The sequence below is a fragment of the Klebsiella spallanzanii genome (assembly GCF_902158555.1).
Lineage (GTDB): Bacteria > Pseudomonadota > Gammaproteobacteria > Enterobacterales > Enterobacteriaceae > Klebsiella > Klebsiella spallanzanii.
In genome coordinates this window covers 1-56300 of the sequence record NZ_CABGGS010000009.1, presented here as the reverse complement: position 1 = coordinate 56300, position 56300 = coordinate 1, and the positions used below count along the sequence as shown (strand labels likewise).

62 protein-coding genes, 1 rRNA gene, 1 other RNA gene, 1 pseudogene and 1 other annotated feature (1 of these 66 running past the window's edge) are annotated in these 56300 nt (G+C 50.6%); of the genes and pseudogenes, 47 read left to right on the top strand and 18 right to left on the bottom strand.

Going from position 1 to position 56300, the window contains the following annotated elements; all coding sequences use genetic code 11:
* From FN082_RS10595 to FN082_RS29980, 28 genes and pseudogenes are all read left to right on the top strand, one after another.
* On the top strand, window positions 1–1031 hold the 3' portion of the coding sequence (locus tag FN082_RS10595; protein ID WP_094963370.1) for a DUF968 domain-containing protein. 31 nt of this gene lie to the left of the window's left edge; the window shows 1031 of its 1062 coding nt (coding positions 32–1062); its start codon lies beyond the left edge, outside the window; it ends in the stop codon at window positions 1029–1031.
* 21 nt (window positions 1032–1052) lie between these two features.
* A complete protein-coding gene (locus FN082_RS10590; RefSeq protein WP_094963369.1) occupies window positions 1053–1751 on the top strand; it encodes a bacteriophage antitermination protein Q in 699 nt (232 codons plus the stop codon).
* Between the two features lie 193 nt (window positions 1752–1944).
* Window positions 1945–2139, top strand: a complete 195-nt coding sequence (locus FN082_RS10585; protein ID WP_094963368.1) for a TrmB family transcriptional regulator — start codon at window positions 1945–1947, stop codon at window positions 2137–2139.
* 149 nt (window positions 2140–2288) lie between these two features.
* Window positions 2289–3341 (top strand): DNA-methyltransferase, encoded by a 1053-nt coding sequence (locus tag FN082_RS10580; RefSeq protein WP_094963367.1) that lies wholly within the window; start codon window positions 2289–2291, stop codon window positions 3339–3341.
* 141 nt (window positions 3342–3482) lie between these two features.
* On the top strand, window positions 3483–3836 hold the full coding sequence (locus FN082_RS10575; RefSeq protein ID WP_094963366.1) for a phage holin, lambda family: 354 nt from the start codon (window positions 3483–3485) through the stop codon (window positions 3834–3836).
* 2 nt (window positions 3837–3838) lie between these two features.
* Entirely contained in the window at window positions 3839–4381 is a 543-nt protein-coding gene (locus FN082_RS10570) for a glycoside hydrolase family 108 protein (RefSeq protein WP_094963365.1), read from the top strand.
* Entirely contained in the window at window positions 4378–4725 is a 348-nt protein-coding gene (locus FN082_RS10565) for a DUF7940 domain-containing protein (RefSeq protein ID WP_094963364.1), read from the top strand. Before FN082_RS10570 ends, FN082_RS10565 begins: the two co-directional genes overlap by 4 nt.
* Window positions 4722–4991, top strand: coding sequence for a hypothetical protein (locus FN082_RS10560; RefSeq protein ID WP_094963363.1), 270 nt, complete (start codon window positions 4722–4724; stop codon window positions 4989–4991). The genes FN082_RS10565 and FN082_RS10560 overlap by 4 nt, the downstream gene beginning before the upstream one ends.
* Window positions 4948–5142 (top strand): hypothetical protein, encoded by a 195-nt coding sequence (locus FN082_RS30165; RefSeq protein WP_094963362.1) that lies wholly within the window; start codon window positions 4948–4950, stop codon window positions 5140–5142. Before FN082_RS10560 ends, FN082_RS30165 begins: the two co-directional genes overlap by 44 nt.
* A gap of 108 nt (window positions 5143–5250) precedes the next feature.
* Window positions 5251–5628 (top strand): outer membrane protein assembly factor BamE, encoded by a 378-nt coding sequence (locus FN082_RS10550; RefSeq protein ID WP_172970419.1) that lies wholly within the window; start codon window positions 5251–5253, stop codon window positions 5626–5628.
* Window positions 5629–5893: 265 nt separating this feature from the next.
* Window positions 5894–6385 (top strand): DUF1441 family protein, encoded by a 492-nt coding sequence (locus FN082_RS10545; RefSeq protein WP_116965861.1) that lies wholly within the window; start codon window positions 5894–5896, stop codon window positions 6383–6385.
* Window positions 6385–8493, top strand: a complete 2109-nt coding sequence (locus FN082_RS10540; protein ID WP_116965860.1) for a phage terminase large subunit family protein — start codon at window positions 6385–6387, stop codon at window positions 8491–8493. The genes FN082_RS10545 and FN082_RS10540 overlap by 1 nt, the downstream gene beginning before the upstream one ends.
* A complete protein-coding gene (locus FN082_RS10535; RefSeq protein ID WP_116965859.1) occupies window positions 8490–8705 on the top strand; it encodes a hypothetical protein in 216 nt (71 codons plus the stop codon). The genes FN082_RS10540 and FN082_RS10535 overlap by 4 nt, the downstream gene beginning before the upstream one ends.
* Window positions 8702–10201, top strand: coding sequence for a phage portal protein (locus FN082_RS10530; RefSeq protein ID WP_116965858.1), 1500 nt, complete (start codon window positions 8702–8704; stop codon window positions 10199–10201). The genes FN082_RS10535 and FN082_RS10530 overlap by 4 nt, the downstream gene beginning before the upstream one ends.
* Window positions 10146–12170 (top strand): ClpP-like prohead protease/major capsid protein fusion protein, encoded by a 2025-nt coding sequence (locus tag FN082_RS10525; RefSeq protein ID WP_116965857.1) that lies wholly within the window; start codon window positions 10146–10148, stop codon window positions 12168–12170. The genes FN082_RS10530 and FN082_RS10525 overlap by 56 nt, the downstream gene beginning before the upstream one ends.
* A gap of 87 nt (window positions 12171–12257) precedes the next feature.
* Window positions 12258–12584, top strand: a complete 327-nt coding sequence (locus FN082_RS10520) for a DUF2190 family protein (protein WP_116965856.1) — start codon at window positions 12258–12260, stop codon at window positions 12582–12584.
* On the top strand, window positions 12577–12870 hold the full coding sequence (locus FN082_RS10515) for an ATP-binding protein (RefSeq protein WP_064375429.1): 294 nt from the start codon (window positions 12577–12579) through the stop codon (window positions 12868–12870). Before FN082_RS10520 ends, FN082_RS10515 begins: the two co-directional genes overlap by 8 nt.
* Window positions 12860–13411 (top strand): phage tail protein, encoded by a 552-nt coding sequence (locus FN082_RS10510; protein WP_116965855.1) that lies wholly within the window; start codon window positions 12860–12862, stop codon window positions 13409–13411. Before FN082_RS10515 ends, FN082_RS10510 begins: the two co-directional genes overlap by 11 nt.
* Window positions 13408–13806 carry a phage minor tail U family protein gene (locus FN082_RS10505; RefSeq protein WP_116965854.1) on the top strand — a complete coding sequence of 133 codons (399 nt, stop codon included), beginning with the start codon at window positions 13408–13410 and terminating at the stop codon, window positions 13804–13806. The genes FN082_RS10510 and FN082_RS10505 overlap by 4 nt, the downstream gene beginning before the upstream one ends.
* Before the next feature lie 7 nt (window positions 13807–13813).
* Window positions 13814–14284, top strand: a pseudogene (locus FN082_RS10500) (phage tail tube protein); the annotation flags it as partial.
* Window positions 14285–14340: 56 nt separating this feature from the next.
* A complete protein-coding gene (locus FN082_RS10495) occupies window positions 14341–14736 on the top strand; it encodes a phage minor tail protein domain-containing protein (RefSeq protein ID WP_116965852.1) in 396 nt (131 codons plus the stop codon).
* A gap of 20 nt (window positions 14737–14756) precedes the next feature.
* Window positions 14757–15074, top strand: coding sequence for a phage tail assembly protein T (locus FN082_RS10490; protein ID WP_116965851.1), 318 nt, complete (start codon window positions 14757–14759; stop codon window positions 15072–15074).
* Window positions 15055–17751 (top strand): phage tail length tape measure family protein, encoded by a 2697-nt coding sequence (locus tag FN082_RS10485; RefSeq protein ID WP_116965850.1) that lies wholly within the window; start codon window positions 15055–15057, stop codon window positions 17749–17751. The genes FN082_RS10490 and FN082_RS10485 overlap by 20 nt, the downstream gene beginning before the upstream one ends.
* A complete protein-coding gene (locus FN082_RS10480; RefSeq protein WP_116965849.1) occupies window positions 17751–18224 on the top strand; it encodes a hypothetical protein in 474 nt (157 codons plus the stop codon). Before FN082_RS10485 ends, FN082_RS10480 begins: the two co-directional genes overlap by 1 nt.
* A complete protein-coding gene (locus FN082_RS10475; RefSeq protein WP_116965848.1) occupies window positions 18211–18693 on the top strand; it encodes a DUF1833 family protein in 483 nt (160 codons plus the stop codon). The genes FN082_RS10480 and FN082_RS10475 overlap by 14 nt, the downstream gene beginning before the upstream one ends.
* Window positions 18694–18700: 7 nt before the next feature.
* Entirely contained in the window at window positions 18701–19081 is a 381-nt protein-coding gene (locus tag FN082_RS10470; RefSeq protein WP_116965847.1) for a nitrite transporter, read from the top strand.
* The gene (locus tag FN082_RS10465; protein ID WP_116965846.1) at window positions 19078–22143 is read left to right on the top strand and encodes a host specificity factor TipJ family phage tail protein; all 3066 of its coding nucleotides are present in this window, start codon (window positions 19078–19080) and stop codon (window positions 22141–22143) included. The genes FN082_RS10470 and FN082_RS10465 overlap by 4 nt, the downstream gene beginning before the upstream one ends.
* Before the next feature lie 63 nt (window positions 22144–22206).
* Window positions 22207–24408: a hypothetical protein gene (locus FN082_RS29980; RefSeq protein ID WP_185932113.1), complete on the top strand. Its 2202-nt coding sequence runs from the start codon at window positions 22207–22209 to the stop codon at window positions 24406–24408.
* Window positions 24409–24597: 189 nt separating this feature from the next.
* Here FN082_RS29980 and FN082_RS10455 read toward each other — a convergent pair whose 3' ends face one another.
* Complete coding sequence (locus FN082_RS10455; RefSeq protein WP_142981543.1) at window positions 24598–24792, bottom strand: hypothetical protein; 195 nt, start codon at window positions 24790–24792, stop codon at window positions 24598–24600.
* 8 nt (window positions 24793–24800) lie between these two features.
* Entirely contained in the window at window positions 24801–26300 is a 1500-nt protein-coding gene (locus tag FN082_RS10450; RefSeq protein ID WP_142981542.1) for a hypothetical protein, read from the bottom strand.
* Window positions 26301–26375: 75 nt separating this feature from the next.
* Here FN082_RS10450 and FN082_RS10445 point away from each other — a divergent pair, with 75 nt between their 5' ends.
* Entirely contained in the window at window positions 26376–26945 is a 570-nt protein-coding gene (locus FN082_RS10445; protein WP_116965843.1) for a recombinase family protein, read from the top strand.
* A gap of 246 nt (window positions 26946–27191) precedes the next feature.
* Here the strand turns inward: FN082_RS10445 and FN082_RS10440 are convergent, their stop codons facing one another.
* Window positions 27192–27431: a DinI family protein gene (locus tag FN082_RS10440; RefSeq protein ID WP_015370245.1), complete on the bottom strand. Its 240-nt coding sequence runs from the start codon at window positions 27429–27431 to the stop codon at window positions 27192–27194.
* An 80-nt stretch (window positions 27432–27511) separates the two neighbouring features.
* Here FN082_RS10440 and FN082_RS10435 point away from each other — a divergent pair, with 80 nt between their 5' ends.
* Window positions 27512–27895, top strand: a complete 384-nt coding sequence (locus FN082_RS10435) for a HumD family translesion DNA polymerase (protein ID WP_049592259.1) — start codon at window positions 27512–27514, stop codon at window positions 27893–27895.
* A gap of 128 nt (window positions 27896–28023) precedes the next feature.
* On the opposite strand, the gene FN082_RS10430 is transcribed toward FN082_RS10435, so the two are convergent.
* From FN082_RS10430 to smpB, 3 genes are all read right to left on the bottom strand, one after another.
* Window positions 28024–28845, bottom strand: coding sequence for a hypothetical protein (locus FN082_RS10430; protein ID WP_075552893.1), 822 nt, complete (start codon window positions 28843–28845; stop codon window positions 28024–28026).
* A 190-nt stretch (window positions 28846–29035) separates the two neighbouring features.
* Window positions 29036–29399: a transfer-messenger RNA gene (gene ssrA / locus FN082_RS10425) on the bottom strand.
* Between the two features lie 144 nt (window positions 29400–29543).
* Complete coding sequence (gene smpB / locus FN082_RS10420; protein WP_004104655.1) at window positions 29544–30026, bottom strand: SsrA-binding protein SmpB; 483 nt, start codon at window positions 30024–30026, stop codon at window positions 29544–29546.
* A gap of 150 nt (window positions 30027–30176) precedes the next feature.
* Here smpB and FN082_RS10415 point away from each other — a divergent pair, with 150 nt between their 5' ends.
* Both FN082_RS10415 and FN082_RS10410 read left to right on the top strand, forming a co-directional pair.
* Window positions 30177–30614 (top strand): type II toxin-antitoxin system RatA family toxin, encoded by a 438-nt coding sequence (locus FN082_RS10415; RefSeq protein WP_208431176.1) that lies wholly within the window; start codon window positions 30177–30179, stop codon window positions 30612–30614.
* Window positions 30604–30894 (top strand): RnfH family protein, encoded by a 291-nt coding sequence (locus FN082_RS10410; RefSeq protein WP_139539427.1) that lies wholly within the window; start codon window positions 30604–30606, stop codon window positions 30892–30894. The genes FN082_RS10415 and FN082_RS10410 overlap by 11 nt, the downstream gene beginning before the upstream one ends.
* Before the next feature lie 67 nt (window positions 30895–30961).
* Here the strand turns inward: FN082_RS10410 and bamE are convergent, their stop codons facing one another.
* The 3 genes from bamE to nadK form a co-directional block, all read right to left on the bottom strand.
* Window positions 30962–31303, bottom strand: a complete 342-nt coding sequence (bamE, locus tag FN082_RS10405) for an outer membrane protein assembly factor BamE (protein ID WP_004104649.1) — start codon at window positions 31301–31303, stop codon at window positions 30962–30964.
* Window positions 31304–31450: 147 nt separating this feature from the next.
* The gene (gene recN, locus FN082_RS10400) at window positions 31451–33112 is read right to left on the bottom strand and encodes a DNA repair protein RecN (protein ID WP_142981541.1); all 1662 of its coding nucleotides are present in this window, start codon (window positions 33110–33112) and stop codon (window positions 31451–31453) included.
* Window positions 33113–33198: 86 nt separating this feature from the next.
* Window positions 33199–34077 carry an NAD(+) kinase gene (gene nadK / locus FN082_RS10395; protein ID WP_139539425.1) on the bottom strand — a complete coding sequence of 293 codons (879 nt, stop codon included), beginning with the start codon at window positions 34075–34077 and terminating at the stop codon, window positions 33199–33201.
* 124 nt (window positions 34078–34201) lie between these two features.
* On the opposite strand from nadK, the gene grpE reads away from it, so the two are divergent.
* Window positions 34202–34792 carry a nucleotide exchange factor GrpE gene (gene grpE, locus FN082_RS10390; protein WP_142463519.1) on the top strand — a complete coding sequence of 197 codons (591 nt, stop codon included), beginning with the start codon at window positions 34202–34204 and terminating at the stop codon, window positions 34790–34792.
* Window positions 34793–34861: 69 nt separating this feature from the next.
* Here the strand turns inward: grpE and FN082_RS10385 are convergent, their stop codons facing one another.
* Both FN082_RS10385 and FN082_RS10380 read right to left on the bottom strand, forming a co-directional pair.
* Window positions 34862–36148, bottom strand: a complete 1287-nt coding sequence (locus tag FN082_RS10385) for an HlyC/CorC family transporter (protein ID WP_139539423.1) — start codon at window positions 36146–36148, stop codon at window positions 34862–34864.
* Window positions 36149–36166: 18 nt separating this feature from the next.
* A complete protein-coding gene (locus FN082_RS10380; RefSeq protein WP_139539422.1) occupies window positions 36167–36958 on the bottom strand; it encodes a cytochrome C assembly family protein in 792 nt (263 codons plus the stop codon).
* Window positions 36959–37123: 165 nt separating this feature from the next.
* On the opposite strand from FN082_RS10380, the gene ffh reads away from it, so the two are divergent.
* From ffh to FN082_RS10345, 7 genes are all read left to right on the top strand, one after another.
* On the top strand, window positions 37124–38491 hold the full coding sequence (gene ffh / locus FN082_RS10375) for a signal recognition particle protein (RefSeq protein ID WP_004123779.1): 1368 nt from the start codon (window positions 37124–37126) through the stop codon (window positions 38489–38491).
* 236 nt (window positions 38492–38727) lie between these two features.
* Complete coding sequence (gene rpsP, locus FN082_RS10370; RefSeq protein ID WP_139539421.1) at window positions 38728–38976, top strand: 30S ribosomal protein S16; 249 nt, start codon at window positions 38728–38730, stop codon at window positions 38974–38976.
* 18 nt (window positions 38977–38994) lie between these two features.
* Entirely contained in the window at window positions 38995–39543 is a 549-nt protein-coding gene (gene rimM / locus FN082_RS10365; protein WP_139539420.1) for a ribosome maturation factor RimM, read from the top strand.
* 47 nt (window positions 39544–39590) lie between these two features.
* Window positions 39591–40358: a tRNA (guanosine(37)-N1)-methyltransferase TrmD gene (trmD, locus tag FN082_RS10360; protein ID WP_139539419.1), complete on the top strand. Its 768-nt coding sequence runs from the start codon at window positions 39591–39593 to the stop codon at window positions 40356–40358.
* A 39-nt stretch (window positions 40359–40397) separates the two neighbouring features.
* A complete protein-coding gene (rplS, locus tag FN082_RS10355; RefSeq protein ID WP_004104634.1) occupies window positions 40398–40745 on the top strand; it encodes a 50S ribosomal protein L19 in 348 nt (115 codons plus the stop codon).
* A 120-nt stretch (window positions 40746–40865) separates the two neighbouring features.
* Window positions 40866–41303, top strand: coding sequence for a DUF2946 domain-containing protein (locus FN082_RS10350; RefSeq protein ID WP_142465741.1), 438 nt, complete (start codon window positions 40866–40868; stop codon window positions 41301–41303).
* A 53-nt stretch (window positions 41304–41356) separates the two neighbouring features.
* Entirely contained in the window at window positions 41357–42727 is a 1371-nt protein-coding gene (locus tag FN082_RS10345) for a PepSY-associated TM helix domain-containing protein (protein WP_142981540.1), read from the top strand.
* A 5-nt stretch (window positions 42728–42732) separates the two neighbouring features.
* On the opposite strand, the gene FN082_RS10340 is transcribed toward FN082_RS10345, so the two are convergent.
* The 3 genes from FN082_RS10340 to FN082_RS10330 are packed head-to-tail and all read right to left on the bottom strand — an operon-like array spanning window position 42733 to window position 44952.
* Window positions 42733–43215, bottom strand: a complete 483-nt coding sequence (locus tag FN082_RS10340; RefSeq protein WP_142981539.1) for an OmpA family protein — start codon at window positions 43213–43215, stop codon at window positions 42733–42735.
* An 11-nt stretch (window positions 43216–43226) separates the two neighbouring features.
* A complete protein-coding gene (gene dgcN / locus FN082_RS10335; RefSeq protein WP_142981538.1) occupies window positions 43227–44450 on the bottom strand; it encodes a diguanylate cyclase DgcN in 1224 nt (407 codons plus the stop codon).
* On the bottom strand, window positions 44443–44952 hold the full coding sequence (locus FN082_RS10330; RefSeq protein ID WP_142467398.1) for a YfiR family protein: 510 nt from the start codon (window positions 44950–44952) through the stop codon (window positions 44443–44445). The genes dgcN and FN082_RS10330 overlap by 8 nt, the downstream gene beginning before the upstream one ends.
* 345 nt (window positions 44953–45297) lie before the next feature.
* Here FN082_RS10330 and aroF point away from each other — a divergent pair, with 345 nt between their 5' ends.
* From aroF to FN082_RS10315, 3 genes are all read left to right on the top strand, one after another.
* Window positions 45298–46368: a 3-deoxy-7-phosphoheptulonate synthase AroF gene (aroF, locus tag FN082_RS10325; RefSeq protein WP_139539377.1), complete on the top strand. Its 1071-nt coding sequence runs from the start codon at window positions 45298–45300 to the stop codon at window positions 46366–46368.
* 9 nt (window positions 46369–46377) lie between these two features.
* Entirely contained in the window at window positions 46378–47499 is a 1122-nt protein-coding gene (gene tyrA, locus FN082_RS10320) for a bifunctional chorismate mutase/prephenate dehydrogenase (protein ID WP_139539376.1), read from the top strand.
* A 68-nt stretch (window positions 47500–47567) separates the two neighbouring features.
* Window positions 47568–48440: an SMP-30/gluconolactonase/LRE family protein gene (locus tag FN082_RS10315; protein ID WP_139539375.1), complete on the top strand. Its 873-nt coding sequence runs from the start codon at window positions 47568–47570 to the stop codon at window positions 48438–48440.
* Here FN082_RS10315 and pheA read toward each other — a convergent pair.
* The 4 genes from pheA to bamD form a co-directional block, all read right to left on the bottom strand.
* Entirely contained in the window at window positions 48437–49597 is a 1161-nt protein-coding gene (gene pheA, locus FN082_RS10310; RefSeq protein WP_139539374.1) for a bifunctional chorismate mutase/prephenate dehydratase, read from the bottom strand. The genes FN082_RS10315 and pheA overlap by 4 nt on opposite strands.
* Window positions 49598–49627: 30 nt before the next feature.
* Window positions 49628–49752 (bottom strand) — a sequence feature (Phe leader region).
* Window positions 49704–49751: a pheA operon leader peptide PheL gene (gene pheL, locus FN082_RS30050; RefSeq protein ID WP_101706155.1), complete on the bottom strand. Its 48-nt coding sequence runs from the start codon at window positions 49749–49751 to the stop codon at window positions 49704–49706. Its footprint overlaps the feature before it by 48 nt.
* A gap of 106 nt (window positions 49753–49858) precedes the next feature.
* Entirely contained in the window at window positions 49859–50194 is a 336-nt protein-coding gene (gene raiA, locus FN082_RS10305; RefSeq protein ID WP_002914111.1) for a ribosome-associated translation inhibitor RaiA, read from the bottom strand.
* Between the two features lie 272 nt (window positions 50195–50466).
* Entirely contained in the window at window positions 50467–51204 is a 738-nt protein-coding gene (bamD, locus tag FN082_RS10300) for an outer membrane protein assembly factor BamD (protein WP_004123741.1), read from the bottom strand.
* A 132-nt stretch (window positions 51205–51336) separates the two neighbouring features.
* Here bamD and rluD point away from each other — a divergent pair, with 132 nt between their 5' ends.
* From rluD to FN082_RS10280, 4 genes are all read left to right on the top strand, one after another.
* Window positions 51337–52317, top strand: a complete 981-nt coding sequence (gene rluD / locus FN082_RS10295) for a 23S rRNA pseudouridine(1911/1915/1917) synthase RluD (protein WP_139539373.1) — start codon at window positions 51337–51339, stop codon at window positions 52315–52317.
* On the top strand, window positions 52314–53045 hold the full coding sequence (gene yfiH / locus FN082_RS10290; RefSeq protein ID WP_139539372.1) for a purine nucleoside phosphorylase YfiH: 732 nt from the start codon (window positions 52314–52316) through the stop codon (window positions 53043–53045). The genes rluD and yfiH overlap by 4 nt, the downstream gene beginning before the upstream one ends.
* Before the next feature lie 127 nt (window positions 53046–53172).
* The gene (gene clpB, locus FN082_RS10285; protein ID WP_139539371.1) at window positions 53173–55746 is read left to right on the top strand and encodes an ATP-dependent chaperone ClpB; all 2574 of its coding nucleotides are present in this window, start codon (window positions 53173–53175) and stop codon (window positions 55744–55746) included.
* A 454-nt stretch (window positions 55747–56200) separates the two neighbouring features.
* A 16S ribosomal RNA gene (locus tag FN082_RS10280) occupies window positions 56201–56300 on the top strand; the annotation flags it as partial.

Here is a 56300-nt window from a genome sequence, read left to right as displayed (position 1 = left end):
CGCGTCTTGGTGTGGTACTGCTTAAGCCAGGAAAGGAGCTGATGCGTCTTTTCCGCAGCGGTAGGGTGCTGGTAGAGTCTGAGCCAAAAAGCATGGCAGGGCTGGCTACCGGCCGAATCCCTGACGCGCGCCAGCCGTTGGCTGAAGATAAGGCACTGGAAGCTTTTTTCACCAGCGAGAAGGTCATCAATGCCGCTGGCGGTCTGCAGGGACTTGAGTATTGGCTCCGGCAGAACACCCGGGAATGCCAGTATCCGCATTCTGAATATCATCATAATGAGCATGTAAGCATGCGCCATCCACCTGGCGCTATGATGCTCTGCTGGCATTGTGAAAACCTCCTTCGTGAGCAGACCACCGACACACTCAGTGAGCTGGCGCGCCGAAACGTTATCAACTGGATAATCGATACTGCCCTGCAGAATCTGCAACTGGGCCGGGAGCGAGAACTATCGCTGGCGGAGCTATGCTGGTGGGCTGTATATGCCGGTGCAGCAGACGCCATCACAGAGACAATGGCGCAGCGTGGCCTGCGCCTTCCTGCTGAGCCGTTTCAATCTGTATATAAAGAAAGCGACATTGTTCCTTCAGTACCAGCCACCAGCATTCTGCAGGAGAGGTTGCCAACAGCAGGATTAATACAGAAATGCTGGTCCAGCGAAAACGTGCAGGCGTTACCGAAGCTGCCGAAGGTGTTGGCGCTGGCCGTTGACCCGGAATCACCTGAATCCTTTATGTTGAAACCTAAGCGCCGCCGCTGGGTTAACAGGACCTACACCGACTGGGTTAAACGTCAGCCATGTGAATGTTGTCGCCGACCCGCCGATGATCCGCATCATGTTATCGGGCATGGCATGGGCGGTACCGCAACCAAAGCCCACGATCTCTTCGTGATTCCTCTGTGCAGAGAGTGTCACGACGAGCTGCATGCCGACGCAAATGCTTTTGAAGAGAAGAACGGCACGCAGCTGCAGCTGCTGTTTCGTTTCCTCGATCGGGCCATAGCGATCGGCGTGATTGTAAAAGCATAAGTGTATGGAGCACTGAGCAGTATGAACTTACAAAATCTGGAATATACCCGTATTGAAGTTCGTCGAGCGTTGTTGGATTTATCCAGCACAACAAAGGGACAACTCGAGGCATTCAGCGAGAACCCACCAGCAGATAAGAATAAAAATCCGCGGTACTCTCGCCATCTTGTTGATCTGGATGGGGGAGTTGGTTGTGGCCCGTCGGTGGTTAAGGCACTGACTACTCCAGTTTATGTGATGGAGACCCGAAGCCGCCGCCGACCAATGCCACCCATTAATGATATTGAGTTCGGTTATTCGCCGTGGCGCCGTGCGGTGAATCAACTGGAAGCCCACCAGCAAGCGTGGGTGCGCTATTGCTATGGCTTCGATCTAAACTTCCATTATCAAACATTAATGTGCCAGCACGTCTGGACTGAATACCAGAACTACCAGGTAAGCAAGCCGCTACAATCGCGAGTGATCAAAAAGCTGGTAGGGCTGGTCTGGCTGGCGGCACAAGAAGTTGCGGCTACCCGCAATAATGAGACCTATAAAGCCTACGCAGGTGCCGCACTGGCGCGTTTGGTTTCAGTTGAACGGTCCACTTGGAAAAGGGTGTATGCAGGCCATTGGGAACGGTTAAAGATGGCTTTCATCGATATGGATTGCAGCGCGTTGCAATGCATATATAAGCTTCATGAGGAAATAGAAGACTTCAGGGCGGAAAAATGTGATTAAAGTTGGCTATCTTCGTCAAACGGGCTTGCAAAATGCAACAAAATAAGCCATATTTTACGGTAATTTGATATTCTGCCATATTTATAAATAACCTCGTTTCGGCGGGGTTTTTTTATGCCTTCTGCAATTACTTCTTGATGGGGTTCGCAACCAGAGTTATCTGTATGTCATACCGTTTAAACAGGAAAAAGACATGCTAAATCAAGGTGATATGACAGAGGTGGCGCGCGCTGTTTTTAATGAGTTAAGTGATGAACCAGCTACGGCCGGGGAGATTGCGCAGAACACGCATCTAACGCGCGAACGTTGCCAGTTAATTTTAACGCAGCTGGTAATGGCGGGTTTATCGGATTATCAATTCGGATGTTATAAGCGCCTCCCTGAGTAGAGAGGCTTTCTGCTGTGAAAATGGGCGGCTGGTGGGTGTTGTAGCACCCGGCCAGCCATTCGCTCATGTACATGGTCACAAGCGAACCAGGGCCCACTGCTTTAGCGCAAAAGCAAAGTGAGCCTATCATGAGTTACGCTTACTGATCTATGAAAAATACTGTAAAAATATCCAGTGTTGAGTTGATCAACGCTGACTGCCTGCATTTTCTCCCGACAGTCCCTGATAACTCAATTGATCTAATAGTTACGGATCCGCCTTATTTTAAGGTGAAGCCGAACGGTTGGGACAACCAATGGAAAGGGGATGATGACTATTTACGCTGGCTTGATTCCTGTCTGGCGCAATTCTGGAGGGTATTAAAACCATCTGGCAGCATGTATCTGTTCTGTGGTCACCGTCTGGCCTCAGATATTGAGCTTCTTGTCCGTGAGCGGTTTAATCTGCTTAACCATATCATCTGGGCTAAGCCATCAGGGCGATGGAACGGCTGCAATAAGGAGAGTTTACGCGCTTATTTTCCGGCCACTGAACGTATCATTTTTGCCGACCATTATCAGGGACCATACAAGCCAAAAGATGATGGATATGCCGCAAAGTGTAATGAGCTAAAGCAACACGTCATGACGCCGCTAATTTCTTACTTCCGGGACGCTCGGGAATCTCTTGGCGTGACGTCGGCCCAGATTGCAGAAGCCACAGGTAAGAAAAATATGGTTTCCCATTGGTTTGGCCTTAGCCAGTGGCAGCTACCGAACGAAACCGATTATCTGAAGTTGCAGGCTTTGTTTCAGCAAATAGCCATGGACAAGCATTCGCGCAACGAGCTCGGGAAACCCCACCACCAATTGGTCGCGACTTGGCAATCCCTTAATCGGAAATACTCCGAACTTCAGCAGGAATATCATCGTCTGCGAAGACCGTTTAGTGTCTCCGTTACGGTGCCATATACCGACGTCTGGACGCATAAGCCTGTTCAGTTTTATCCCGGCAAACATCCATGTGAAAAACCCGCCGATATGTTGCAGCAGATCATTACAGCCAGCAGCAGGCCAGGTGAACTGGTTGCTGACTTTTTCATGGGATCCGGTTCTACGATAAAGGAAGCGATTAAATCAGGTCGTCGCGCCATTGGCGTTGAGCTGGAGGCGGAAAGATTTATTCAGACATCAGAAGAAATCAGAAGGTTAACAGAAATATAACGGTTTGCCGCGGCTAAGAGTTGCTGTGGTGGCCATCACTTTCAGGCTCAGGGATTCACCTTTGATATTGCCACTTAGCAGAATAGCCCTGAAGCCTGAACCCATCACACTAACACCCGCAACCCTGCGAGGTGAGAGATCATGAAAATGCCCAATAACCCGAGTAACTGGCCTGATTTGCTGGAGTTGCTGCAGAGCTGGTGGCGCGGAGATACGCCGCTGGGCGCAGTCTTGTTTTCTTTGCTTATGGCTGGGCTACGCATTGCTTATTTTGGCGGCGGTGGTGGCTGGAAGAAGAAAACTCTCGAAATTCTACTCTGCGGCGCTCTGACGCTGACATGTTCATCCGCGCTGGAATATCTCGGATTGCCTAAAACACTCTCTGTGACTATCGGCGGCGGTATTGGACTTATTGGTGTGGATACTCTCAGGGCATTCGCAATGAAATATCTGGGCAACCGGCTTGGAATCGGCGGCGGTGATAAAAAGGCTTAACTATGACAGCAGATCAAATCATTGAGGGGATCCTCGGTAAAGAAGGGGGTTACGTAAATAACCCGAATGATAAAGGCGGTCCTACGCGCTGGGGTATCACACAGACCACCGCCCGCGCATATGGCTACAGCGGCGATATGAAGGCGTTACCACGGGATACAGCCAAAGGCATCTACCTGTCGCAATACTGGACTGAACCAAAGTTCGACCGAATCGCCGAGTTGTCGCCAGCCATTGCGCAGGAGTTGTGTGATACCGGCGTAAATATGGGGCCGCGTGTTGCCAGTACATTCCTGCAGCGCTGGTTAACGGCGCTGAATATGCAGGGCAATCTCTATCCAGACCTTAAACCCGATGGAGCGATAGGCAATATAACCATCGCCGCCCTTAAGAGTTACCTGGCAGTTCGTGGCAAAGATGGTGAAACCACGCTGCTGAAGGCGCTGAATTGCAGCCAGGGTGCTCGTTATCTGGAGTTAGCCGAAGCAAGGCCAGCTAACGAGGCGTTTCTATATGGCTGGGTTAAAGAGCGGGTGAGCCTATGAAGATGATTATTTTCGCTTTGCTGGCGCTGGTGGCCGTGCTCGTCCTGTTGCTACTGCGCAAATATACCCAGCTGGAGTTTGTTGGTCATGCCCGATTGCTGCTTAAAACATGGTCTGTCCGCCTGGGCGCTGCCGGCGCGTTGGTCGGTGTATGGGCTCAATCATTCCCGGATGCTGCTCTTCATGCCTGGGCGATGCTGCCGCCGGACATTAAAGGCATCCTGCCGCCCAACATCGTGGCGATGATTAGTCCCGCGCTGGTGGTGCTGGCGGTGCTCTCGCAATACGTAAGGCAGCCGGCGCTGAAAGATAAAGCCGACGAATTGAAGGGGCCACCGCAATGAGCTTTGAATTAATCGCCGGGTTGGCAGTGCTCATTCTAGGGGCTATTGCCGGCGCGTTCGGTATCGGTCATGCACGCGGTACCAGTAAGGCAGAAACAAAAGCCGAGCAGCAACGTACCGAAGAGAACGCCGCCGCTACCATCGCCGTAGCAGAACGTAAGGCGCAAGCAACTAAAGGGGCCAGCGATGTACAGCAGACTGTTAGCCATATGCCTGATGACGATGTTGATCGGGAGTTGCGCGAAAAGTTTACCCGCAAAACCTGAAGTCATCGATACCGCTTGCAGCTGGGTTCGCATTATCTACCTGACTGACCACGATATCGATGTGCTGGATAAACAGACGAAGCGCGACATTCTGGCACATAACAAGGCAGTACAGGCGAATTGCCCGAACCTTACCCCAAGTAAGGGATAAATAATCGACATTATCAGTCTCGCAATAGCGGGGATTTTTATTCCTTAATTGCGATGTTGTTGCTTCCCTTGCTAATCTGCCCTCAAGCAAACCAATGGGGATAGGGACATGAAGAAATTACTTTTTGCAGCATTAATTGGTCTTTCAGCTTTAACAATTACTGCATGTGCACCAACAGTCCAGAAAATAGATTACAACCAGAAATCAATGCTTTTATCTCTCGGGATGAGCAAAAACGACGTCATGCAGATCATGGGGTCGCCCCGTAGAACGGATGTGAACCAGGAGCGCGAACGTTGGATTTACTGGAATAGAGCGCTTTACGGCTACACAATTATTGATAATGAACAGTTAGCTAATGATCGATTGGTTGTAACGTTTGTCAATGGCAAAGTCACCAAATGGGGACAGCAAACACTGACAGATGACATCATGGAGTCGTCGCAGAAAAGTGCTCAGGCTTATGCAGAAGCACTAAAGAAATAGTCATTAAAACTAACTTAGAACCTCGCTGCTGGCGGGGTTTTTAGTATTTGAGGTAAGCATTATCATTTTAAACATTAGATGTAAATGATATTCATTATCGTTTGAGCGGGTCCTCCCGGAGGGGGAGCCTGCCACGGGGCGGCGGACTCGCGGAAAACGGCTAGTTTTCGAATTTCATAGTCATCATCATCATGTGCGCAGATTATTGATTTTCCAGTAGTCGGATTTTCAATGATGTCGAATTGTACAAAAAGTGTTCACCATCATGGACCAGGAAATCGCCGCTTTAAAACTCAATATCAACCAGCTAGCTGGTATCACAGGCGTACACCGCCAGACGGTTGCCGCCCGGCTGAAAAACGTTGTTCCGGCACCAGGCAGTAATAGCAAGCTCAAGCTCTATCTCGTCACTGATATTTTGAGTGAGCTGATGATTCCAGTGGTCTCAACGACAAACGTCGAAGAGATGGATCCCTCAGACAGGCTCGCGCACTGGAAGGCTGAGAACGAGCGACTGAAATATGAGGTAGATACAAAGCAGCTTATTCCTGCCGAAGACGTTGCCAGAGAATTTTCACTGATGGCGAAAGCCGTTGTTATGGTGCTTGAAACACTCCCGGACATTCTTGAACGCGACTGTGCGCTTACGCCGGTTGCGGTATCACGTGTGCAAAGCGTGATTGATGACCTGCGTGATCAGGTCGCCCAAAAAGTAATGGACGCCGAACCAGAGGAGGATGAGCCAGAGGAGGACTGATGGCAAAACGGGCATCTGCAAGGGGTATCCGCCGTGATGTCTCCGGAATTCTACGTGCCCCGCGGCGTATGTTGGTGGCCGATGCGGTCAGTTCATATATGCGAGTGCCGATGGGGGCGGGTAACTCCGTACCATGGGATCCCAATCTGGCGCCTTATATTATTGAGCCGATGAATTGCCTGGCATCCCGTGAGTATGATGCTGTGGTGTTTGTCGGTCCAGCCCGAACCGGGAAAACGATCGGCCTGATTGATGGCTGGATTGTCTACAACATTGTTTGTGATCCCGCCGACATGCTGGTTATTCAGGTGTCAGAAGAGAAAGCGCGCGAGCACTCGAAGAAGCGCCTAGACCGCACTTTTCGGTGCAGCCCGGAAGTAAAATCACGGCTTAGCCCGCGCCGTAATGACAACAACGTCCACGACCGTACATTTCGCGCCGGGAACTACCTCAAACTCGGCTGGCCGTCAGTAAACATTATGTCGTCGTCAGACTACAAAAGCGTAGCGCTGACTGACTATGACCGCTTCCCTGAGGATATTGACGGGGAGGGTGATGCCTTTTCCCTGGGTTCTAAGCGTACGACTACCTTTATGTCCAGCGGGATGACACTGGTAGAGAGTTCGCCTGGCAGGGACATCCGCGACACAAAATGGCGACCAACTACTGCGCATGAAGCGCCGCCGACTACCGGCATATTATCGTTGTTTAATCGTGGTGACCGCCGCCGCCTTTACTGGCCTTGTCCGCATTGCGGAGAATACTTTCAGCCGGAAGTCGCTAATATGACCGGCTACCGGGATTCCCCTGATCCCGTACTGGCAAGTGAGTCTGCTTATCTCCAGTGCCCGGCATGCAAGGGCAGGATCACGGCGGATATGAAACGTGAACTGAATATCCGTCATGTCTGGTTGCGCGACGGGGAAAAAATAGACAGTGATGGCAACAGATTTGGTGAACCGCGTCGATCACGCATCGCCTCATTCTGGATGGAAGGGCCTGCAGCTGCATATCAGACGTGGGCGCAGATGATATACAAATTCCTGACTGCCGAGCAGGAATATGAGTCCACACAGAGTGAAGAGACGCTGAAAACGGTGGTCAATACCGACTTTGGTCGACCTTATCTCCCCCGCGCCAGTCTCGAACAACGTAAAAGCGAACTGCTGGAACAACGCGCCGAAGACGTGCCAAAGCGCTCTGTACCAGATGGTGTGCTGTTTATGACTGCAACCGTCGATGTGCAGGGCGGTAAATCCCGTCGCTTCGTGGTTCAGGTGACTGGCTACGGTGAGCAGGGTGAGCGATGGCTGGTCGATCGCTACAACATCCGCCAGTCATTACGGGCAAACGAGCACGGTGAATGTTACCCCATTGATCCGGCTGGTTATCCGGAGGACTGGGATTTACTTCTGTCTGATGTGTTCGAAAAGGCATGGCCCTTAGCGAGTGACTCGTCCAAACGTATGCGGCTCATGGCGATGGCTGTCGATTCAGGCGGCGAAGATGGTGTCACCGATAACGCCTACAAGTTCTGGCGTAAATGTAAGCGGAATGGGCTGGGGAAAAGGATTTACCTCTTCAAAGGTGACAGTGTCCGACGCTCAAAACTTATCACAAGCACATTCCCAGATAACACGAACCGCTCAACCCGCCGGGCAAAGGCTGCCGGCGATGTGCCGCTTTACCTTCTCCAGACCGATGCACTGAAAGATCGGGTTAATAACGCCCTGTGGCGTGAATCACCCGGCCCGAACTATGTGCATTTCCCGAAATGGCTTGGCAGCTGGTTCTACGATGAGCTGACCTATGAGGAGCGTTCACCCGATGGAAAATGGAGCAAACCGGGCCGAGGTCCGAACGAAGCTTTCGATCTGCTCGTTTATGCCGATGCGCTGGTTATATTGCACGGGTATGAAAAGATCAAATGGCCGGAAGCGCCTGAATGGGCGAAGCGGACAACGTGGATCGAAGAAAGCACGTCGGAAACTGGCGAGGTGTCATCCACGTTACCAGCAAAAAAGACCCATAGCAGGAAAAAACGGAAGGCAAATAAGCCCGACGTTGAAAACAATCCCTGGACCACATCATCAGGAGGCTGGGTGTGAAGCAAACCGATATTGAATCCATTATCCAGCGTTATACCGATGCGGAAATAGCGGTACTGGATGGGAAGTCTATTACATTCAACGGGCAGCAGATGACGTTAGAGAACCTGTCCGAAATCCGCAAAGGGCGTCAGGAATGGGAGCGTCGTCTTGCTTCCCTGCTGGCTCAGCGTAACGGGCGACCCGGTTATAAACTCGCGAGGTTTTCATGAGCCTGATAGATGATGCGATTGGTGTCTTTTCCCCGGGATGGAAAGCTGCACGGTTACGTTCTAGAGCGATGATTCAGGCATATGAAGCGGTTAAGCCCACCCGAACACACAAGGCCCGCAGGGAAAACCGTTCCGCTAATCAGCTCAGCCAGATGGGGGCTGTATCCCTCCGCGAACAGGCGCGCTATCTGGATAATAACCACGATCTCGTTATTGGTGTATTCGATAAGCTTGAGGAAAGGGTAGTTGGTGCTAAAGGGGTTATTGTTGAGCCCCACCCGGTACTGAATAACGGAAAAATAGCGAAGAAGCTGGCTGAACAAATCAGAACTAAGTGGGCTGAATGGTCTGTCAGCCCTGAGGTCACGGGGCAATTTACCCGCCCGATGCTAGAACGATTGATGCTCCGGAGCTGGCTCAGGGATGGGGAGATTTTCGCTCAGATGGTCAATGGCTCTGCTCAGGGGCTTGATCCGGTGGCTGGTATTCCTTTCTGGATTGAAGCACTTGAAGCTGATTTTGTGCCGATGACTAATGATGAGTCCAAGCAACTTTGTCAGGGAGTATATGTAGATAACTGGGGACGCCCGAAAAAGTACCTGGTCTATAAAAGTCTGCCTGTTACTGGCCGTCAATTGGATACAAAAGATGTTGATGCCGGGAATATGCTTCATCTGAAATTTACACGTCGTCTTCATCAGACCCGAGGTACATCTCTCCTTTCTGGCGTACTCATGCGCCTCAGCGCGCTGAAAGAATACGAGGATGCGGAGTTAACGGCAGCACGTATTGCAGCTGCACTGGGGATGTACATTAAAAAAGGGGACGGGCAAAGCCTTGATAGCGACGGCAGCAAAGACAATCGAGAAGTGATGATTGAGCCAGGTATTATCTATGATGATCTTCTGCCCGGTGAAGACATCGGGATGATCAAATCTGACAGACCAAACCCTAACCTTGAAACATTCAGAAATGGGCAATTGCGCGCTGTTGCTGCCGGTGCTCGCCTCAGCTTCTCCAGTACAGCCAGAAACTACGATGGAACGTACAGCGCCCAGCGTCAGGAGTTGGTTGAGTCAACAGATGGTTATCTGATCCTCCAGGACTGGTTCATCGGCGCAATTACCCGGCCAATGTACCGAAACTGGTTAAAAATGGCTGTGGCTTCTGGCGAAATTCAGCTACCACGTGGGCTGGATATGGCGTCGCTTTACACTGCTGTTTATTCAGGTCCAGTCATGCCATGGATTGATCCAGTCAAAGAGGCCAATGCCTGGAAAGCGCAAATCCGGGGTGGTGCTGCGACAGAATCAGACTGGGTGCGAGCCAGCGGACGCAATCCGGATGATGTGAAACGTCGTCGTAAGGCTGAAGTCGATGATAACCGCGAACTGGGACTGGTGTATGACACCGATCCTGCTAACGATAAAGGAGGCACCAGTGCCGAAGTCAAAGAATCGGGCGCCCCGACGCCCGAAAGCCAGCGCAAAAAATAATTCCTGGTTCCGTATGCAGGCCAGCGCCGAAAACGAAGCGGAAATATACATTTACGACGAGATCGGCTACTGGGGGGTAACAGCTCGCCAGTTTGTTAACGACCTGAAGGCTCTGGGCGATATCACCCACATTAACCTTCACATTAATTCGCCCGGTGGCGATGTCTTTGATGGCATCGCCATTTTTAATGCCCTTAAACACCACGGAGCTGCAATTACCGTTCATATCGACGGCCTGGCGGCTTCGATGGCGTCCGTCATTGCAATGGTGGGTAACCCGGTAATCATGCCGGAAAACACCATGATGATGATCCACAAGCCCTGGGGCTTTGCTGGTGGCGATGCAAACGATATGCGTGACTATGCCGAATTGCTGGACAAGGTTGAGTCCGTATTGATCCCCGCTTATGCAGCGAAAACCGGCAAGTCCAGTGATGAAATCGCGGCGATGCTTGAAGATGAAACCTGGATGGACGGCAGTGAATGCGTCGAGTTGGGTTTTGCCGACCAGGTCACACCATCCCTTCAGGCTATGGCCTGTATCCAGTCTAAACGTATTGAGGACTTCGAAAAGATGCCAAACAACATTCGTAATATGATTACACCTCCGCGTAACTCTAGCCAGCGCGATCCGCAGCAACCTGTTAATCAGCCTCAGGCACAACACGCTGCCACTCAGCCGAACGGCGCTGACGAAAACACCATCCGCGCCCAGGTTATTGCGGAGCAGAAAGAACGAGTTAACGGTATTAACAATCTCTTCGCGATGTTTGGTGGCAAACATTCCGAACTGCAGGCGCAGTGTGTAGCCGATATGGATTGCACTGTCGATCAGGCTAAAGACAAACTGCTGGCGCTACTGGGTAAAGATGCTTCACCATCGGCGAAAACCACGCCAGCGCATATCCATGCAGGTAACGGTAATTTTGTCGCTGATGGTATTCGCCAGGCATTGATGGCGCGCGCAGGATTTGAAGATCAGGAACGTGATAATGTATACAACGGGATGACCCTGCGTGAATATGCTCGTATGGCGCTGACTGAGCGCGGTATTGGCGTATCCAGCTATAATCCGATGCAAATGGTAGGGCTGGCGCTGACGCACAGCACCTCTGATTTTGGCAATATCCTGCTTGATGTCGCAAATAAAGCAATTCTGCAGGGCTGGGATGAAGCTGCAGAAACCTTTGAACAGTGGACGAAGAAAGGCCAGCTTTCCGACTTTAAAACTGCGCATCGTGTGGGCATGGGGGGATTCCCTTCTCTGCGACAGGTTCGTGAAGGCGCTGAGTATAAGTATGTGACTACCAGCGATAAAGGCGAAACCATCGCGCTCGCCACCTACGGGGAAATTTTCTCTATCACTCGCCAGGCTATCATCAACGATGATCTGAACCAGCTCACCGATGTTCCGATGAAAATGGGCCGGGCCGCCAAGGCGACCATCGGCGACCTGGTTTACGCTGTTCTGACCAAAAACCCGAAACTCTCCGATGGTAAGGCGTTATTCCATGCTGATCACCGTAACCTTTCTTCCGGTGCGATTTCTGTCGGCAGCCTGGATGATGCGCGTAAGCTGATGCGCCTGCAAAAAGAAGGTGAGCGATCTCTGAACATCCGACCGGCATTTATGCTGGTGCCGGTTGCACTGGAGACGCTGGCCAACCAGACGATCAAGTCAGCGAGCGTCAAAGGTGCGGATATCAATGCAGGAATTATCAACCCGATCCAGAATTTTGCAGATGTGATTGCTGAAGCCCGTCTGGATGATGCTGATGCTAAAGCCTGGTATCTGATGGCGGCCAAAGGGACGGACACCATCGAAGTGGCGTACCTGAACGGCGTTGATACACCTTATATTGATCAGCAGGAAGGGTTTACCACCGACGGCATCGCCACCAAAGTTCGTATTGATGCTGGAGTGGCTCCGCTTGACTATCGCGGTCTGGTTAAATCCAGTGGTCAATAGTTCTCAACTCTGAATCACAATATCAATGCCCGTCAGGGCTTTTTTTATAACTGAATTCAGCCCTGAACGGGGCTGACAGGAGATGTTATGGCTAAGAATTACATTCAGGCAGGCGCAACTATCCCGCTCAAAAACGCCGGGAGTGAAGATGTTCTCAGCGGTGATCCGGTTGTTGTCGGCAGTATGATTGCTGTAGCGATTACCGATATCGCGGCGGGCGATGTGGGGGATGGTTTTGCCGAAGGGGTATTTCTGTTACCCAAGTTGCCTGCTGATGCCGTGACTGTGGGGGCGAAAGTTTATCTTAAAGCCGGAAACGTTCAATTGGATGAAACCGATGCGGTACTGGCCGGGGTTGCCTGGGAGGACGCAGGTGCTGGCGTAACCGTTCTGGAAGTCAAGATTAATGGCTAATGCTTTTGACAACCTGGCTGCCAGAATGGATACGTTAACGGCGAACAGGCTGGGGAGGCCAGTCACTATCAATGGTGATGATTATATTGCCGTTGAAAGTCATTTGTTGCTGGAAATGGGCCAAGTTGCAGGGGATGGCATTAGTCTGGTCATCTTTACTGTTGATTATCAGCCAGCACGTGGAGACATGGTTACCTATAACGGGCAGGCTTATACCGTGACTCGTTGGTTACCCTTCAACAGCAAGCCGCAAATCTGGATTGAGGAGGACATAGGTGACGATTAAAGGCCTGGAAGAACTCAAACAGAACCTCAGCAATATCAGCAAAAATGCGATACCTCGTGCGACTTCCCAGTCTATTAACCGTGTGGCCGGAAGGGCAATAAGCAGGAGCTCTTCACGGGTGGCAAAAGAGACAAAGGTAAAGCGCAAACTGGTTATGCAGCGCGCCAGGCTTAAGCGTGCGAGTCCTAAAAAGCCAATGGCAACCATCCGGGTAAATCGCGGTAATCTTCCGGCGATAAAGTTGGGGCCGGTCCGGGTTCAGCTTTCACGGCACCGGCGGGATAACGGTAGTTCAGGGAGCGTTCTGAAAGTTGGGAATTTCAGCTTTCCCGGCGCTTTTGTACAACAGCTTAACAGTGGTCGTTGGCATGTTCTGAGAAGAACCACCAAATCCCGTTACCCTGTTGAAGTGGTGAAAGTGCCACTTGCCACGCCCCTGACAACGGCATTCAGAGAAGAACTGCCCAAACTGATGGAATCGGATATGCCAAAAGAAATGATGGCAGCCATCAAAAATCAGATAAGGCTGGTGACGAAATGATTCATCCACAAATCAGAAAAGCTGTGCTGGATAAACTGAAGTCAACGATCTCCGGGAAAACCTCCTGGTACGACGGTCGACCCGCATTTATCGCGCCAGAAGAGTTACCGGCAGTTGCTGTGTATCTGACTGATGCAAGAACCACAGGTGGCAGCATTGACGAGGAGGAGTGGGAGGCCGTTTTGCATATCGAGGTCTTTCTGAAAGCCACGTCACCAGACAGCGCACTGGATAAATGGATGGAAACTCGTATTTATCCGGCAATGGCTGATCTTCCTGCTCTGGTAAATCTTGTCGAGACCATCAGCGTCGGTGGATATGACTATCAGCGCGATGATGAAGCTGCTACCTGGGGATCCGCTGATCTCCAGTATTCATTGACCTATATTATGTGAGGACCTTATGGCAACGCCAACACCAACTACCCCGACGAAAGGTGCCGGTACAACCTTCTGGATTTACACCGGCACAGGTGATGCATACGAAGATCCACTCAGCGACACAGGCTGGACACGGACGGCTAAAATTAAGGAGATTACGCCAGGCGAACTGACCGCAGAATCATACGATGATTCCTATATCGATGATGATGCACCTGAATGGGACTCCACTGCTCAGGGCGTTAAGTCAGCCGGGCAATCAAGCGTCACGCTAGCATGGAAACCCGGTGAGACTGGTCAGCAGGATCTTGTTGACTGGTTCATGAGCGGCGATGAAAAAGCTTATAAGATTAAATATCCAAATGGTGCAGTAGATATTTTTACTGGCTGGATAAATAGTCTGGGTAAAACCATTGCACGAAATGAAGTTATTACCCGTAGCGCTCAGATTACCAATAAAGGTAAACCGTCCCTGGCTGAAGATAATTCTTCTGTTAATCCTTAATATATTTCGATGGCGGTGCTATGGCACCGCGCCGGAGCAATATAATGACTTATCTTAAGAAAGATACATTAAACCCAGATGGCGAGAATATTCATCTTTTTGAATTATCTGCCTTCAGTCGTATGACATATATTGAGTTCATGGTTGAAGAGCGAAAATCATTACCGACTGATGGGCTTACACCTGATGAAAATTTTAAAATTGCTACCTTATTGACTATGCGCGATCAGGCCATGCTTGTTGCTTTATCCTTGAGTGAGGCAGATGACGAACAGCGCGAGGGGAAAGAGATCTTTCCGGAAATTATGCGCAAATATCCGCCAGGATTACTGGGTAGCGCGGCCTTAATGGTCCGTATGCTTTCAGGGATGGTCCCTCCTGTCATTAATGAAACTGAAGAGACTATAGAAGAGGATGCGCCGGATCTGGAAAAGTCCTGACCCGCTCACGTCGCTTTGCTATGCGCTTAGCCAGAGAGTTTGGTCGGCCTGACTGGCGCGCCATGCTTTCGGAAATGTCCTCCTCTGAATGGTTCGAATGGATTGAATATTACCAGGAGCGTTGCTTCAGCGACGATCTGCTTGATTCCCATTTCGCAAATTTAAGCTACCTCGCCGTCAGTCTTTTCACTGATCCAGACAAACACGGTATTTCCGCCCCCGATTTTAGTTTGCTTGCAACAGCCAGGGAAGAAAGCGAGGACGTTTCTGACGAACAGCTTATGTCAATAGCCGAGAGCATTCCCGGAGGAGTTCGCTATGTCCCAGCCAGTGGGTGATCTGGTCGTTAAAATTGATGGTGATAGCGCAAAATTTGATGAGGAAGTTGCTCATCTCAATAAGCAACTGAGCGGGTTAGGCAGGGCAGCAAACGACAGTTCAGCACAGGTTACGGCAGCTTTTTCACGTCAGGAGCGCGCTGCTAAGCGTGCTGGTATCTCAATCGGGCAGTATAAAAATGCGATGCGCATGTTGCCTGCGCAGTTCACGGACGTCGCCACTCAGCTGGCTGGTGGCCAGAGCCCCTGGCTAATCATGTTGCAGCAGGGCGGGCAGGTAAAGGATTCCTTTGGGGGGCTGGTCCCGACCTTTCGTGCCTTGCTGGGGTCAGTAACCCCTCTGGCGCTGGGTATCACCGCATTGACCGCGGCAGGTGCGGGGATGGGGTATATCTATTATAACGGATCGTCAACCCTTTCAGATTTCAATAAAACGCTGACATTATCTGGCAATTCTGCGGGCCTGACTACCGACAGAATGCTGGCACTGGCAAAATCGGGTCAACAGGCCGGACTTACCTTTGATCAAACCAGTGATTCCCTGACGGCATTAATTAATGCGGGGGTCGGCGCTGGTGCACGTTTTGATGAATTAAGCCAGTCAGTAGCGAGGTTTACTGTTGTCTCAGGTGTCCCGGTTGAGAAGGTTGCAGAAGCATTCGGTAAACTGGCGAATGATCCTACCTCGGGCCTGATTGCGATGGCGCAACAGTTTCATAACGTAACAGCCGAGCAGATTGATTACGTTGCTCAGTTACAGCGTTCAGGAGATGAAGCCGCCGCTTTGCAGGCGGCAAATGAGGCAGCTACGAAGGGCTTTGATACACAGACTCAGAGCCTGATAGATAACATGGGTACGATTGAGCGTTCCGCTTATTCATTAAAACGCGCGTTTAAATCCATGTGGGATGCTGCACTCGATCTCGGTCGACCAGATACCGCTGGTGAGATAGCAAGCAAGGCAGAGGCTGCTTTTAAACGGGCTGATGAAATATGGAATCTCAGGAAAAATGACCGTTATGTAAACGATGAAGCCAGAGCCCGATTCTGGAACGAACGGGAGTCGGCCCGTCTGGCCCTTGATATGGCGCAGCAGCAGGCTGGTATTGCCAAAGCCAGTGTGGCTGCGGCAGAAAAGGAAGCAGAGGCAGAATCTGATAAACAGAAATATGCAGCCCAGGCACAGGCAAATTATGCTAAATCGCAGAGCGCGCTTGAAAAATATACTTCCCGTCAGAATGAATTAAATAATGCGCTGAAAGAAGGGCATATTCTTCAAGCCGATTACACCATCAATATGGCTGCAGCCAAAAAAGAATATGAGGCATCCTTAAAAAAAACGCCTAAATCAAAAGGTTTCAAGGTCTCCGCTGGTGATCGTTCCTCCGACCAGACGAACGTTGAAACCCTGCAACTGATGTCCGAGCTAAAAGTCTTGCAGCAGCATAAAGAACTGAACGATACAATCAGTTTGGAGCGGAAAAAACTCTGGAAACTTGAGGCAGATTTCTCAGTGCTTGAGGAGGCATCCAAAACCAGAACGCTCAGTAAAGATGAGCAATCTTTACTCGCCAGCAAGGATAAAGTTCTGGCGCAGGCTGAAGTCAATGCAAAACTCGGCGATCAGATTGTCGCTCAGGAGCGCTTAAATAAACTTCAGGATAACTCATTAAAATATATTACCCAGATGCAGGAAAAAACAGCGGCACTGACAGATAGTGCTGGTCTGGGTGACAAGGACAGTCAACGTAATCTTGAAAGAGCGCAACTTCGCCAGGGCTGGCAGAATCAGGGAGGAAGCCTGGATGATGAAGGTTATAAAAAGGAACTGGAAGCACTGGAAGGATACTATTCCGCTCAGGATGAAATGCGGGGTAACTGGCTGGCAGGTGTTGAGTCCTCCTGGCAAAACTACGCTGATATGGCCACCAACTATAACCAGATTGCTGCGGAAACGACTAATACTGCATTGAGTGGAGTAACGAGTAATCTCCAGCAGGGGTTATATGATCTAGCCACCCAGTCTGAAGATGCTGGCGATGCCCTTAGCAATATGGTTGAAGGTTTTGGTAAGACGGTTATTCAGACTCTGGCCCAGATGGCTGCACAGTGGCTGGTCTATCAGGGTATTCAGCTCCTGGTTGGAAAAACAACTCAGGCAACAGCTGTTGCTCCGATGATAGCTAATGCTCAGGCAACAGCGCTTCAGGCCCAACTTGCGGCATATGCCTCTACCGCAGCCATTCCAATTGTTGGTCCTGGTCTTGCTCCTGCTGCGCTGGCAGCTGCTGCCGGCGTCACTGCTCCTCTTGTTGCTGCTATATCTGCTTCAGCATTGGCGGGCATGGCCCACGATGGTATCGATAAAATCCCAGAGACCGGAACCTGGTTATTGAAAAAGGGAGAGCGGGTAACTACAGCTGGCACATCGGCAAAACTGGATGCCACATTAGACCAGGTTCGTCAGCAAAGAGCAGCAAGTGGCAGGACAGTTGTTGCAGAATTCCATAATACCTTCACAGGGAAACCGGATGATACCACCATGCAAATGGTGAATCAGCAGATGCGTGCCTCTGAAAAAAGAATGAAGCAGTATATGACTTCTCAGGTAATAAATCCCACTGAGAATTATGGGCGTTCGCTTAAATCAATATATCCTCGGAGGCGTATAAAATAATGACCGATATTTATTATCCTCATGATTATATACCCGGTCCGGCATATGATGGCTATGGGTTTGAGCCAGCGGAAACAATAACACGTACCGACAGGGTAGGAGGTCTTGCCAGACAGCGCAGAAAATATACATCTGTACCAACTAATAACACGGTTGTATGGCAGTTTAAAACCGATACGCATGCTCAGGTATTTGAAGCATGGTTCAGAGATGTTTTAGCAGACGGGGCAGCATGGTTTTACATGAAATGCAAAACCCCGGTTGGTATGAAATTATTTAAATGTCGATTTATAGGGATTTATAAAGGACCCTCATTTATTAAGCCTGGCCTGTGGCGTTATTCCGCGACCATTGAGTTGAGAGAGCGACCACTCGCTCCGGTTGGTTGGGGTAATTACCCTGAATGGCTGGTTGGGCAGTCTCTTCTGGATATCGCCCTCAATAAGGAATGGCCTAAGCATGACAGTAATTAACCGACTTTATGCTTCCTCAGGGTCTGAAGTTATCATCGGCACTCTGCAGATTAATATAGGTGACCAGTATTATTACCTGTGTGAAGGTTATGAGGACATAACGGCCACAACCGAAGGTGGCAATACCGTCACTTTTCTGGCATGTGCAATATCGTTTTCGCTTCCTGCCAGAAATGAAGACGGGACGCAGGATCTTAAATTTTCTTTATGCAATATCGACGGCGTGGTCTCTAAAGCTATTCGAGATGCCGTTGATGAACTGAATGAATCCACGATCATTTTCCGGCAATACATTTCAACAGACCTTTCCGGTCCCGCTGAGCCGCCCTCCGTTATGCCTGTAAAAGGGGGCTCTTGGACAGCAATTGTGGTCAATATCACCGCGGGATTCAAAAACGTTCTTGATTATGCCTGGCCGCGCAACCGCTTCACTCTACCTTATTTCCCTGGCCTCCGTTACACCCGATAGGTATCCCATGCTGAACATTGATAAGTACCTGGCTGTCCGCTGGCAAATGGGCGGACGCGTCTTTCCTGTCCTCGACTGCTACGGGGTTGTTCATGAAGTACGTCGCGACCTCGGGTTACCTGAGTGGCCAGTGTTTGAAGGCGTGATTAAAGAGGGTAATGAGATGCACGCTGCCTGCACCCATTTCCGTGAAAACGTAGCGTGCTGTGATCCCTGTGCCGGTGCCGTGGCTGCCTGTTATATCGGGGGAATGATTGGTCATCTCGGTGTGGTGGTTGAGTTGAACAGTATGCTGTATGTGCTGGAATGCAATCCCCGTCGCAACGTGACGATCCTGCCGTTGACGCGCTTTGAGAAGCAGTATCTGAAAGTGGAGTATTACCAGTGACTATTCGTGTATACCCGTCCAGGTTGCCGGGCGAACCGCTCGAAAGGCATGAGCACCGCACGATGACGGTGCATGAATGGATGTCGGAAAACGTAGACAACTATCGTCTCGACATGCAGCAGCGTGTTGCTTTTGAGGTAAATGGGCGCGCGATAACACCGCAGGAGTGGCCTTTCTGCGTCATTTATTCCGACAGTGATGTGAGCGTTTTTCCCGTACCCGGTGAGGGGGTTTCTGCCACAGTGATTGCTACCTGGGTTGCGGCAGCGGTCGCGGCGGCATCGGCTATTTATGCCATCGTGATGATGTCGCAAATGGATAAGGGGGGGTATTCGTCCAGTAACGGGACTTCCCTTGATCTCAACCCGGCAAAAGCCAACCAGGCAAAACTTGGCGACCCGATTCGTGAACTGTTTGGTCGGGCGCGCATCTATCCCGATTATGTTGTACAGCCCGTAACCCGATATAACCCTGATGATCCCACCCGCATGACGGTGGAGATGATGGTTTGTCTGGGAATGGGAAATTTTGCATTCACCAATGGCGATATTCGCGTAGGTGCCACGCCAATCAGCGCACTAGGTGATTCATTCACTTACGACGTTTACCCTCCCGGAGCGGATGTCTCTGCGGATCGCCGCAGTGAAAATTGGTTTAATTCGACCGAGGTCGGCGGTACATCCAGCGGTAGCGGCCTTGATATGGCCCAGACAGCTCCCGATTCTTCCGATATCAACGCTGACAGCATGACGGTCGTTGGCGCTACGGTGAGTTTCAACGGGCTTGATGATGATAACGATGATGAGGATGAAGGTAACGCCTTGCCGGAATCGTGGGTAGATGGAACCATTGTGACCATCATTGCACCTGCTAATTACCTGGTTTCAACATCATCGGGTTATAGCGTGCTGGCCAGCGATACGTTGGCGGAAATCAATCCTGTATCCGGCATGCCCGTCACGCTTGAGATTGGCGGCGCAAAATATGATCTGGTTATCGCAGTCTATACCCCCGGACAGGATGCAGTTCCCGGAACTGGTGGTAGCTCGGCGATTTTACGCGGCAACGCTTCGCCGACAACGTATGATTTTTCCGTGACAGGGCAGACATTTGATATCACCTGGCACGCTGCAACGTTCACGGTCTCGCTGGTGGCCGATTATCTGAATATGTCAGGGCTTCTTGCTGCCATAAACGAAGGGCTTACCGGATCAGGACTCGTTGCTCATGATGATGGCGGTATCGTTCGGATAGTTGAGAAATCTAGCCCGTGGAAAGGCGGTGACATTACATCCTCCGCACTACCCGTTTCTGCGTTCGGTGACAGCCCTTCATTTACTACGGGGTCAGCCTCCAGCGGCGGAAGCCCGGCGATCACCGCAAATGTCAGGCTTGCCTATGGTAGCGCTTCTGGTGCAGCCTTTTTGGGGATACCGGAAGGTACACAACGTTTGTCTCTGGCCCATCGTGGTAACGAGTATCGGATAGTTGAGTCGGATGGCACATCGGCAACCGTTCAGCGTGTGATTGATGGTGTTATTGATCCAGCCTGGTCAGGATTCTCAGTGCGGACAATGATTGATTATCAGGCCACCGGAATCAATGACAACGATACCTGGATGGGGCCTTTCCTTGTTTGTCCTGAAAATGAAGTTGTTGATGCATTTGAGATCAACTTTGCTTTCCCGTCGGGTATTTGCGGTTTTGATAAAAAAGGGAATAAAAGGACGCGCCATTGTGAATGGGAGATTCAGTACCGAGTATATGGTTCCGGTACTGGGTGGACAAGCAAGGAGGGTGTTTATGCTCTGCAAAACGTCAATGGGCTGGGGTTCACAGAACGATTTGAACTGTCAACACCGGGGCTTGTAGAGGTTCGTTGCCGACGTCGCAATGAGCAGGGAAGTAATAACGCCCGTGACGCTATGTACTGGCAGGCGTTGCGCGGGAGGTTACTGGCGCGTCCATCATCTTACGCCGGTGTCACTCTGATGGGAGCTACGGTCGAGACGGGTGGTAAGCTGGCGGCGCAGTCCGATCGCCGCGTGAACGTTGTGGCCACGGGGATTTATGACTCAGCATTGCCACGCAGCATCTCCGGCGCACTGTATCACGTTGGTCGGTCTCTGGGACTGGAAATGGATACCGCAGCAATTGATGCGCTTGAAAGCGCGTACTGGACACCAGGTGGAGAAACATTCGATTTTGCAACCAGCGATAGTATGTCGGCGCTGGAAATGCTGCAAAAAATCGCGAACGCGGGAAAGTCGTATTTCATGCTGAATACCCAGGGGCTCGCATCAGTCGGCAGGGAGGGCGTGAAACCGTGGGTTGGCGCCATCACGCCGCACGAAATGGTGGAAGAGCTTCAGACGGATTTCACTGCTCCAAACGATGATGATTACGACGGCGTGGACGTCACTTATATCAACAGCACCACATGGGCAGAGGAAACCGTTCAGTGTCGTACACCAGGTAATCCGACTCCCGTTAAAGTTGAAGACTATACGCTGGATGGAGTAGGGGAAGAGGATCGCGCTTATCAGATAGGCATGCGCAGACTGATGAAATACCGCATGCAGCGCCTGGTTCACAAGACCACAACGGAAATGGATGCGTTGTGTTACAGCGTGGGCGATCGCATCGTTCTGACAGATGATATTCCCGGCAACAACACCATTTCGTGTCTTATTGATGCGATGTCTACAACTGATGGTCTGACGACGTTCACCGTCACCGAGAAGCTTGACTGGTCATTTGAAAATCCCCGGGTGTATATCCGGTATCAGGACGGCAAGGCGTCTGGCTTGCTGAGTGCATCGCCCGGCGGAGATTATCAGGTGGCAGTACCGCATCAGGCTCAATTTGACGATATCCTGATTGGTGATCCCTTTATAGAACCGCCAAGACTTATTTTTTGTAGCTCAGAAAAAGATGTGTATCACGCGATAGTGGCCGAGGTCTCCCCGCAGGATGACGGAACATGCGAAGTAACTGCTCGACAATATCGTGACGAATTCTACGCCTACGACGACGCCACCTACCCCGGCGACGTCGCTTAACTTTCTCTAAAGTATTCTTTCACCCGCCTCATTCGGCGGGTTTTTCATTTTGGAGCACAATGTATGGCCGACAACGAAAAGCTTGGCTCGACATCCCCTGAGGTTTTGCTGAAGAACGTCGTTATCCTTGACAAGTTAGTTAGTGATAAAGAAAAGGAGTCATTGCCGGATCGTTTCGGTGCACTTCGTCGTACATGGTACGGAATGGAGATGATCTTCAGTCGGTTTATCGACTACATAACAGGCCGTGGCGAGCAGGCAGTTGCGTCTATCGGCTGGCAGGAGTTGGGGGACTGGGCCATAGGCCTGACGGTTCAGAACCGCAATCAAATCGTGAGTTTTAACGGCTCCTGGTACAAGTACCTTGGAGAGCTTGAGCACGTCATTGCCGGAGATTCTCCAGAGAATGATGGCGGCGTGTGGTCGGCTGAAAACCCGGCAGGGAAATGGTCGAATATTGGTGATGCGGCTCTTCGCTCAAACCTGGGTTCAGGCGACGGGCTAAAACTGGTTGGTCGTTGTGCAAATATATCAGCACTCCGCACGACCGAACCTACGCAGAATGTACAGTTGATCCGAACCATTTCCTATTCCACAGGGCTGGCACCAGAAATGCCACGCGGAGGCGGCGATTACGAATATGACCCTGACGACACCACAACACCCGACGACGGGATACTCACGATTGTTACCGCTGGCGGGGCCAGGTGGAAAAAGGTGTTAACCAGCCTGTCTCTGACATGTTTTGACGCGGGGTTATATCCTTCCGGTGGTGATGATACTGAAGCCCTGAATAAATTGTTTTCCACGGTGTCATCATATCGCCTGACGCATGGTCGGTTTCGTCTGGATATGATGGGGCTGGATTTTACGTCGACAACAGGAAATACCGTCGAGTTTGACCCAAACAGCATAGAGTTGGTTGATTTCACGATTGAAAATACGCTGTATGAAACAACAACGGCGTTTGCGATTGTCAGATGCAGACCCACCATTCCCTTTCAGTCCGGTGTTGAATTTGTCAAAGGCAACGTTGAACGCCTGATAATTAAAGATGCGACACGCCGGACAGACTCTCCGGTTACTGCCCTGCATTTAACATCTGATGTCAACGGTGCTTTCAGTAGCGTGATATTTAATGAGCTGAATATCTCATCGCCAAAATACGGTATTGCATTCGGAAATCACTGTTATCTCGTTACCTTTAATGGTGGCAGTTGCACAGCAGATAAAGACCTGGTGACGTCCATTAAAGCAGGTCTTGAGTCGGCTATAACTGATACCGGAGAAAATTTTCTGTTTAACGGCGTTGGGCTTCATGGTGGCCAGGTATTTGAATGGGATACCATTGGTGCGGAGTTTAATCTTGTGGGCAGCAAGTTAGATTTCACGAGGCTGGGGAAAAACTCTGCATCTGGTTTTGTGCTTAAACTTGATGGCGGCCATGTAGAATTTAACAACAGCTATGAGCGTTGGTTTGAGTCATCGAAACCGGCTTATATCAGCTTTAAACCTACCTGGCTGGTCTGTGACGGTTCGAATGCCACTACCGACCATCTGTTTTACGATGATACCGGCGCGAATCAGCTTTCCGTTGACAGTGATATAACATACTGGTCAGGCACGGCGGTGAAATCCATGATTAACACCCGGTTGCTGTCAGATAAATCTAACTCCCTGCAGGGGCTTCAGCCTGCGGTGCGTGGCGACCTGAATAAATACCTGGTGGATGGCACCTTCACCCGCAGTACGCTCGTTGACCGCTGGTACGCAGACATGAACGCATCGCGTACTGACAGGCTGACGACAGACACCACGACGCTGACGCGTAGCACCACAAATGATGTCAGTGGCAATACCTTTGGCTGCCTGACGATAGTCAAAAAATCCACGGTCGGCGAGGGCTATTCATCTGGTGCGCAACTGGTCGTCAAAGTCCCTCGCGGCACCACACCCGCGCACATTAAGTTTAAGTACAAGGCGACGACGGAGGGTGTGCCAGTGGTCATCACTACCCGCCTGGTGACTGTACTGACGTTCGACAGCAATGGTATCCCCGTATTTGGTGACCGCATTATTACATCAGCTGCAACGACTGTAACAGCAGGAACGACAGTCGCAGAATACCGCTCATCAACGGGGCTTAATGTTGTGCAGGATTACATGACGTATGACTACGTTCAGTTAAGTATCTCTCTGTTCAACGTCCCGACGGGTGGTGCGGAAGTGAAAATCTATGATGTACTGATTAACAAGATTGGGTGATATATGACACATTTTTATATTTTCTTTGATGGCGCTGATTATTACGCAACTCCGCACAAATCCAGAGCCGGGGAATGGCCCGGCGGGGTTCTTTACGAATATGACGCCGATCCGGATGATGACCAGTCACTTGCAGGGATGGCTGGGTACGTCTCGGAGCAAGTAGGAGAGATGATAAGTTTGCAGTTTTCATGGTAATGCAGGGAAAGATGTGCATCTTTTATTGAATGCATCTTCAGGCGTTAATCCTTCTGAAAAATCATCAGCCCATTCGCCCTTATAGGCAACGATATCCATTGAATGTCCGCCATTTTTAACCAGTTCAACCACTTCTCTGAACCAGGTTTCAAATGGCGGTTCGGTCAGTTCTGTTTCGTTTTCCATTTTCACTCCTACATCGAAGGCAGCATTGATATGTTAACGGTTCTTTCAATGCCATCAACACTTGTCAGTTGAACAGTAACCAGCCCGGTAGCGCTATTAATAGATAACGATACCGTTACGCCAGTTCCCGCCAGGCCAATGCGTCCAGAACTGGCAACAATGCCAGCAGTGAGGACGTCAATATAATAAAGACTCTCCCTTCTGAATCTGACGGGAATTTTAATATCATCCCCCAGCGACTGACTCCCTATTCTGCATTCAATCAGTATTGCCCTGGTAATATAGTTATCGTAGGCGTTCTGGAATATGTTGGTCTTGGTCAGAGACAATGTTGCACCAACAGAACCCGCAAGTGTACCTGACGACTGAGGGCCAATGACTGGCCTGCCATTAACCACCTGAGTCATTCCCACGTTAACATCATCGTTCATCCCGAGGTTACCGGTTATCGACTTATTTAACGTGGCCGCCTTCTGGTTAATTGCTGAAGTAACAAAACCTGTCATATCACTTCCGGAAACCAGTAACGTACCACCGCCAGAGCCAAGAGCCGATACGTTATAGGATGGCGAGGTTATTCCACCATCTCCACTGTCATTTGCTCCGATACCAGTCCTTACCCCTGAGAGCTGAATTTTACCGTCGTCGATAATTATGAAGTTTGCCGAATAGTCATCACCCACAGCCTGATTAGCACCGCTACGCCGGACGTTAACGCCGCTAACAATCCATGACGACTGCCCGGCAGCAACCACGCCACCTCGCCCCGCCCGGTCGCACAGTTCACCGGAGATTTGATTTTCCACTGATTGATATGCGTAGTAGTTATCTCCGGTGTTCCATTCGTTCCGGCATCCTCCGAAAAAGTTGTTATTAGAGCCACCAGTAAGAGCGACGCCGCGGTCATTGGCGTTAATGGTGCAACCAACCAGCATGGAATCGATAAGGTTTCTCACCCCGTCGCCATTTCCTGACATTGAACAGAAAAACGCTTTTATTGTTCCAGTATAACGAGACCAACCAAGACCTACTGCAAAACGGTAAATTCCACATCCCTCAAGCCTGGTGCCATTAAATTGAGTTGAAGTACTTGCGGAATAAAACAGATATGTCGTCTTGTCACGACCATCAAAAACAATATCCCGGAATACATGCCTGCCTGTTGAATAAAATGGAAAACTTGCACCAGCTGCTACGCGGATGACAACCCCACAATTCAGGAAGCTGCTGTCGTCAGTAATAGTATAGGGACGACGACACCCCCACCCTATCATTGAGAATCCTAATGGAAGCGTTGCCGGATCAAGACCGAAATTTAGCGCACCGACATTCCACGGGATATCCAGTACCATCACCCCATCAGCTATAGCGGCCTTTAACGCGTAGTCGGCAATGACATTAGCGCCAGGGACTGTCAGCAGTTTTTGCTGATCTGCTTCTGTCATGTATTCGAGTATTGATGCCCGGATGATTCTGTCAAGCGAGGAGGCGTTACGATAAACCATCATTGCCCCTTCGCTTGAACCCAGGTTTGAGCGAATAGCATCAGCATTTTACAATCTGTATTTTCAGGGAGTTACACAGTGCTGATTGGTTATGCCAGGGTCTCAACAGGGGATCAAAACCTCGATTTACAGAAAAAAGCGCTGGTTCGCGCAGAATGTGAACTAATTTTCGAAGACACCGCCAGCGGTAAGAATGCTAAAAGGCCAGGATTACGGAAAGCTATTCGCCGACTTCGACCCGGTGATTCGCTGGTGGTCTGGAAGCTGGATCGCCTCGGTCGCAGCGTACGTGACCTCATTACGTTGGTATCTGAACTGCAGGAGCGGGGAATTCATTTTCGCAGCCTGACCGACAGCATTGATACCAGCACGCCAGCAGGCCGCTTCTTTTTCCACGTCATGAGCGCGCTTGCAGAGATGGAGCGAGAATTGATAGTCGAGCGTACCCGCGCCGGTTTAGCCGCGGCTAGGGAGCAGGGCCGGGTAGGTGGCCGGCGCCGGATAATGACCACAGAAGTTGTGGAGCGCTGCCGGCGTATGCTGGATAAAGGGGCGACTCGGCCCCAGGTTGCCGATGTGATAGGGATCAGTGTGAAGACTGTATATAAATATTTCCCATCAAATAGTGGCGTACCTGAGAAGACATGAACGTATCCGCCCACCCCCAGATATCGCCGCTCAATTGTAATGCATGAGATATGGCAGGGCCATAGTCCTTATAAATCATTGTTGTGGCTGGAAACCAGCCACTTTTAGTTGATTCTAGAAGCATAAAGCCATCTTCTCGAACTTTTATAATAGCGAAGGACCGTAACTCGAAAGCAGGGAGTGGTAACTTCCTCTCCTCCGGGAAGTAGATCCTTACCCCGGAAAATATGGCGCTGTTGCAACTGATCATTCTTTTACCAGCCATAGATCCGCTTCTTCAAACATCTCCTCAAGCATGCGGTTTAGCCGTTCTTTATCATGTTTGCTGGCGTCTGAGTTAAGAGCATTTGCCTGCATAGGTTTTACCTTAACTTCAGCATCAGGAAAGATTCTGTGCACCCGTTTTGTTAACTCATTGAGAATAATAGAACGAGCATTAGCCAAACCTTCAACATTGCGCTTGTCATATACGAGTTCAACAAACATTTTTCCGATCCTCTTTACTGTGTTTATATACAGTATATATACTGTGGTTATGCACAGTGTCAAGAAAGAGGAGTAAAACCATGGGCTTTCCATCTCCAGCAGCAGATTACGAAGAAATGCGTATTTCGCTTGACGAAAAATTCATTAAGCATCCGGCTGCGACGTATTTTATGCGAGCGGCAAACACTTGTTATCGTGCGGGTATTTTACAAGGGGCTCTTCTCGTCATTGATGCTTCACTTAAGCCATGTGATGGCACTCTGCTTGTATGTGCAATGGCAGGGGAGTTCAGAGTAAAGCGCTATCGGCTGGTGCCAAAACCTCATCTTGAGGACTTGTCATCTGGGAGAAAGGAAGCGCTTCCGGGGGAAGAGGAGAATTGCCCGCCGGCGGTATTTGGGGTGATCACATACATAATCAATGATGCGCGATCAGGGGAGTTCGACGAGTGCCCGATTATGTAATCTTGACGGGGTTTCACTTCGAATGAAAGCGGGCATAAAAAAAACCAGCCGTAATGGGCTGGTTTAATAAGGATTTTTGCAACTAGAGGTTATGAAATTCCGAACGTGACACCGCATGATGTCTGGCTTTAATGGAATAAGCCGAACAACTTTGTATAGAAACCGATCCCAGTTCCGGCAATCCCAATTAGACTATAAAGCGGGTGGGTTTTAACTAGATCAATTAATACGACAGGTTTAATGCCATAAAGATCCCAAAAAGTTGCATTAGTCTTCAATGATTTATCATGAGTCCGATCGATGATATTGGCAAAGATATCAACTTTACGGAGGGTTGAACGATGGAGCATCAAATAATCGCCGTTCTTAAACGCATCAGCTTCTTCGGCTCCTTGTAAGGCATCTAGATCTGCAATTCCATTCATTTCAGTTAGGCTCATTAACCGACCTTTCCTGCCTTTTGCTGATGTATGTGGGGCATAGGAACGACCATAAAGAGCAACTAAGACACGAGCAAGATCCAACTTCCGCTCATCCTGCAGAATGTATGGCTCACCGCCTAAGACACGAAACCTATGCTCAATTGCTTGGAAGCCATACGCTTCATCCCTCATATTCCAATGTATGAATGTGAAATTCGCATGGTTCCTTAAAAACTGGAAGTAATCAGCAAGCATATAATGTTCCAGTTCATCAAGATGATCGTTTATATCATCCAATTTATTCTGCAATTCGGCTGATTTATGAATAGACCAAGAGTGTGTTTGAGCTGAGTCTAGGTTTCTGACAGCTATAGACGTTACTCGACGCGACTGTCCAGAATCGTTGTCATAGAAAGATTCACAGGAATAATGGATAAGATAAGATTGCTCTGCATTGGCAAAGGCTTTTTCTAGCGCTTTTCTGTTTTCCTTTCTGTTCGCAATGCGAATTAATTCGGATGAAGACATTGGCCTCTCCCAATGGTTAAGATGCTAACCTAAATACAAAAAAGCCCGCATGCGCGGGCTTTTTTGTCGCTCGGGAGTCGCGGCTCCTTTGCGTATCCTTTTTTGTCCCCTCACCGTCTGGTCGGTGTCCTGCTGAGACTGCTAACTTCCTGTTATTGCTAGTGATGTCCTATCACTGTCCAATCATGATTGGTGGAGCTGGCGGGAGTTGAACCCGCGTCCGAAATTCCTACATCCTCGGTACTACATGCTTAGTCAGTCTTTACATTCGCCTGGCACCTGCGGACAGACACGCCACTACCAAACTAGCCTGATTAGTTTTAACGCTTCAACCCCAGGCAGGGCTTCCACGCGATCTCTTTTGGGTTTGACCTCTCTTTGATCCCCGTCTTAAGAGCGGAAGCTAGGGAGAGAGGGCTCAGAGCAGGTTATTAAGCTGCTAAAGCGTAGTTTTCGTCGTTTGCGACTATTTTTTTGCGGCTTTTTACGAGGCCAACCGCCCCTCGGCATGCACCTTGGGTTTCGCAAATCCCGTCGAATCCAGAATCAGCCCCAATGTGTACGTTGAGTATAACAGATTTATGAATGTGCTTACCAGCCCTCGTTTTGAGGATTATGGGGCTGGATTGTTTAAAAAACCAGCGTCAACAACGGTATAGCAGAAGGGCCAGCAAAACTGACCCTCAAGGAATGGACAATTAACGACCAGCATGTTTCATAATACGGGCTTTATCCACCGCCCATTCGCGGTCTTTAATATCGGTACGCTTGTCATGCTGTTTTTTACCTTTCGCTACGCCGATCTTCACTTTGCACCATGCGTTCTTCCAGTACAGCGAAAGAGCAACCACGGTATAGCCTTCACGGTTGATGCGTCCGTACAGGGTATCCAGTTCACGCTGGTTTAGCAGCAGCTTACGGGTACGCGTCGGGTCGCAGACATAATGAGTGGAAGCTACGGCCATAGGTGTAAAGTTAGCGCCAAACAGATAGGCCTCGCCATCTTTCAGAATGACGTAGCTATCACCTATGTTGGCTTTACCTGCGCGAAGGGACTTTACTTCCCATCCTTGCAGGGCGAGACCAGCCTCGTATTCATCTTCGATAAAGTATTCATGACGAGCGCGTTTATTCAGCGCAATGGTGGCTGATCCAGGTTTGTGGGCTTTTTTCTTAGTCATAGTATCCTGAAGTCATCGTCTTAAAACGGTCGTACCTCAATCCATCCTGCGAGGTGTAATGGGGTATCTTAGCACGAGTTGCGGTACAGCGTTTTTTTTAGCAGTAGATAAATGATATTATTTGCGCCGTGTTTATATGTGGAACCTGTCATGCCTCAGATTAGCCGTACCGCTCTGGTGCCGTTCAGTGCGGAACAGATGTATCAACTCGTAAATGATGTGAAGTCCTACCCTGATTTTCTACCGGGCTGTACCGGTAGCCGGGTTCTGGAGCTCGGTCCGACGCAGATGACTGCGGCGGTTGACGTGTCTAAAGCGGGTATCAGCAAAACCTTCACTACGCGAAATACGCTGACCAGTAACCAGAGTATCCTGATGAGTCTGGTCGATGGGCCGTTCAAAAAGCTGATTGGCGGCTGGAAGTTTATTCCCTTAAGCCCGGATGCGTGCAAAATTGAGTTCCATCTCGATTTTGAATTTACGAATAAGCTGATTGAGATGGCCTTCGGTCGCATCTTCAAAGAGCTGGCCATGAATATGGTGCAGGCGTTTACGACCCGCGCGAAAGAGGTTTACAGTGCCGGCTAACATCGTCGTTGAAGTGGCTTATGCACTGCCGGAAAAGCAATATCTGCAAAGCGTTAAGCTGGAAGAAGGCGCGACGGTCGAGCAGGCGATCGTCGCCAGCGGTATTCTGGCGCTACGGGATGATGTCGATTTGGCTAAAAATAAAGTGGGTATTTATAGCCGCCCGGCTAAGCTTCAGGATGAAGTCCGCGATGGAGATCGGGTCGAAATTTATCGGCCGCTGATTGCTGACCCGAAAGAACTGCGTCGCCAGCGGGCAGAGAAAAACTCAGGGAAGTAATACTCTTAGACATGATATTTCTGACGTAAAAAAGCGCTCATAGAGCGCTTTTTGCGTATTGATGATCTTACTCTGCTGTGAGGGCAGGTTTGTTATCAATGTTAGTCAGTACACCGCTGCTATTAAAGGTCAGGGTAAGCGTTTGCTGGGTAACTTTTTCATGTCCAGGCTGCTGACGGAAAACGTAGAACCAGGTATTGGTGCCAAACGGATCCGACATCATTGGCGTACCCAGAGCATAGGCAACCTGTTGTTGCGTCATGCCGACACGAACTTTTGCTACATCGGTTGGTGCCAGATAGTTACCCTGGTTGATGTCAGGACGGTAAACCACTCGTTCCAGAGTGGAACAGCCTGCGGTCAACATAAGAAGAACCGCTGCGGCAGCAGTCAGCGTTTTACAGCGCATAGTGATTTGATTCCTTTTTGGGCCCGAGCAGTACGTGGCTCATCTGTAATATGCCGATGATAATAGACCTTTGCCCGGTTGGGAACCTTCGGCTGCAGGTCTATCGGCAATTTGCTGTTCACTATGACTCTGTGAAAATCAAAAAGTTTACGCGGCAAGCAACTCTTTCGCGTTTGCCAGAGTGTTGCGGGTGACTTCGCTACCGCCCAGCAGGCGGGCCAGTTCCTGCAAACGAGCGCGTTTATCCAGAGGGTGCATATGTGTTTCGGTCATTTCGCCGTCTGTTTCTTTACAGACGAAGAAATGGTGATGACCACAACCGGCAACCTGCGGCAGGTGAGTAACGCACATCACCTGAGTTGACTCGCCTAACTGACGCAGCAGTTTACCCACTATCGCTGCCGTCGGGCCGCTAATGCCGACATCCACTTCATCGAAAATCAGCGCCGGGGTTTCCATTTTCCGCGCGGTGATGACCTGAATTGCCAGAGCAATACGAGATAGCTCACCGCCGGAGGCTACTTTGGCAATAGGTTGTAGCGGCTGGCCCGGGTTGGTTGTCACGCGGAATTCGATATGGTCCGCACCTTCCGCCGTAAGATGACGTTCATCAAACGAAACATCTATGGAGAATACTCCGTGTGGCATTGAAAGTGAGTGCATACTCTCAGTAATTAGCTGAGTCAGCTCGTTAGCGCTATTCTGGCGCAGATCATGCAGCTGTTTTGCCGTATCCAGCGCCAGCAGATGGTGCTCGATAACCCTTTGGCTAAGGGACTCGAGGGAACCCGCGCTATCATCCAATAGGCACTGCTCTTCAAGTAATGACAGGTAAAATGCAGGAAGTTCCTCGGGCGTAATTTGATGCTTACGCGCCAGGGCAATCTGTCGGGATATGCGTTGCTCCAGTTCGAACAGACGGTTTGGATCGAGATCCAGACGCTCATGGTAATGGCGTAATTCATCTGTGGCTTCACTAAGCTGAATAGATGCTTCTTCCAGCATATCCAGTACCCCTGAGAGTTTACTGTCCATACCGACCAGCTCACTCACCAGCTGTTTCGTGGTATAGAGTTGGCTTTGCAGGTTGGCTTCTTCGCCGTCTGCCAGAACCGTCAGCGCATGCTGGCAGGTCGTCAGAAGCTGACCGCTATTGGCCAGACGCTTGTACTCTTCATCAATTTGCTCGAACTCACCCGGAAGCGGGTTGAATTCGTTTAATTCCTTTAATTGATATTGCAACAGGTCTGCGCGGGCTGCACGTTCCTGGCTCTGCTGCTGGTGCTGCGCCAGCTCACGGCAGCTCTGATGCCACTGGCGATAGTGTTCGGCCATACGCTGAGTAAGTACATACTCACCGGTATAGCCATCGAGCAGCATTTTCTGATGTTCGGGTTTAGTCAGCCGCTGGTGTGCATGCTGGCCGTGGATTTGGATAAGCAGTTGACCCAGTTCTCTGAGCTGCGATAACGGAACTGCCGTACCGTTAATGAAGCCACGGGAGCGACCATCGGTGCTGATGACGCGACGAAGTAAACACTCACGTCCGCTTTCCAGTTGGTTCTGTTCCAGCCAGCGCTGAGCGGCTGGCGTGTCTTTCAGGGAGAAGCGTGCGCATAAATCAGCCCGGCTGGCACCTCTGCGCACCATGTCGGCTTCTGCACGACCGCCGAGGCACAACCCCAGCGCGTCGATAGCGATCGATTTTCCGGCGCCTGTTTCGCCAGTGATGGCGGTCATACCGCTGTGAAAATCGATTTCCAGCTCACGAACGATAGCAAAATTACTGATAGTGAGTTGTGCCAACATAGCTGCCTTCCTGTATGAAAAACCATTACTGTGTTTTCGTACAGTATAATATGGTTTTTTATCCAGTAAAGAGCCAGACTACAAAATCAGAATAATTTTTTTGACCAGCCTAACTTAGTACTTAATGTATTGAAATAGTTGTAATCTTTTGGATGAATGAGGTTGAGATGATAATCGCAACGGCGGATTAGCACATCTTCACCATCCTGAATCGGAAGCGCTATCTGGCTATCGCAGCTAATTTCCAGGTCGCTACAGCGCTGAGAAAACCGCAGGCGAATGGTGCTATCACCGTTGATCACCAGCGGACGAGCCGAAAGCGTGTGCGGGAACATAGGCACCAGAGTGATAGCATCCAGCGACGGAGTGAGAATGGGACCTCCGGCAGAGAGTGAATAAGCCGTGGAGCCGGTTGGCGTGGAGATAATCAGGCCGTCGGAGCGCTGAGAGAAAGCAAATACCTCGTCAATGTAGACTTCAAACTCAATCATATGCGCCACTTTGCCGGGATGCAGGACGACTTCGTTAATCGCCGTGCTGATGCGTTTCTGGCAATCCTGCTGGCACACCTGAGCTTCCAGCAGAAAGCGTTTTTCGGCGATATAGTGGCCTTCAAGCACATCGGCAAGCTGTTGTAGCGCGTTATCCGGGTCGAGGTCGGTCAGAAAACCGAGATTACCGCGGTTAATCCCTATAACGTTAATGTCGTAGCGCGCCAATGTACGTGCGGCGCCAAGCATATTGCCGTCACCGCCGACGACGACCGCGAGGTCCGCCTGCTGACCAATTTCCGCCAGCGTCCCGGTTTTAACGTTGCTAAGCTGTAGCTCATGAGCGATTTGCTGTTCAATCAGCACTTCATAACCTTTGCTGGACAGCCAGCGCCAGAGCATTTCATGTGTGGTCAGCGCGGTTGGGTGACGAGGGTGTCCCACAATGCCTATACACTTGAAGTGGTTCTTCATGATCTGGATGTCCTTAGGTTAAATGAATAGTGACAATCTGGCTGTGTTCCCTTGAAACCCGGAAACTGATCCCCATAATAAGCGAAGTTAGCGAGATGAATGCGAAAAAAACGCGGAGAAATTCATGAGTAGTAAAGAACAGAAAACGCCTGAGGGGCAAGCCCCGGAAGAAATTATCACGGAGCAGCACGACGACGTTGAGGCGGTAGAGCCTGAAGTTTCGGCTGAGCAGGTGGATCCGCGCGATGAAAAAATTGCGAATCTGGAAGCACAGCTTGTTGAAGCACAGAAGCGCGAACGTGAAGTGATGCTGCGTGCAAAGGCCGATGAAGATAACCTGCGCCGCCGTACCGAACTGGATATCGAAAAAGCGCATAAGTTTGCGCTGGAGAAGTTCGTCAACGAACTGCTGCCAGTGATTGACAGCCTGGATCGCGCGCTGGAAGTGGCTGATAAAGCGAATCCGGATATGGCGCCCATGGTTGAAGGTATTGAACTGACTCTGAAATCAATGCTGGACGTCGTACGTAAATTTGGCGTGGAAGTCATTGGCGATACCAACGTCCCGCTGGACCCGAACGTACATCAGGCTATTGCGATGGTTGAATCTGAAGACGTAGCGGCTGGTAACGTTCTGGGCGTCATGCAAAAAGGCTATACCCTGAATGGTCGTACGATTCGCGCGGCGATGGTGACCGTGGCGAAAGCGAAGTAAATAATTGCGAAACGGCTACTCAGGTAGCCGTTTTTCTGGTCATATTTGGCAAATGCGCATGGCTTGCTACTATTCCGCCACGCTTTCGCGAATAGGTTTTACTGGCATCACCTTCACCTGTTTAATCATATTCTCCTGAACATCAAGAATATCGATATCGTATTGCTCGATGCGTACGCGCGTACCTGGGGCAGGGATCTCTTCCAGCGCTTCAAGAATAATACCGTTTACGGTACGAGCTTCATCTTCCGGCAGATGCCAGTTAAACGCTTTATTGATTTCACGTACGTTGGCGGTACCGTCAATAATGACCGAACCGTCGTTAAGCGGTGTTACCTCTTCTGCAAGCGTAGGCGACATTGAAGTAGTGAAATCACCCACGATTTCTTCGAGAATATCCTCTACCGTGACCAGCCCCTGAATATCGCCATATTCATCAACTACCAGACCAACTTTCTTCTTATTACGCTGGAATTTCACCAGTTGTGTGCTGAGCGGCGTACCTTCCGGCACAAAGTAGATTTCATCGGCAGCGCGCAGCATGACCTCTTTGGTGAACTCTTTTTTCTCCGTCATCAGGCGATAAGCCTCACGTACGCGCAGCATGCTGATGGCATCGTCTAGCGTGTCGCGGTACAGTACGATGCGTCCGTGCGGAGAATGAGTTAGCTGACGAACAATTGACTTCCAGTCATCGTTAATATCAATGCCGACGATTTCGTTGCGCGGAACCATGATGTCGTCAACGCTGACTTTCTCGAGGTCCAGCACTGATAGCAGCATGTCCTGATTGCGGCGGGATATTTGTGAGCGTGACTCATTCACGATGGTACGTAATTCATCTTTGCTCAATGCTCCGCTGATGACGATATCGGTTTTGATACCCATCATGCGCATCAAAACGCGAGTAATCGTGTTGAGCAACCACACCAGCGGCATCATCAGTATCTGCAGTGGTGCCAGCAGAAAGCTGCTTGGGTAGGCGACCTTTTCCGGGTAGAGGGCTGCTATTGTTTTTGGTAGCACCTCGGCGAATACCAGCACCACAAAGGTCAGCACCCCGGTAGCAATGGCGACGCCGACATCACCGTACAGGCGCATACCAACAATCGTCCCCAAAGCAGAGGCAAGGATATTGACGAGGTTATTACCAATTAGCACCAGGCTGATGAGACGGTCAGGTTTGCGTAGCAGCTTTTCGACACGCTTCGCCTGGCGGTTGCCTTGCTTAGCAAGATGACGCAGACGATAGCGGTTTAATGTCATCATGCCGGTTTCAGAACCGGAAAAATAGGCGGAGATAATCACCATGATGATCAGAGTAACGATCAACGTAGTGGTGGAGATATGTTCCACTTGGGATTCCTTAAAGGCTTAACTCATGAACTGTTGCAATACGCGGCTGCCGAAGTAGGCTAGCGTTAGCAGCCCAGCGCCAGTCACGTTGAACCAGACGACCCGGCGTCCGCGCCACCCTTCATGATAGTGGCCCCAAAGCAGGACGATATAGACAAACCACGCCACAATAGACAGTACGGCCTTGTCGATATTTTCCGCGCTAAACAGGTTGTGCATATAGAACAACCCGGTACACAGCGTCAGGGTTAACAGGACCACGCCTATCTGGGTGATATGGAACATTTTTCGTTCGATGCTCATCAGCGGCGGCATTTCGCTACTGAATTTCAACCTTTTATTTTTCAACTGATAGTCAATCCACGCCAGCTGTAATGCATACAGGGCCGCGATAATCAGCGTAGCATACGAGAAGAGCGACAGGCCGATATGCACCAGCATACCCGGCGTAGTTTCCAGGTGCGTGATGTACTCGTTCGGCATAAAGGTAGCGAATGCAAGGTTGATCAACGCGAAGGTGTAGACGATAGGTAGCAATAACCAGCCTCGGTTACGCGATGCGACAATGGTCATCACCGTACAAATCATCAGGCTGACCAGCGACCCCACGTTTAATAAGCTGAGGTTTTGCCCGCTTTCACCGCCGGGGAAAATGCGTGACTCCAGCGCGAAGGCGTGACAAATCAACGCAATAGTTGCGGAGAGAATCGCCATCCGCCGCCAGCTGCTGTTTTTTTGTAGCAGACCAGGGACGATCAGCGCGAGGCTGATGGAGTAGGCGACAAGAGCGAGTAGAGCAAAAACAGGCATATGGGCGTCGACTGTTGACTAAATAGTAGAGAGAAGCAGTATAACGTCACGCGACTCAGGCTCCAACCGTTGCAGCACATTCGCGTTTATGTCGTGTTATACTGCGCCCATTCCGTTTTTTGTGTCGCTGCGGCGACCGACCGTTTCCACCTCAGGCGAGAGACAATGTTTGATAATTTAACCGATCGTTTGTCGCGTACGCTGCGCAACATTAGCGGCCGCGGACGCCTTACTGAAGACAATATTAAAGATACCCTGCGCGAAGTGCGCATGGCGCTGCTGGAGGCGGATGTTGCTCTGCCTGTGGTTCGCGACTTCATCAATCGTGTAAAAGAGAGCGCGGTTGGTCATGAAGTTAATAAAAGCCTGACCCCGGGCCAGGAGTTCGTCAAGATCGTGCGCAACGAACTGGTTGCCGCGATGGGCGAAGAGAACCAGGCGCTCGATTTAGCCGCGCAGCCGCCGGCCGTGGTTCTGATGGCTGGTTTGCAGGGGGCGGGTAAAACAACCAGCGTCGCTAAGCTGGGTAAATTCTTGCGTGAAAAGCACAAGAAGAAAGTCCTGGTTGTTTCCGCTGACGTTTATCGTCCCGCGGCAATCAAACAGCTGGAAACGCTGGCCGAGCAGGTTAGCGTTGATTTCTTCCCGTCTGACGTTGGTCAGAAACCGGTTGATATTGTTAATGCCGCGCTGAAAGAAGCGAAGCTCAAATTCTACGACGTGCTGCTGGTGGATACCGCTGGTCGTCTGCACGTTGATGAAGCGATGATGGACGAGATCAAGCAGGTTCATGCATCTCTGAATCCAGTCGAAACCCTGTTTGTTGTCGATGCGATGACCGGCCAGGATGCGGCGAATACGGCGAAAGCGTTTAACGAAGCTCTGCCGCTGACCGGGGTTGTGCTGACCAAAGTCGACGGTGATGCTCGCGGCGGTGCGGCGCTGTCAATTCGTCATATCACCGGCAAGCCGATTAAATTCCTCGGGGTTGGCGAGAAAACCGAAGCGCTGGAGCCATTCCATCCGGATCGTATTGCTTCGCGTATCCTCGGTATGGGCGATGTTCTGTCGCTGATCGAAGATATCGAAAGTAAAGTCGACCGCGCTCAGGCTGAGAAGCTGGCTTCCAAGCTGAAAAAAGGCGATGGTTTTGACCTGACCGATTTCCTTGAACAGCTGCGTCAGATGAAAAATATGGGCGGTATGGCCAGCCTGATGGGCAAACTGCCGGGTATGGGGCAGATCCCGGATAACGTTAAATCGCAGATGGATGACAAGGTACTGGTGCGTATGGAAGCGATCATCAACTCGATGACGCTGAAAGAGCGCGCGAAGCCGGAAATTATCAAAGGTTCGCGCAAGCGCCGTATCGCAGCAGGCTGTGGTATGCAGGTGCAGGATGTGAACCGTCTGCTTAAGCAGTTTGACGATATGCAGCGCATGATGAAGAAGATGAAGTCGAAAGGCGGCATGATGAAGATGATGCGCGGAATGAAAGGGATGATGCCGCCTGGTTTCCCTGGAGGCCGATAATATAGTGGCTATTGCTGCCGGCGCGCCCTTCTTTCCTGACCCATTGTTGGTGCGTTCTGGCTATGAATTACTCGCAGGTACCCAATTTAAGGGTACCTGCGGCATCCTTCCACTGCAGAGTTTATAACTGCTGATTGCAATTTCCCCAGAAATCAGTAAAATTTTCGGGCTTTTAATATGACACCGGGCTCCGTTCCTCGATGGGGCCCGGTGTTTTATTCACACAAGAGGATGTTATGGTTACTATTCGTTTAGCACGTCACGGCGCGAAAAAGCGTCCGTTCTACCAGGTTGTTGTTACCGACAGCCGTAATGCACGCAACGGTCGCTTCATCGAGCGCGTTGGTTTCTTCAACCCGATCGCTTCTGCGAACGAAGAAGGAACTCGTCTGGATCTGGATCGTATCGCTCACTGGGTTGGCCTGGGCGCTACTGTTTCCGATCGCGTTGCTGCGCTGATCAAAGCCGCTAACAAAGCAGCTTAATCTGTCACGGTGGTCATGATGAGCAAGCAACACACCGCACAAGCACCTGTTGATCCGATTGTATTGGGCAAGATGGGTTCTTCCTACGGTATCCGTGGTTGGCTCAGAGTGTTTTCCTCCACCGAAGACGCCGAAAGCATTTTTGACTATCAACCCTGGTTAATCCAGAGGGCGGGTCAGTGGCAGGTTGTTGAGCTGGAAAGCTGGCGCCACCACAATCAGGATATCGTCATCAAACTGAAAGGCGTTGACGATCGCGATGCAGCGAATCTATTGACCAATTGCGAAATTGTCGTGGATTCATCGCAGCTGCCTGCGCTGGAAGAAGGCGATTATTACTGGAAAGACCTGATGGGCTGCCAGGTAGTCACCACTGAAGGCTATAGCCTCGGTAAAGTCATCGATATGATGGAAACCGGGTCTAATGACGTTCTCGTCATTAAGGCAAACCTGAAAGATGCGTTTGGTATCAAGGAGCGGTTGGTTCCGTTCCTCGATGGGCAGGTTATCAAGAAAGTCGATCTCACTACTCGTATAATCGAAGTAGATTGGGATCCTGGTTTTTAAATTCTCCGGTTAAACGGTAAAAAAAACGGCATTGTGGGGATTGGCTTGTGTTTATAGGTATTGTTAGCCTGTTTCCTGAAATGTTTCGCGCAATTACCGATTACGGGGTAACTGGCCGGGCAGTAAAAAATGGCCTGCTGAACATCCAGAGTTGGAGTCCACGTGACTTCGCCCATGACCGGCACCGTACCGTGGACGATCGTCCTTACGGCGGCGGACCGGGGATGTTAATGATGGTACAACCTTTACGGGATGCCATTCATGCAGCAAAAGCCGCGGCAGGTGAAGGCGCAAAGGTGATTTATCTTTCACCTCAGGGACGCAAGCTTGATCAAGCGGGCGTCAGCGAACTGGCAACCAATCAGAAATTGATTTTGGTGTGCGGTCGCTACGAAGGCGTAGATGAGCGCGTTATTCAGACCGAGATTGACGAAGAATGGTCAATTGGCGATTACGTTCTCAGCGGTGGTGAGCTACCGGCAATGACGCTGATTGACTCTGTGTCCCGGTTTATTCCGGGGGTTCTGGGTCATGAAGCTTCAGCAATCGAGGATTCTTTTGCTGATGGATTGCTGGATTGTCCACACTATACGCGCCCTGAAGTGTTAGAAGGTATGGAAGTACCGCCAGTGTTGCTGTCGGGAAACCATGCCGAGATACGTCGCTGGCGTCTGAAGCAGTCGCTGGGCCGGACCTGGCTGAGAAGACCTGAACTTTTGGAAAACCTGGCTCTGACTGAAGAGCAAGCAAGGTTGCTGGCGGAGTTCAAAAAGGAACTCGCGCAACAGCAACATAAACATGATGGGATGGCGTAAGCCCCCAATATCAGTTTACCCAGGATAAGAGATTAAATTATGAGCAACATTATTAAGCAACTTGAACAAGAACAGATGAAGCAGGACGTACCTTCCTTCCGTCCGGGTGATACCGTGGAAGTGAAAGTATGGGTTGTTGAAGGTTCCAAAAAACGTCTGCAGGCATTCGAGGGCGTGGTTATTGCTATTCGTAACCGCGGTCTGCACTCTGCATTCACTGTTCGCAAAATTTCCAACGGCGAAGGCGTTGAGCGTGTTTTCCAGACTCACTCTCCGGTAGTTGACAGCATTTCTGTCAAACGTCGTGGTGCTGTACGTAAAGCTAAACTGTACTACCTGCGTGAGCGTACCGGTAAGTCTGCTCGTATCAAAGAGCGTCTTAACTAAGATTCGCTTTCGCGACATCCTGAATGAAAGGGCTGGCCTGATGGGCTGGCCCTTTTTTTATCTTTATTTTAACCATTTTATTGTGAATCATTTACAATACGGTCCTCGTTCGGAGGGGCGGTGGTCAGCAATATTCTTTATCAATCAGTATTTCAACGGCGGGCCACATGGCTGGCGCTGTTTGCGATCCTGCTGATCGTGGTGGCGCCGCTGATCTCAATCTCCCTGCAAAAAGATCCGATGAACGGTATGCATCATGCGATGATGGCGATGCCGGAGAATATGTCATCACATCAAATGCCCATGATGCACAGTGATGACATGGCCCCAGGGTACTCGCACAGTATGCCGGTCGATCATGCTGAAGCCTGTGGTTACTGCGTACTATTAGCTCACGTGCCGGGCCTGATTTTTGCGCTGGTACTGCTGGTCAGTTTGATGCATCGGCGCCAGCGAGTTCCGGTTTCCCGTCCGGTACTGAAACACTGGCATTACTTCCCCTGGCTTTATCCCCATACCCGAGCGCCGCCGCTACCGTCTGCTTATTCCCTTGCATAAAAAATAACGTGCGCACTGCGCAATGCTCTCTTTTGCTTTCAAAAAGGAAAAGTATGACTACCTGCACCTCGCGCGCGGCATGGCTGAACCTGCTGCGTCGTCTTCATTTCTATATTGGGCTGTTTATCGGGCCGTTTATTTTTGTAGCTGCGCTGACCGGTACGCTATATGTCGCGACTCCACAGCTGGAAAGTTGGCTTTATCAGGATGCTCTTCGCGGTACTCTCAGTGGAGAAAAACAGCCGCTTAGCGCGCAAATTGCCGCAGCGAAAGACGTTGTTCAGGGAAACTTTCGTCTGCAGGCTGTACGCCCGGCGATAAGTATGGGGGAAACCACACGGGTGATGTTTATTGCCCCGAGTTTGGGTGAGTCTGAGACACGGGCAATTTTTATCGATCCGGTAAGCTTAAGCGTGCAAGGCGATATGCCGGTTTACGGTACTAGCGGTATTTTGCCGCTGCGTCAGTGGATTGATTATGCCCATCGCTCATTGCTCCTGGGGAACGCAGGGCGGTTGTACAGTGAACTGGCTGCCTCCTGGATGTGGGTTGCCGCCCTCGGAGGAATTGCGCTGTGGTCGATGACTCGCCCGCGCCGACGGATTAACAACAAGCTGCAGAATAACCGCCGCCTGCACGTATCCCTCGGATGGGGACTGCTAGCTGGCATGTTGCTATTTTCGGCGACCGGTTTAACCTGGTCGCAATGGGCCGGAGGTAACGTTGATAAGATGCGCGCCGCTTTCGGCTGGCTGACGCCGCAGGTGAATACGCAACTGCAACGTACAGCCTCAGCAGCTCACGATCCGCATGCGGAACACCATATAGGGAATATGGCGATGGGGGAGATGGTATCGCAGATAGACGTAGAGGATTTTGACAAGATTCTGTTGATTGCGCGCGCGGCTGGCCTGGATGCCAGCAAGCTGGAAATTCGACCACCGTCGGGAGCCGGGCGAGCGTGGACGGTAAATGAAATTGACAGAAGCTGGCCTACACAGGTTGATGCTGTAGCGATCGACGGTTCAAATATGCAGATCGTAGATCGTACTCATTTTTCTGACTTTCCATTAATGGCGAAGCTAACCCGCTGGGGCGTTGATTTTCATATGGGGATTCTGTTTGGTCTCGTTAATCAGCTGCTACTTATCGCCTTCGGTACTGCACTCTGCGTGATGTTAGTGGTGGGGTACCGTTTGTGGTGGATCCGCCGTCCGGTCCATGCGGCGTTTAACCCGGCCAATACGCTGATACAGGCGTGGTTTGGTCTAGCATGGCCCGCTCGTATGGTTACTACCATTATTGCGGCGTTGTTAGGGTTGGCACTGCCGCTAATGGGGATCAGCCTCGCTGTATGTCTCGCCGTTGATTACCTGCGCTGGCGCGTAGCAACGGCGATAATAAGGGCTAAATCAGTCGAGTAGATTGTTTAAGGCGTACTGATGACGACCGTGACGCGGCGGTTTTCAGCACGTCCTTTTGCAGTATCGTTACTGGCTATCGGGTATTTTTTACCTAATCCGCGGGTTGTTAAATTAGTGCGCGGGATATTGGCACCTTCGGCCCATGCATCTGCTACGCTATTAGCGCGCTTAAGCGATAACATTTCGTTGTAGCTGTCTTCACCGTAATTATCTGTATGACCTTCCAGGCGGCTGTGGGTAATGCCGGTGGTGGCCAGACGCGAAGCCATCGTACGAATTTGCTGTCGGCTATTAGTTCGCAGATGGTAGTCATTTTTGTCAAATAAGATGGTATCAGATATTCCTAATGACCAGTCGCCGTTGGTTTCAGTAAAGCCGTATGATTTCATTGCTGCGATTTGTTCCGCAGAGAATTTCCCTTGTGGGGTCTGACAGCCAGTGAGAAAAAGCGCGGCCAGTAAAGCAGGAGCAAAATATTTCCCGATCATTATGAGTCCTTTTATTTTTGCGTTTGCTGCAAGCGTTGATGTTTCATCCGATACATATTCTGATCGGCAATCTCTTGTAGATTTTCCGCTGATGCATGTTCCCAGGTTAAGGCATAACCAATACTTAGAGACAGATTAGCGGTATGGCCGTTGTGTAGATTAAACGGCGGGAGAAACTGTTCGGACAGTGAATTGCAGAGCGTCTGAACTTCGGCTTCCGTGTGAACACCGCGTAGCAGAATGGCAAATTCATCGCCGCCAAGACGCCATGCCTGGTGCTGCTTACCGACAAAGGTCATCAGGCGACTGGCGACTTCAATTAATACTTTATCTCCTGCGGCATGACCCCAGTTATCGTTGATGAGCTTGAAGTTATCGCCATCAAGAAATAACAGGGCGGAACTGCTGTGTACGGTTGCATCTTTCATCAACTCATTGATGACATTACGGAAAGCTGCCCTGTTTGCGAGTCCGGTTAGCGGATCGTGCAATGAACTGCGCAGGAGCTGGGCATTTTTTGCCTGAAGCTGCCGCTGCCAGTCCTCCATTTCACCCAGCAGGCTATTAAAATCCTGGGCAAACAGGTGGAACTCTTCAATGCGTTCTTCGGGAACGCGGCGAGAGAAATGGCGGTTCTCGCGGATGTCGTGTACAACCTCGGTAATACTCTGCAGCGCGGTCACAATACCGCGATGCAGAGAGTGGGTCAGGAGCAAAGCGATACAAGAAGCGAGAAAAATACTGCCGGTTAACACAATAATTGAGATGCCAAGAAAATGGCTTATCAATCTGTCCAGCGCGGTAAGACGGAGTTCACCGATCATTTTCCCCTGGTGCAGGATAGGTTGCACGGTGGGTTCAGGGAATAGCCAATTGCTGATGACGTCGCTAATTTGTTCCTGCCTGACGAGATGATCGTTATGCCACGAGGCGAAGGGTTTTTGTCGGCCATCTACCAGGATTGCTGTAGAAAATTGGCCCTGTTTTCCCAGCGTGGCCAGGGTATCTTCAGCCGCTGCGCTATCACCAAAGACGAGCGCAGCTTCCAGGCTACGGCCCATTGTGGCAGCAGTCAGCTCCAGGTTTTTTTGTGCATATTGCTTGAGCGTGAATATGGAGGCAGTACAGAGCAACAGCCATACCAGTGTCATAGAAATAACCACGCTTATCATGCTGATACGGCGCAGGGCTCTTTTAAAGGTGGGGCGCGGGGCCTGAGAAAAATCCTTATTCATGTGATGTTTTCCGGGCAAGCATCAGCACATCGGGATTAACCCGAACGCCGCTGTGCGTCAGTACATCCAGATTTACGGAAAATCTGACTCTCTCATTATTTATGAGCAGGCAAAAAGCACTGCCAATAGAGCAATCGGTGTTTTGTTCCGCAATAAGCAATAGGGGGCGATTTCCATATTTAGCCGTAAATTCAGACTGTTGGGTCGGTGATTCACTGCCAAAATAAAAACCATCGCAGTTTGTCTGTAAGGCTTCTTCTGTATTACGAACAATCACAGGTTTATAAGGCAATATATCTGGTGCTTCTTCAGCCAGGCTGCGGATATAACGTGATGTCGAAAAAATACATAGCCTTGGCGGACCAGATAGCTGCGGCCAGCGTGTATAAGTCACAATTCCCGATACGATTGTCCGAACATTATCAGACGGTCCAGAGGCAACAGCAGGGATACCCACGAGCGATAATACTAAAGTCAAAAAGAGACGGTGAAGAACGGTCATTACGGTTCCGTCAGGTTGTCATAGCGTGGGGGATGCAGATTGCTGCTACCCGGGCGAAGAATAGCATTATTGGTGAAAACCGTCATTAGCCAGCCCCGTGGCTTTAAGATAATTCTCACCAGGATTTTTCGTAAAGGAAAGCAGGTGCCGGAGAGAGGAATGATGTGATTATGTGCCTGGTGTAAAATAATTTGTACAATAAAAATGAAATATAGCGCTATTTAATTTATTTGTGTAAAGTAAAATTTACGGATTATGGATTGAAATCTTTACTTTGTATGATATCGTTACGTCATCCTCGCTGAGGAAATAACTATCGCAAACGAGCTATACAGGATCGCAATCATGCAAAAAGACGCGCTGAACAACGTACACATTACCGATGAACAGGTTTTGATCACTCCGGATCAACTGAAAGCTGAATTCCCCCTGAGTGTTGAGCAGGAAGCGCAGATCGCGCAGTCTCGCCAGACTATCTCTGATATCATCGCCGGTCGCGATCCGCGCCTGCTGGTGGTGTGTGGCCCTTGTTCGATTCACGATCCTGAAACCGCCATTGAATACGCTCGTCGTTTTAAAGCCCTAGCCGCAGAGGTCAGCGATAGCCTCTATCTGGTAATGCGCGTCTATTTTGAAAAACCCCGTACCACCGTAGGCTGGAAAGGGCTGATTAACGATCCGCATATGGATGGCTCGTTTGATGTAGAAGGCGGTTTGAAGATTGCACGCCGTCTGTTGGTTGATCTGGTTAATATGGGGTTACCATTGGCGACGGAAGCGCTGGATCCAAACAGTCCCCAATATCTTGGCGATTTGTTTAGCTGGTCCGCCATCGGCGCGCGTACGACGGAATCTCAGACTCACCGCGAGATGGCCTCCGGGTTGTCGATGCCGGTCGGTTTTAAAAACGGCACCGATGGCAGTCTTGCAACGGCAATTAACGCCATGCGCGCTGCCGCAATGCCGCACCGTTTTGTCGGTATCAACCAGGCCGGACAGGTTTGCCTGCTGCAAACTCAGGGCAACCCGAACGGTCATGTGATTCTGCGTGGTGGTAAAGCGCCAAACTACGGCCCTGAAGATGTCGCGAAGTGTGAAAAAGAGATGACTCAGGCGGGACTGAAGCCCTCGCTGATGGTAGATTGCAGCCATGGGAATTCTAATAAAGACTTCCGCCGCCAGCCTGCGGTAGCTGAGTCCGTTGTCGCACAGATTAAAGATGGTAATCGTTCCATTATTGGTCTGATGATTGAGAGCAATATCCACGAAGGTAACCAGTCCTCTGAGCAGCCGCGTTGCGATATGAAATATGGCGTCTCCGTGACCGATGCCTGCATTAGCTGGGAAACCACCGATGCATTGCTCCGCGAACTTGATAAGGATCTACGAGGCCATCTGGCGGCTCGTCTGGTGTAAGAGGATTTTATGGTTGCTGAACTGACCGCATTACGCGATCAAATTGATGAAGTTGATAAGGCGCTGCTGGAACTGCTGGCTAAACGTCTGGAACTGGTAGCGGAAGTCGGAGAGGTAAAAAGCCAATATGGTCTGCCGATTTACGTGCCTGAGCGCGAATCGGCGATGTTGGCTTCTCGTCGTGAAGAAGCCGCTGCGCTCGGGGTTCCGCCGGACCTTATCGAAGATGTTTTGCGTCGCGTGATGCGTGAGTCTTACTCCAGCGAAAACGACAAAGGTTTTAAAACGCTCTATCCGAATTTGCGTCCGGTAGTGATTGTCGGCGGCGGCGGGCAAATGGGGCGTCTGTTTGAGAAAATGCTGACGCTTTCCGGCTACCAGGTCCGTATCCTGGAAAAAGGTGACTGGTCGCGGGCGGAAGAAATAGTTGCCGATGCCGGTATGGTGATCGTCAGCGTGCCGATTCACACGACGGCGGCAACGATTGCACAGCTTCCTCCGTTGCCAACTGACTGCATCCTGGTTGATTTGGCTTCGGTTAAAGCGGAGCCTCTACAGGCGATGTTAGCCGCGCATAAAGGTCCGGTACTGGGTCTGCACCCTATGTTTGGCCCGGATAGCGGCAGCCTGGCGAAGCAGGTCGTGGTGTATTGCGATGGTCGCCAACCGGAGGCCTATCAGTGGTTTCTGGAGCAAATTCAGGTCTGGGGGGCCAGGCTGCATCGTATCAGCGCAGTTGAACACGATCAGAACATGGCCTTTATTCAGGCGTTGCGCCACTTTGCAACCTTTGCCTACGGCCTGCATCTGGCGGAAGAGAACGTGCGTCTTGAGCAGCTTTTAGCCCTCTCATCGCCTATCTATCGTCTGGAACTGGCGATGGTTGGTCGACTGTTCGCTCAGGATCCGCAGCTCTATGCCGATATTATTATGTCTTCTGAAAATAACCTGGCGCTGATCAAACGCTACTATCAGCGTTTTGGCGAGGCGATTAGCTTGTTGGAGCAAGGCGATAAGCAGGCATTTATCGATAGCTTCCGTAAGGTTGAGCACTGGTTCGGCGATTATGCTCAGCGCTTCCAGAGCGAAAGCCGGACGCTGCTGCGCCAGGCTAATGATAATCGTCAGTAAGTCGTAAAACATGTATACAATAAAGCCAGAGGGGTTACCCGCTGGCTTTTTTTATAGGGATGGAAACGATGGCTGAACCACAACCGCTGTTTGATTATGTCGGGCATCTGCCGGAATGCCCGACCTGGAGTGAAGCTGAACAGGTATTGTACTGGGCCGATATTATGGAGTGTCAGATTCACCGTTATGACGTGCATACCGGTGAACACCAGGTGCTGCAATTTCCCGAAGAAGTTGGCTGTTTTGCGCTGCGTGCAAAGGGGGGCTTTATTGTCGCTTTACGCAGCGCTATCTGGCTCACTGATGTTCATGGCCTGCTGCAACGAAAAGTTTGTGATAACCCGAGTAACCCGCAGCTGGCGCGCTTTAACGATGGCGGAACCGATCGCGATGGTCGTTTTTATGCCGGGACGTTTTGGGGGCCGGGAGATTTTAACGGCGCGCTCCTGATGCGTATTGATAACGATCTCTCCCCGCAGGTGATTCAGTGCGATATCCACGGTGCCAATGGTCTGGCATTTAGCGAAGACAAGCGCTGGATGTATACCTCGGATACGCCCAATGCCGTTATCTATCGTACACCGCTGGATGAGCAGGGCGAGGTGGGTAAACGCGAGGTCTTTCGTCGCTTTCAGCCCGGCGAGGGCATTCCTGATGGCGCGGCCATCGATACTGAAGGTTGCTACTGGAGCGCGATGTTTGACGGTTGGCGTATTGCGCGCTTTTCTCCGACGGGCGAGCAACTGGAGGAGTACCGTTTACCGGTGCGTTGCCCGACGATGGTTTGTTTCGGCGGGGCTGATATGAAGACGCTTTATATCACCACCACTCGAGAGAATATGGATGCCGATGAAGTGGCGAAGTATCCGCTTTCCGGCGCTATCTTCACCCTGCCTGTTTCTGTGGCAGGGATGAAGAAATTACCTTTTATAGAACGTTAAACCGGATCGACCGGCACCACGTTTTCGCTGGCATAACAGCCCAGCACCTTCATCGAACGAGTTATCTCGGCCAGCTCTTTTAGTGCCTTACGCATTGGCATTGATTCCAGGTTGGCCTGGATATCCAGATAAAACATCTCTTCCCACGGATTGCCGTGAATCGGGCGTGATTCCAGTTTCGTCATGATCAAGTTATGGTTACGCAGTACCAGCAGCGCTTCAACCAGGGCCCCGGCTTGCTGACCCGTTGCCATCAACAGGGTGGTTTTCGCCGGAACCTGATCGGAGACTTCCACTGCTTTACGTGCCAGAACCAGGAAGCGGGTGATGTTTTGCGTCTGGTTAGCCAGGCAGTGTTCCAGCACCTGTAAACCATGGAGCGCTCCGCCAGCTTCGCTGCCCAGAGCGGCAACGCCTGGAGAGTTAGCCTGTGCTACTTTCTCCATTGCTGAGGATGTGCTGTCGGTATATTCAATGTTCCAGTGCGGGTAGCGGCTAAGATACTGGCTGCACTGCTGGAACGGCTGCGGATGGCTGTAAACCGTCGTAATCTGTTGTGCGTCGGTCGACGTTGAGACCAGTACGCAGTGATCGATAGGCAGGGTCAGTTCGCCAACGATAGATAAGCTGGTGTGCTGCAGAAGGTCGTAAACATCATTGATGCCGCCGGAGCTGGTATTTTCAATCGGGACGACGGCATAGTCAGCCTGGCCGGTTTCTACTTGTTCAAAGATATCGGCGAATTTAGCACAGCCGCTTTCGATAAACTGTTCAAAGTGGCGGGCGGCATACTGACGAGCAGCAAGATGCGAATATGAACCTTTAGGTCCAAGAAACGCCACGCGGGCGGAGTGCGGGTTGATCTTATTCAGATGCTGCTGGAGCAGGGTTTGTTGGGTAAGGACCGAATCTTCAATGATCAGCTGGAACAGGCGCGTGATGTAATGGGCATCAAGATGGTGGTTTTTACCCAGCGTCATCAGGCGTTCCAGCAGGTCGCGCTCGCGGTCAATATCGCGTACCGGACGATGTGATGCCAGCTTGGCTTTTCCGACCTCCACGGCCAGGCCGCGGCGCTCCGCCAGCAGCGCAAGCAGTTTTTCATCCAGAGCGCTTATCTTATCGCGTAGGGCCAGTAATGGGTTTTCCTCGGTCATATGTGTTGCCTTTCTTGTTATTGATTATCAATAAAAAAGGCCTCCCGTTTGGGAGGCCTTGTTGTTCGTCTTCGCATTCTTTATCACACGACGAATTGCCTCCCATTCAGGGGAAGGTAAAAAAGAATGCGAAGAAGAACGGGATCAGTTTCACGGTGAATTCCTTGAGTTTGTGGGGATTACAGTACCTGTAGTGTTTTCACTCTGTCAATAAAAAACGCGCCCGAAGGCGCGTGGCATTACACAAGCTTAAGTTAAGGATTACTCTTCTTCTTCCACAAAGCCTGCCTCTTTCACCGATGTTGCGGCGCGGCGGGCTTCCCCTTTGTGTTGCACTTTATTCAGCTGCCGTTCCAGCTTGTTGATCAATTCATTGATTGCGGCATACATGTCTTCATGCCGTGCGCTGGCAACCAGATGACCGTTTGGTGTATTGATAGTTGCGTCAGCGATGAAACCCTGCGGCTCCTTAGAAAGGATGATGTGCGGGTTAATTAAATGAGTTTGCCATTTATCAAGTTTGGCGAGACGGTCTGCGACGTGCTGGCGAATTGCCGGAGTAATTTCCATTTGTTTACTGGTAATGTTCATTGTCATAAATTTTACCTCTTGTCTTTCCCGTCTTGGTGAACTCAGCATACCTCGCCCAATGTCAAAATGCGTGATTTAAATCACATTTTATTGTCACTTTTTGTCAACGAATTGGTTTTGTGAGACAGGACAGGAACAGGTGAGATTTTACTTGTCGAATGGAAGAAAGAGAGCCATATTTGATGAGTTAACTCGGCGCTAAACCGCTTCAGCTAAAGAATTAAACGAATAAAAAACGGCAGCCTCATCCGGCTGCCGTTTTGCTTATCTACCGGCTATCAGGTGTTTTTGCTGTTCGCCGCAATAATTTTCGCTACTTTGTCAGCCTGAGCATTCATTTGCATCTGGCGGTAGGCATTTTCCATTTTCGGCAGCGCATCGCGGGTGGCCTGCGTATCCGGATAGTTACGCAGCATGCCGTCTACGCGGTTGACTACCGCAACCCAGGCGCCACGATCGGTATAGTAATCAACTACCGACAGTTCGTACTTCGCCAGACGATCCTTCAGGAATACCATACGTTTGTAGGCGTCGGTAGAGTACTGGCTGTTAGGATAACCACGAACCAGTTTGGAGAAGTCGTTAAAGGCATCGCGCGCGTGTTGCGGGTCGCGGTCGGAGCGATCGACACCGAAGAAGCCCTGTAGCGCACTGTCATCCAACGCCATATTTGTCAGACCACGCATATAAATGACGTAATCAATGTTAGGATGCGTAGGGTTCAGGCGTACAAAGCGATCGATGGCTGCCTGAGCCAGCGGCAGGTCTGCGTTTTTGTAGTACGCATAAATCAGGTCCAACTGTACCTGTTGAGAATAAGGTCCGAAGGGATAACGGTTATCCAACGCTTCCAGTTGCGTTATTGCCTGTTTCCAGTTACCGTCCTGCAGCTTTTGCTGAGCGGTCGCGTAGATCTCATTCGGCGGATTATCGGGCACCTCCTCCTTTGAGCCAGAGCAACCCACCAAAGCCAGGCTCAGTGTGGCTGCTGCCACCAGGTATTTCATGCGCGTCATGACGTTTTGACTTCCTCAAAATGTTTATGCGGGAGAATCTCTGTTCCTGCTCCCGATTAAGACCAGCTACAATAGCACACTATATTAAACGGCAAAGCCGTAAAACCCAACGTTAAAACGAAGAAGCTGTATATGGCACAACGAGTACAACTCAACGCAACGGTGTCCGAAAATCAACTCGGACAACGCTTAGATCAGGCTTTGGCCGAATTGTTCCCGGATTATTCGCGTTCGCGCATAAAAGAATGGATCCTTGACCAGAGAGTGCTGGTAAACGGCAATGTCAGCGACAAGCCGAAAGAGAAAGTGCTGGGGGGAGAGACGATTGCTATCGATGTTGAAATCGAAGAAGAAGTCCGTTTCCAGGCACAGGATATTCCGCTCAATATCGTTTATGAAGATGATGACATCCTCGTCATTAATAAACCGCGCGATTTAGTTGTGCACCCTGGCGCGGGCAACCCTGACGGTACTGTGCTGAATGCGCTGTTGCACTACTATCCGGCCATTGCTGATGTGCCGCGTGCGGGGATTGTGCATCGTCTCGATAAAGACACGACCGGTTTGATGGTGGTCGCGAAAACTATCCCGGCGCAAACCCGACTGGTGGAGTCCCTGCAGCTGCGCGAAATCACCCGCGAGTATGAGGCGGTGGCGATTGGTCATATGACGGCAGGCGGAACGGTTGAAGAACCGATTAGCCGCCACCCGACCAAGCGTACGCATATGGCGGTACATCCCATGGGAAAACCGGCGGTAACACACTACCGGATTATGGAGCATTTTCGCATCCATACTCGCCTGCGCTTGCGCCTGGAAACTGGTCGTACACACCAGATTCGCGTGCACATGGCGCATATCACTCACCCGCTGGTGGGCGATCAGGTTTATGGCGGGCGTCCACGTCCACCGAAAGGCGCGTCGGAAGAGTTCATCACCGCGCTGCGTAAATTCGATCGTCAGGCTCTGCACGCTACGATGCTACGCTTATACCATCCGATCAGCGGTATTGAGATGGAATGGCATGCGCCTATTCCGCAGGATATGGTTGATTTGATTGATGCCATGCGCGCTGATTTTGAAGCCCATAAGGACGATATCGACTGGCTATGACTAAACTGATTGTACCGCAATGGCCGATGCCGCAAGGCGTTGCTGCCTGTAGTTCCACGCGTATTGGCGGGGTTAGCCTGTCGCCATACGACTCACTCAACCTTGGTGCCCATTGCGGAGACAATCAGCAGCACGTTGAGGAGAATCGTCGACGCATGTTTTCTGCAGGCGGTCTGCCGTCATACCCGGTGTGGCTGGAGCAGGTTCATGGTACGGCAGTTTTGAAACTTGACGGCGGTCCGTACGAGTCAAAGCGTGCGGATGCCTCATATTGCAATGTACCTGGTACGGTATGTGCGGTGATGACCGCTGATTGCCTACCGGTGCTTTTTTGTAATCGCGCGGGCACTGAAATCGCGGCGGCCCATGCTGGCTGGCGCGGTTTATGTGAAGGTGTGCTGGAAGAAACGGTCGCCTGCTTTATCGATAAGCCGGAAAATATCCTGGCCTGGCTTGGGCCCGCCATCGGGCCGGAAGCTTTTGAAGTCGGCCCGGAAGTGCGTGAAGCCTTTATAGAGAAAGATGCCCAAGCGCAGAGCGCGTTTCGCCCTGCGGGTGAAAAATATTTTGCCGATATTTATCAACTGGCTCGTCAGCGTCTGGCGAATGTTGGCGTTGAGCAGATTTTCGGTGGAGACCGCTGTACCTTCAGCGAAAACGATGATTTTTTCTCTTATCGCCGCGATCGAACCACAGGGCGTATGGCAAGTTTCATCTGGCTGATATAACCTGCCGAACTAAGACGATCCAGAAGGCAAACTTATTTTTGCATAGTTCAGGTCTTTAACCTTGAATAATTGAGGGATGACCTCATTTAATCTCCAGTAGCAAATTTGACCTGTTATGGGAGGAGTTATGCGTCTGGATCGTCTTACCAATAAATTCCAGCTTGCTCTTGCCGATGCCCAGTCGCTTGCACTTGGGCACGACAACCAATTCATCGAACCTCTTCATCTAATGAGCGCCTTGCTGAATCAGGAAGGGGGATCGGTACGTCCTTTATTAACTTCGGCGGGCATTAATGCCGGAGAGTTACGCACCAATATCGAACAGGCGCTGAGCCGCTTACCGCAGGTAGAGGGTACCGGTGGCGACGTACAGCCGTCCCAGGATCTGGTGCGTATACTCAATCTTTGCGACAAGCTGGCGCAAAAGAGAAAGGACAACTTTATTTCGTCAGAACTGTTCGTTCTGGCGGCGCTTGAATCACGCGGTACGCTGACCGACCTCTTGAAATCTGCCGGAGCTACAACCGCCAATGTGAGTCAGGCGATTGAACAAATGCGCGGAGGTGAAAGCGTGAACGATCAGGGAGCCGAAGACCAACGTCAGGCATTGAAGAAATTTACAGTCGATCTGACCGAGCGTGCCGAACAGGGCAAGCTTGACCCGGTGATCGGTCGTGATGAAGAAATTCGCCGTACTATTCAGGTACTGCAGCGCCGTACCAAAAACAACCCTGTGCTTATTGGTGAGCCTGGGGTAGGTAAAACGGCAATCGTCGAAGGCTTGGCGCAGCGTATCGTCAATGGCGAGGTACCTGAAGGACTGAAGGGCCGCCGAGTACTGGCGCTGGATATGGGGTCGCTGGTGGCGGGTGCCAAGTATCGTGGTGAGTTTGAAGAACGCTTAAAAGGCGTGCTGAACGATCTTGCTAAGCAGGAAGGCAACGTTATTCTGTTTATTGATGAGTTGCACACCATGGTAGGCGCGGGTAAAGCCGACGGTGCAATGGACGCCGGGAACATGCTGAAACCGGCTCTGGCTCGTGGTGAACTGCACTGCGTTGGTGCTACAACGCTTGATGAATATCGCCAGTATATTGAAAAAGATGCTGCGCTGGAACGCCGTTTCCAGAAAGTGTTCGTCGCGGAGCCGACAGTTGAAGATACCATCGCGATTCTGCGTGGATTGAAAGAACGTTATGAACTGCACCACCATGTGCAGATCACCGACCCGGCGATTGTCGCGGCAGCAACGTTGTCTCATCGTTACATTGCCGACCGCCAGTTGCCGGACAAAGCTATCGACCTGATCGATGAAGCGGCATCCAGTATCCGTATGCAGATTGACTCAAAACCGGAAGAGCTTGACCGACTGGACCGCCGTATCATCCAGCTAAAACTGGAGCAGCAGGCGTTGAAGAAAGAGTCGGATGAAGCCAGTATCAAGCGGCTGGATATGCTGAACGAAGAGCTGGCAGATAAAGAACGCCAGTATTCAGTATTAGAGGAAGAGTGGAAGGCTGAAAAGGCTTCGCTCTCTGGAACTCAGACGATCAAGGCAGAGCTGGAACAGGCCAAAATCGCAATTGAGCAGGCGCGTCGCGTTGGCGATCTGGCGCGGATGTCTGAATTACAGTATGGCAAGATTCCGGAGCTGGAAAAACAGCTCGCGGCTGCGACTCAGTCTGAAGGCAAGACCATGCGCCTGTTGCGTAATAAAGTAACGGATGCAGAAATCGCCGAAGTTCTGGCTCGCTGGACCGGTATTCCGGTAGCCCGCATGCTGGAAGGTGAGCGTGAGAAACTGCTGCGCATGGAGCAGGAGCTGCATAGTCGCGTCATTGGCCAGAACGAAGCGGTTGAAGCGGTATCGAACGCGATTCGCCGTAGCCGTGCCGGACTGTCCGATCCGAACCGCCCGATTGGCTCGTTCCTGTTCCTCGGTCCTACTGGTGTGGGTAAAACGGAACTGTGTAAAGCGCTGGCCAACTTTATGTTCGATAGCGATGATGCAATGGTGCGTATCGACATGTCTGAGTTTATGGAGAAACATTCCGTGTCGCGTCTGGTTGGGGCACCTCCGGGATACGTTGGCTATGAAGAAGGTGGCTATCTGACTGAAGCGGTCCGTCGTCGTCCCTATTCCGTCATTCTGCTGGACGAAGTGGAAAAAGCGCATCCTGATGTGTTTAACATTCTACTTCAGGTGCTGGACGATGGACGTTTGACTGACGGGCAGGGGAGAACTGTCGACTTCCGTAATACGGTTGTTATCATGACATCTAACCTCGGTTCAGATCTCATTCAGGAACGTTTTGGGGCATTGGATTATGGCCATATGAAAGACATGGTACTGGGTGTGGTTAGCCAGAGCTTCCGTCCAGAGTTTATTAACCGTATAGATGAGGTTGTTGTATTCCATCCGCTGGGTGAAAAACACATTGCTTCTATTGCGCAGATTCAACTGCAGCGGTTGTACAAACGCCTGGAAGAGCGAGGTTATGAAGTCCAGATGTCTGATGATGCACTGAAACTCCTGAGTGAAAATGGATACGACCCGGTTTACGGCGCGCGTCCGCTGAAACGTGCTATTCAGCAACAGATCGAAAACCCGCTGGCGCAGCAGATTCTTTCCGGTGAATTGATTCCAGGGAAAGAAGTACAATTAGTTGTGAAAAACGATCGGATAGTGGCAGTGCAGTAAATCACAAAACAGCAAAAACGGGCCCTCAGGGCTCGTTTTTGTTTAAAATCCAGGCAATAATTTAATTGTGGCTAATGTTTTGGGTGAAAATTAAGCAAGCGAGCGTTTTTTTTAAAATTCCCCTTGTCACTTCAGAATTACTCCCTATAATGCGCCTCCACTGACACGGAACAACGGCAAATAAGCCGCCGGGTCAGCGGGATTCAGCGATGAATACCGGCAGAGAAAAGCGAAAATAAACGCTTGACTCTGAAAGAGGGAAGCGTAATATACGCCACCTCGCGACAGAGCGCTAAAGCGCGTCGCAACTGCTCTTTAACAATTTATCAGACAATCTGTGTGGGCACTCAAAGTGACATGGATTCTTAATGTCTTCGGGCAATAAATGAATACCAAGTCTCAAAGAGTGAACACGTAATTCATTACGAAGTTTAATTCTACGAGCATCAAACTTAAATTGAAGAGTTTGATCATGGCTCAGATTGAACGCTGGCGGCAGGCCTAACACATGCAAGTCGAACGGTAGCACAGAGAGCTTGCTCTCGGGTGACGAG

What these genes read in the sequence shown, in the direction of transcription:
- FN082_RS10590 (WP_094963369.1), top strand. Translation starts at nt 1,053, where the DNA reads ATGAACTTACAAAATCTGGAATATACCCGTATTGAAGTTCGTCGAGCG.
- FN082_RS10585 (WP_094963368.1), top strand. Translation starts at nt 1,945, where the DNA reads ATGCTAAATCAAGGTGATATGACAGAGGTGGCGCGCGCTGTTTTTAAT.
- FN082_RS10580 (WP_094963367.1), top strand. Translation starts at nt 2,289, where the DNA reads ATGAAAAATACTGTAAAAATATCCAGTGTTGAGTTGATCAACGCTGAC.
- FN082_RS10575 (WP_094963366.1), top strand. Translation starts at nt 3,483, where the DNA reads ATGAAAATGCCCAATAACCCGAGTAACTGGCCTGATTTGCTGGAGTTG.
- FN082_RS10570 (WP_094963365.1), top strand. Translation starts at nt 3,839, where the DNA reads ATGACAGCAGATCAAATCATTGAGGGGATCCTCGGTAAAGAAGGGGGT.
- FN082_RS10565 (WP_094963364.1), top strand. Translation starts at nt 4,378, where the DNA reads ATGAAGATGATTATTTTCGCTTTGCTGGCGCTGGTGGCCGTGCTCGTC.
- FN082_RS10560 (WP_094963363.1), top strand. Translation starts at nt 4,722, where the DNA reads ATGAGCTTTGAATTAATCGCCGGGTTGGCAGTGCTCATTCTAGGGGCT.
- FN082_RS30165 (WP_094963362.1), top strand. Translation starts at nt 4,948, where the DNA reads ATGTTGATCGGGAGTTGCGCGAAAAGTTTACCCGCAAAACCTGAAGTC.
- FN082_RS10550 (WP_172970419.1), top strand. Translation starts at nt 5,251, where the DNA reads ATGAAGAAATTACTTTTTGCAGCATTAATTGGTCTTTCAGCTTTAACA.
- FN082_RS10545 (WP_116965861.1), top strand. Translation starts at nt 5,894, where the DNA reads ATGGACCAGGAAATCGCCGCTTTAAAACTCAATATCAACCAGCTAGCT.
- FN082_RS10540 (WP_116965860.1), top strand. Translation starts at nt 6,385, where the DNA reads ATGGCAAAACGGGCATCTGCAAGGGGTATCCGCCGTGATGTCTCCGGA.
- FN082_RS10530 (WP_116965858.1), top strand. Translation starts at nt 8,702, where the DNA reads ATGAGCCTGATAGATGATGCGATTGGTGTCTTTTCCCCGGGATGGAAA.
- FN082_RS10520 (WP_116965856.1), top strand. Translation starts at nt 12,258, where the DNA reads ATGGCTAAGAATTACATTCAGGCAGGCGCAACTATCCCGCTCAAAAAC.
- FN082_RS10515 (WP_064375429.1), top strand. Translation starts at nt 12,577, where the DNA reads ATGGCTAATGCTTTTGACAACCTGGCTGCCAGAATGGATACGTTAACG.
- FN082_RS10505 (WP_116965854.1), top strand. Translation starts at nt 13,408, where the DNA reads ATGATTCATCCACAAATCAGAAAAGCTGTGCTGGATAAACTGAAGTCA.
- FN082_RS10495 (WP_116965852.1), top strand. Translation starts at nt 14,341, where the DNA reads ATGACTTATCTTAAGAAAGATACATTAAACCCAGATGGCGAGAATATT.
- FN082_RS10490 (WP_116965851.1), top strand. Translation starts at nt 14,757, where the DNA reads ATGCGCTTAGCCAGAGAGTTTGGTCGGCCTGACTGGCGCGCCATGCTT.
- FN082_RS10485 (WP_116965850.1), top strand. Translation starts at nt 15,055, where the DNA reads ATGTCCCAGCCAGTGGGTGATCTGGTCGTTAAAATTGATGGTGATAGC.
- FN082_RS10480 (WP_116965849.1), top strand. Translation starts at nt 17,751, where the DNA reads ATGACCGATATTTATTATCCTCATGATTATATACCCGGTCCGGCATAT.
- FN082_RS10475 (WP_116965848.1), top strand. Translation starts at nt 18,211, where the DNA reads ATGACAGTAATTAACCGACTTTATGCTTCCTCAGGGTCTGAAGTTATC.
- FN082_RS10470 (WP_116965847.1), top strand. Translation starts at nt 18,701, where the DNA reads ATGCTGAACATTGATAAGTACCTGGCTGTCCGCTGGCAAATGGGCGGA.
- FN082_RS29980 (WP_185932113.1), top strand. Translation starts at nt 22,207, where the DNA reads ATGGCCGACAACGAAAAGCTTGGCTCGACATCCCCTGAGGTTTTGCTG.
- FN082_RS10455 (WP_142981543.1), bottom strand. Translation starts at nt 24,792, where the DNA reads ATGGAAAACGAAACAGAACTGACCGAACCGCCATTTGAAACCTGGTTC.
- FN082_RS10450 (WP_142981542.1), bottom strand. Translation starts at nt 26,300, where the DNA reads ATGATGGTTTATCGTAACGCCTCCTCGCTTGACAGAATCATCCGGGCA.
- FN082_RS10440 (WP_015370245.1), bottom strand. Translation starts at nt 27,431, where the DNA reads ATGTTTGTTGAACTCGTATATGACAAGCGCAATGTTGAAGGTTTGGCT.
- FN082_RS10435 (WP_049592259.1), top strand. Translation starts at nt 27,512, where the DNA reads ATGGGCTTTCCATCTCCAGCAGCAGATTACGAAGAAATGCGTATTTCG.
- FN082_RS10430 (WP_075552893.1), bottom strand. Translation starts at nt 28,845, where the DNA reads ATGTCTTCATCCGAATTAATTCGCATTGCGAACAGAAAGGAAAACAGA.
- smpB (WP_004104655.1), bottom strand. Translation starts at nt 30,026, where the DNA reads ATGACTAAGAAAAAAGCCCACAAACCTGGATCAGCCACCATTGCGCTG.
- FN082_RS10415 (WP_208431176.1), top strand. Translation starts at nt 30,177, where the DNA reads ATGCCTCAGATTAGCCGTACCGCTCTGGTGCCGTTCAGTGCGGAACAG.
- bamE (WP_004104649.1), bottom strand. Translation starts at nt 31,303, where the DNA reads ATGCGCTGTAAAACGCTGACTGCTGCCGCAGCGGTTCTTCTTATGTTG.
- recN (WP_142981541.1), bottom strand. Translation starts at nt 33,112, where the DNA reads ATGTTGGCACAACTCACTATCAGTAATTTTGCTATCGTTCGTGAGCTG.
- nadK (WP_139539425.1), bottom strand. Translation starts at nt 34,077, where the DNA reads ATGAAGAACCACTTCAAGTGTATAGGCATTGTGGGACACCCTCGTCAC.
- grpE (WP_142463519.1), top strand. Translation starts at nt 34,202, where the DNA reads ATGAGTAGTAAAGAACAGAAAACGCCTGAGGGGCAAGCCCCGGAAGAA.
- FN082_RS10380 (WP_139539422.1), bottom strand. Translation starts at nt 36,958, where the DNA reads ATGCCTGTTTTTGCTCTACTCGCTCTTGTCGCCTACTCCATCAGCCTC.
- ffh (WP_004123779.1), top strand. Translation starts at nt 37,124, where the DNA reads ATGTTTGATAATTTAACCGATCGTTTGTCGCGTACGCTGCGCAACATT.
- rpsP (WP_139539421.1), top strand. Translation starts at nt 38,728, where the DNA reads ATGGTTACTATTCGTTTAGCACGTCACGGCGCGAAAAAGCGTCCGTTC.
- rimM (WP_139539420.1), top strand. Translation starts at nt 38,995, where the DNA reads ATGAGCAAGCAACACACCGCACAAGCACCTGTTGATCCGATTGTATTG.
- rplS (WP_004104634.1), top strand. Translation starts at nt 40,398, where the DNA reads ATGAGCAACATTATTAAGCAACTTGAACAAGAACAGATGAAGCAGGAC.
- FN082_RS10345 (WP_142981540.1), top strand. Translation starts at nt 41,357, where the DNA reads ATGACTACCTGCACCTCGCGCGCGGCATGGCTGAACCTGCTGCGTCGT.
- FN082_RS10340 (WP_142981539.1), bottom strand. Translation starts at nt 43,215, where the DNA reads ATGATCGGGAAATATTTTGCTCCTGCTTTACTGGCCGCGCTTTTTCTC.
- dgcN (WP_142981538.1), bottom strand. Translation starts at nt 44,450, where the DNA reads ATGAATAAGGATTTTTCTCAGGCCCCGCGCCCCACCTTTAAAAGAGCC.
- FN082_RS10330 (WP_142467398.1), bottom strand. Translation starts at nt 44,952, where the DNA reads ATGACCGTTCTTCACCGTCTCTTTTTGACTTTAGTATTATCGCTCGTG.
- aroF (WP_139539377.1), top strand. Translation starts at nt 45,298, where the DNA reads ATGCAAAAAGACGCGCTGAACAACGTACACATTACCGATGAACAGGTT.
- tyrA (WP_139539376.1), top strand. Translation starts at nt 46,378, where the DNA reads ATGGTTGCTGAACTGACCGCATTACGCGATCAAATTGATGAAGTTGAT.
- FN082_RS10315 (WP_139539375.1), top strand. Translation starts at nt 47,568, where the DNA reads ATGGCTGAACCACAACCGCTGTTTGATTATGTCGGGCATCTGCCGGAA.
- pheA (WP_139539374.1), bottom strand. Translation starts at nt 49,597, where the DNA reads ATGACCGAGGAAAACCCATTACTGGCCCTACGCGATAAGATAAGCGCT.
- raiA (WP_002914111.1), bottom strand. Translation starts at nt 50,194, where the DNA reads ATGACAATGAACATTACCAGTAAACAAATGGAAATTACTCCGGCAATT.
- bamD (WP_004123741.1), bottom strand. Translation starts at nt 51,204, where the DNA reads ATGACGCGCATGAAATACCTGGTGGCAGCAGCCACACTGAGCCTGGCT.
- rluD (WP_139539373.1), top strand. Translation starts at nt 51,337, where the DNA reads ATGGCACAACGAGTACAACTCAACGCAACGGTGTCCGAAAATCAACTC.
- yfiH (WP_139539372.1), top strand. Translation starts at nt 52,314, where the DNA reads ATGACTAAACTGATTGTACCGCAATGGCCGATGCCGCAAGGCGTTGCT.
- clpB (WP_139539371.1), top strand. Translation starts at nt 53,173, where the DNA reads ATGCGTCTGGATCGTCTTACCAATAAATTCCAGCTTGCTCTTGCCGAT.